Origin of the sequence: Chitinophaga oryziterrae (genome assembly GCF_009758125.1) — a bacterium.
GTDB classification, from domain to species: domain Bacteria; phylum Bacteroidota; class Bacteroidia; order Chitinophagales; family Chitinophagaceae; genus Chitinophaga; species Chitinophaga oryziterrae.
The window spans coordinates 1-57671 of sequence record NZ_WRXO01000004.1 but is presented as its reverse complement, the minus strand read 5'-3'; the positions used below and the strand labels follow the sequence as shown (position 1 = coordinate 57671).

Genomic DNA, 57671 nt, shown 5'->3' with positions numbered 1-57671 from the left:
AAGTAACCGTCCAGGAAGTGGCATTGGTAGCTGCATTGGGAACGATCCTGTAAGTACCTTTATCCTGATTGTTCAGCATGGTAAGGGCCTTGGCCGGATCAAAATAATGGAGACGTACGATGTCATACCATTGCTGTCCTTCCATAGCCAGTTCCAGTCGCCTTTCATTAAAAATATCATCCCAGGTGATCACTGTTTTAGCCGCTAATCCTGCCCTGGTGCGTACCGCATTGTAATACTTCAGCGCCTGTCCGTCCCCGGTAGAAGGATTGTTACCCAGCACCGCTTCCGCATATATCAGGTATACTTCTGCCAGACGCAGCATGTAAGTGTTTATTTCTGTATGCTGCTGTGTTACTTTGCCATCATTATCTTCCGGACGGCCTACCACATATTTTTTCACCCAGGCGCGTACGTTATACCTTTCTGTGCCTACAAAATTCCAGGGTACCTGTAATTCCTGTATGATTTTTTTACCGGGATTATTCGGGTCATCTACCGACTGATGTATATAGGAATAATGATCTCCCGGGAACATGAACGTTGCCTTGCGACGCTTATCAGCGGGATCATACTGTTTCAGCATATCGTAAGAAGCGCCCAGGTCACTACCCCATCCATCACCAAAACCGGTGATTTCAGAACCATAAGCCAGGAATGCCTGCACACTGTTCTGTGTTCCCCAGTCCCCATCATATTTCCATTGTAAAGCGAACAGGCTTTCAGGGTTATTATTATTCTTCATCAGGAACAGGTCTTCATAATTAGTCATCAGTGAAGCGCCACTGTTCTGAATCACATCATTGGCATACCATGCCGCACTGTCCAGGTCCGATTGGTTACGGCTGCCGCTTGCGCCAACACCTGCGCGGGTCAGGAACATCCTTGCCAGCACACCTTCGGCGCCCCATTTTGTTAAACGCCCTTTCTGTAAAGGAGTAGCCGGTAAGTTCTGTGCGGCAAAACGTATTTCGCGGATCACAAACTCCCATACTGATTCTACTGTGTTCCTCGTGATAGAAGTATCGGTGAGCAGTACGTTATTATTGGTAATAACAGGTACAGGGCCCCAGTTCTGCACCAGGTAAGCATATGCCAGTCCTCTCATAAAACGTCCTTCTGCAATACCTGCCTGTTTCACATTTTCCGGTACGGAAGAAGAAGTATATTTTGTAAGGTTGTTGATCACCATATTCGACTGTGCCACTACATTGAAGAAGGAGTTCCAGGAACTGGCTACTTCCGGTGTAACATCAGTTGTCTGCATCCGTATATTATCTATTTCATACGAACCGGACATCAGCAATCCGCCTCTGCCATCTCCAATACCATGAGATGATTTATCATTATAGGCAAACCATACAATATTATATAATGGCGCAGTACCTGCCAGCACCTGGTCGGACGACTGATAAAAGTTAGCGTCTACAATAGCATCCTCCGGCGGCCTGTTAAGAAAGTCTTTGCTGCAACCGGCCAGTATGATTATTATGAATACAAGATATATTCTGTTCATGATTTTAATTTTAATGGGCTTTAGAAATCAACCGCAACACCAGCGGAATAAAGCTTTGTTAACGGATAACGGCCTGCATCCACACCAATCAACTGACTGCTCAACTGTACTTCCTTACCCAGGTAAGCGCCTACTTCCGGATCATATCCTTTATACTTTGTAAAAGTGGCCAGGTTCTGTACACTTGCTGTAATACGCACCGCTTTTACAACATTCTGCATACGCAGTAACGTGCGTGGCAGGTTATAACCCAGTTGTATATTCTTGATCCTGATATAGGAACCATCTTCCACAAAATTGTTAGTGAAACGGTTACCATTGCCATTCACATCATTCCCTGTTATCCTCGGTATTTTAGTGTCAGGATTCGTCAGGTAAGGTTTGGTGTCCTCTCCTGCTATACGCGCATAACCAAATGTTTCTGCAAACAGGTTCCTGCCCAGGTTAATATTGCCGGGATTAGTATTTTCAAAACGGAGATAATTGAAGATATCATTCCCCTGCGCACCGGTTAATAATATACTCAGATCAAAACCTTTATAAGAGAAGGTATTCGTTAAACCGAATGTCAGTTTAGGCCATGGATTCCCGATGAAAGTCTGGTCCCTTGAATCGATCACTTTATCACCGTTCAGGTCTTTATATTTGATATCTCCTACCCAAACTCCCCCTTCTTTTGCTACAGGTAACCTGCTACCATCAGACTGTGTAGGGATAGCGCTGCTGTTGATTTCATCCAGCGATTTAAACACGCCTTCAGCAACGTATCCGTAGAACTGCCATGGCGCCTGTCCTATTACAGACCGGGCAGTAAAGTTATTCATATACCAGGCGCTCCTCGACAGGAAAGCGGCATCAGAATAGAACTTGGTGATCTTTGTTTTGAATGAGGAGATATTGAAATTAGTTCTCCAGGTAAATCCACTTTTGTTGTTAATATTCACGGTATTCAGGGTGATACCGAAACCCTTATTCTGCATAGCGCCAATATTCACGATCGGTGCACTGATAGCGCCTTCTCCCTGTGTACCCATATAGGCCGGCAGTGGATTAGGCATTAACAGGTTATCCGTTTTCTTCATATAGAAATCACCTTCCAGTTGAATTCTGTCTTTCAGCAACGCCAGGTTAAACCCAATGTTCTTTGTTTCTGTTGATTCCCATTTCAGATTAGCATTCCCATACTGACCGGTACGGAAACCAGCGCCCCAGGGGGTAGTCACCGCGGATAAAGCAGAATACTGCGCTCCGCCGCTACCATTATTACCGGTAGTACCATATTCTGCCCGGAGTTTCAGTTCATTGATAAAAGGTATCCCTTTCATGAATGGTTCTTCCGTCAACCGCCATGCAGCAGATACAGAAGGGAAAAATCCCCACCTGTTGGCAGAACCAAAGTTGGAAGACCCATCTGCCCTTCCGGCTAATTGTACGATGTATTTATTATTGTAAGAATAATTCACACGGCCCAGGTAAGATTCCAGCGCACCGGACCCTTTACCACTTCCCACCAGTTGTCCCAATGAATTACCCAGGTTCAGGGATTGAATATCATTGCTGCTGAAGCCGAAACGCTGTATGGAGAAACTCTGGTAATTCCAGGCCTGCGCTTCATGACTGGCCATTACGCCAAAGCTGTGTTTCTTAATATCCTTATTATATTGAAGCAGTTCATTCAGGTTCCAGTAAAAGTTCCTGTTATTACTCACTGCTAAATTGGCTGTTTCGTTTACATTATAACCCAACTGATAAGTAGGGGTAAACTTGCTGCCGTCCGCATATTCAAAGTTGCCATTGAAGCTGGTACGGAAAATCAACCCTTTGATGATGTTCATTTCTGCGGAAGCGCCACCCAAACCACCGGTCCTTTTGTAATTATTATTGATAAGACTTGCGATAGCCACCGGATTTAAAGGTGCATACTTGGCATTACTGCCAAATTCGTTCGAAGTAGCGCCACCCCAGCTACCATCAGGGTTCTTTACAGGAATATTAGGGGCCAGGTTGATCGCATTCCTGATAACGTCTTCACTGGAAGAGGCCAGTTTTTCCTTGGTTTGGTAAAAATTGAGTGATGTACTCAGTTTCAACCATTTGAATGACTGGTTATCCAGGTTCAGGCGGAAGGAATAACGGTTGAAATCAGAGCCTATTGCCACCCCGTCCTGTTTAAAGTATTCACCGGACATATAGAAAGTGGTGGTGTTGGAACCACCGCTTACTGCCAGTTGATGTTTCCGTAAAGGAGCTGTTTGAAACAAGGCATTTTGCCAGTTGGTACCCGGACCTAACACACCCGGATTTTTGAACTCCGCTGTAGGGGTACGGTTTAGCAATACGGCCACCTCATTGTTCATCTCTGCATATTGCGGGAGCGTCATGGTGGATAATGCATCTGGTTTACCCTGTTGCGTGTATAAGAAGTTGTAACTCACCTTTACCTGCCCGGATTTACCCCGTTTGGTGGTCACCAGTACCACACCATTTGTTGCCCTGGACCCATACACCGCTGTAGCGGAAGGCCCCTGCAGGATTTCCATCGACTCAATATCAGAAGGATTGATCCCTGCCAGCGCATTCACAGAGCTGGTATTCCCGTAAGAAACCGTAGCAGGCTGCATCTGTACCCCGTCAATAACATACAACGGTTCATTGGTGCCGCTTAACGTATTGACACCCCGTATGTTCACGGAAATACCACCGCCGGGCTGCCCGGAGTTCTGTGTAACATACACGCCCGCTGCACGGCCCTGGATAGCCTGGTCCAGTGTGGAGTTGATAGTTTTGTTGATGTCTGCTGAAGTAATAGATACCTGGGCGCTGCTCTGGTCTGTTTTCTTCATTTTACCGTACCCTACCACAACTACATCGTTCAGTGTACGGTTATCTCCTTCCAGACTAATACTTACTGTACTGCTGTTACCTACCTTCAGTTCCCGGGACATAAACCCCATTGAAGTAATGACCAGTACCTGGCCAGGTGATGCGGAGATCGTAAAATTGCCCTTGTCATCTGCCGCAGTAGCCGTTTTTGTCCCTTTTACAAAAACTGTTGCCCCGGGAATGATCAGTCCCGTTTCCCGGGCTGTGACTGTACCCTCAATTTTGTGTACTGAATTTTGTCCGCTGGCTGGCATATTGTATGCACAGACAGTAACTATTACCCATAAGATCAGGTAAATTTTTCGTTTCATAGCGTAGTGATTTTGGTATGCTAATTCATAAGTGGAAATACATTCATAACGATGGGATAAATATATCCTCATACGGCAAGAAACAGGGTTGCCCGTTGTGTATTATTTCAGGATAAAATGTTGCGTGAGGGGTATCAAATGTATACTTAAGAGGTAATTTCAGTTACAATGACTATTTACGCATCGCAGCCACGTACGCAGAAGGCAGCATATGATAGGCCATTTTAAAGTATTTGGTAAAGTATTTAGGATTATTAAAACCTACTTCATAGGCTACTTCCGTAACATTCATGCCCGTCTTCGACAACAGTTGTGCCGCCCGCTGTAACCTGATCGTTCTGATGAACTCAATGGGCGTAAGTCCGGTAAGGGAAAATACCCGCCGGTATACAGATACCCGGTTCATACACAACTCCCGGCTCAGCTCTTCTACGGAAAAAGAGGTATTGGAGAGGTTCTTTTCCACTATATCCAGTGCTTTTTGCATAAAGATCTCATCCGGCGTAGGTACATGTGAGCTATCTGCTTCTTCCGGTTTCCCGATAACGTGTTTTACAGGTACCTTCCTGGCAAGGATATTGTTGATCCTGGATAACATGATCTCAAAGTTGAATGGCTTCACCATATAATCGGAAGCCCCCGTTTCCAGTCCCCTTAACTGCTCCTCCTCTCCGGTCATGGCCGTTAATAATATCACCGGTATCTGCCGGGTACGATTATCCTCCATGATCTTCTTACACAATTCTATCCCGTCCATCACCGGCATATTAATATCACTCACTACCAGGTCGGGATGCCCCGATAAGGTCGCCTGCCATCCGGCCCGGCCGTCTACCGCTTCTATAATGTTATAATACGTTTTCAGGTTCTCTTTCAGGTAAAAACGGAAATCATCATTGTCCTCTACCAGCAAAATCGTTTGTTTTCCGGCAGCAGGTGTCAACACAGGTACTTCCCTGCTCCTTTCTTCCAAAGGGATGGTCGTGATCACCGGCGGCAACGGTACGAATGGCAATCTCAGGGTAAAACAACTGCCTTTGTTCACTTCACTTTCCACTACAATGGTCCCCTGGTATAATTTTACGAATTCTTTCGTAATCGCAAGCCCTATCCCGCTTCCCTGGTTCAGGAACCCTCCGGGGGTATCACTCTGGAAAAACTGCTCAAATATCTTATCCTGCCTTTCTTTAGGTATACCGATACCTGTATCTTTTACCCGGATCTCCAGCCATGTTTTCCCGCCCGCTTCGCTTACATCGGCCTGCAGGGTAACCGTTCCCCCTTCCGGTGTAAACTTAAATGCGTTGGATAACAGGTTGAATAAGATACGCTCTACCTTGTCATGGTCGAACATGGTGTATAATGGCTTACTATTCACCGTAAAAGAAAAAGCGACCCGCTTTCTCTCTGCAAGGTCTGTGAAAGAGCCCGCTACCTCTTCCACAAAACGGTTCACATCACCTGGTGCTGCTGCCAGTTTTAATTCATGCATCTCCATTTTCCGGAAGTCCATCAACTGGTTCACCAGGTTCAGTAACCTTTTGGCATTACGACGTATCAGGTGCAGTTTCTCTTTATCCGTACCGTCCTTTGCATGGGTGATGATTTCTTCCAGTGGTGCCAGGATCAGTGATACCGGTGTCCGGAACTCATGACTGAGGTTCGTAAAGAGTTTGATCTTCATGACGTCCAGCTCATGCAGCTGCTGCGATTCCCTCCGCTCCTGTTGTAGTGCAAAACGCCTGTGCGCACGCCTGATCACCCGTCTTCTCATAAAGAATAAGGTCCCTATTGCCAATAGTCCGTAAAGGATGTAGGCAACAGGTGTTTTCCAGAAAGGCGGTAATATTTTGATTTTCAATGTAATCCCCTGTTCTTCTGATACCCCGTCTTCATTGTTTGCTTTCAGGTGTAGTATATAATCACCGGGATTGATATTGGTATAAATGATCCGCCTTGTTTTACCATCTGTGGTTAACCAGTCCTTATTAAAACCTTCCAGCTTATAGGCATATTTATCCTTGTCTGTATTAATGAAATTCAGGGCCGCAAAATCAATGGAAAAATCATTTTCATTATACCGGAGTACGATCTCCTTAGTTTCCGGTAATGCTACCGGCAATATGACACGGTCCTGCAGTTTTTCATTTACATTAATCATCCTGTTAAACAACTGCAATCCGGTAAATACCAGGGAAGGTTCTTTTTTATGTTGTTGTATATCTGCCGGATTAAAAATGTTAAACCCATCTGCCCCTCCAAATACCAGCTCTCCGGATGTTAACTTTAAAGCAGCATTCACATTAAATGCTTTTCCCTGCAAACCATCTTTATCATCGTAATTCCTGCAATGGATCGTGATCCCGTTATTCCCCTGCAGCACCGTTATCTTGCCCAATCCGTTGGATGTACTTACCCACAAATGATGCTCATTATCTTCCAGGATACTGATGATATTATTGTCCGGTAATCCGTCATCTACCCGGAACGATTTGAATTGCTGCGTAGCAGGGTCAAATACATTCAGTCCTTCTCTGGTACCTACCCACATATTCCCTTTGCTGTCAGATAAGACCGCACTCACATTGTCATTACTTAACTGGTGAGTAGCATGCAGATAATGCACAAAAATCCCTTTGGCTTTATCAAGTACATCCACCCCGTAAGCAGTCCCTATCCACAGATCTCCGTTCTTATCTTCTGCAAAAGCAGTGATATAATTGGAATGTACAGAATTAGGAAGATTAACATTATTATGATAGAAAATGCCATTCCCCGGATCAAATCTGTCCAGCCCTGCGCCTAAGGTACCTACCCAGAAATTATTCCGCTGGTCCTTGTACGTTTTCCACACCGTTTTACCGGCAAGGCTGTTCTCATCTTTTTCATCGTGCCTGTAATGCGTGAATTTACCATTGCGGTAAAAATCCATCCCTCCGAAATAGTACCCTATCCACAGGTGGTCATAACTATCTACACGAAGACTGAGAATTACATCAGCACTGAGGCTGTTATCATTCCCGGGCTCGTGTTTAAACCGGGTAAATGTATTGGCTTTACGGTCGAAATACATCAGTCCACCTCCATTGGAACCAATCCATAAGTTCCCTTTCTTATCTTCCGCAAAACAATTCACATCATTATAACTGAGGCTTTGCTTCTCTGCATTTTTATGCCTGTAAAGACTGAATTTTTTCATATCCTCTGCACAATAGCTGATCCCTCTTTTATAGGTACCGCACCAGATAATGCCCAGGTTATCTTTGTACATCGCATAGATCGCATTCTCCGCAACGCTTTTCCCATCCTCTTCACTATTCATCAGGAAACGGGAGGTGAATGTATGCCTGTTTACCACATTAATGCCGCCATGGTCTGTCCCTATCCACATCTCTCCCTGATCATCTTCTATGATACTGTTGACAACATCATTGTTCAGAACCCCACTTTTGCTGGACAATGGTTTCAAAATGCCGGTGGCAGGGTTAAAATAAAGCACCCCGAAATCAGAACCGGGCATATATACCCATATATCATCCTGAGTATCTATAAAAAGCTTTAGTGTAAGAGGGACTTTTGTGATAAAGCCAGTCAATGCCTGGCTGAAAAAGGTAGTTTTACCGGAATGTGTATCCAACATTTCCAGGTCGCCGTTCATGTACAGGATAACCAGCCTGTTTCCCGAAGTCACACTCATATCTGCAATCTTGTTCTTCCGGATAAAGGGGAGCACCTTCCCGCTGCTGTCAACCCGGTAAAGTCCCTCATTAATAAAAGCTATCCAGAAAGTGTTGCCGGTCTGGGTGATACATCTCACCCCATAACCAGGTAATCCTGCTTTCTTCAGCCAGGGAGCCGCATCTGAAAACTGTTCTGTTACGGGATCATATAAATTGTCCCCATTCCTTGTTTTCACATATAATTTATTCCCCGGAGCGGGATAAATATTCTCTACAAAATCGTCGGCCAGGGAAATGGAATCGGCAGGACTGTGATGAAAGATTTTAAAGGTATAGCCGTCATAACGGTTTAACCCGCTCAGCGTACCAAACCACATAAACCCTTTGGTATCTTTATAGACACAGTTTATCTGGTTGTTAGAGAGTCCGTGGTTGACATTCAAAGACGAAAACTCTTGTGCATGGGCATAGTTCACCACAAAAAGCAACAGTGGAATCAGGCATTTCTTTAACATGGAATTACGATCAGCTCTTATACAAGATAAGAATTTAACTTCATTCCGTATCTATAGGATTCATCTTCTTGTAATAATTCTGTACGGCCCTGATCTCCGCCCAGGTAACTGTATCTCCTAATTTAGCTTTTATGGGGGAAGAAGACGCTACGCCCATTTCTTTTACCAGAGGAAGTATCAGAGAGATCTTCTTTTCATCTATGAATTTCCCCAGCTCCAGCTCCCCGAAAGCCACCGCATCTGCCAGATGACTTTCCACCGTACTTACGGCCAGCGAACGCTCTGTAGCGATCTCCTGCAGCGTTTTTCCACCCAGGAAAAGTTCCAGGCTGCCACGGCGGCTGCTACCTGCTTCCGCCTTCTTCTTTTTTTCCTTTATAACAGCTTCTTTTTCTTTTGAAGCAGGGCTGCGTAATGCACTGTAATCCGGTAATCCTTCATTGAATGTCAGTTCTCCGAAACGGGCATTTAAAAACAGCTCCAGCCGGTTCCACAGGAATGTTTCCAGGCTGCCCAGCTGTACAACGTACTTTTTGATCTTAGGAATATCCTTTACGATATCGATCTCACGCTTTAATGGCTTGATCAGGTTTTCGTAGATATCCTGTGTGAAATATGCGATCGCTTTCGTCACCCGTTCCTGTAGTAATGCCGTATCTTTGTTGACCAACACATCGTCTACCAATGGCTGCAGCTGCTGGCGGAATTTCAGTCCCACCTGATGCAGTTGCGCCGCCCGCTGTTGCAGGTTACGACTGAGCGTCACCGCACTCTCCATCCCGTTCATCTTCTTATCTCTTAACCAGGAAGCATGCAATTGAAGTTCTGTAAGGATCTTTTCTGCACCGAATAATTTCACGAGTTGTCCTGCCCAGAAAATCTGCTTCTGATTATCCAGTTCATCTTCCAGTCTGTCTGTGTTTTCAGACTTTGAAGAATACTCCTGCACCTGCAGATCCGTTCTGATAGCCCCCGGATGAATACGGGAATGCAGTACCAGTCCTTCAAGGGAAGTACAGCGGCTCAAAGCCACATACACCTGCCCTGGCGCAAATGCGTTCCCTGCATCGATAATAGCCTTTTCGAAAGTAAGCCCCTGGCTTTTGTGAATGGTAATAGCCCATGCCAGCCGTATCGGGTATTGTGTAAAGCTGCCCAGTTCTTCTTCATCCACACTGTTCTCTGCTTTGTTCCAGGAGTAACGGATATTGCGCCAGGTCTCTTTTTCCAGGATCAGTGTTTCCTCACTACCTGCCAGCGTTACTACTATTTTATCCTCGTTGATCACAGATTTCACCGTGGCCAGTTTACCGTTGAAATAACGGCGGGGTTCGGCCAGGTCATTTTTGATAAACATTACCTGTGCACCGGGTTTGATCTGCAACACCATATCCGTAGGCAGTGCCTTCTCACTGAAATCCCCTTTTATCTCTCCTTCAAAACGGTGCAGGTTGCCCTGCATCGCAGCCAGTCTGGCCGCATTGATCTCATCTGCACGCCTGTTATGTGTGGTTAATACGATATACTGATCACCTTCTCCGTTAAACCCTGGGTTGTAGCGCTGGTTTAGCTCTTCTAACTGGTCCCAGTCAAGTGTGCTGTTACGCACGCCATTCAGCAGGTCTATGAACGTAGCTTCATTCTGACGGTAAATCTTTTTCAGTTCTATGTACAGTGGAGGAGATTGCCTGATCACTCTGGCATCAAAAAAGAACACACTTTCATAATGTTCTTTCAGCATACGCCACTGATCATCCGGCATCACTGGTGGTAACTGATAAAGGTCACCGATATACAGCACCTGTACCCCGCCAAAAGGCAGCAGGGGCTGACTTCTGAAATGACGCAGAATAGCATCTATCGCATCCAGTGTATCCGCACGCACCATACTCACCTCATCGATGATCAGCAGTTCCATTTCACGCAGCAGTTCTTTCTTCTCGTAGTTGAAACGGATATTCCGGAACAGTGCATGTGCATCCGTTACCCCGTTATCTACACCAAAAAGGTGCGCACCGGATGGTACATAAGGCCCGAAAGGCAACTGGAAGAATGAGTGCATGGTAACCCCTCCTGCATTGATTGCAGCAACACCTGTAGGTGCGACTACTACCGTATTTTTGGTAGTATGCTCCTTGATATATTTCAGGAAAGTAGTCTTCCCTGTACCGGCTTTACCGGTTAAGAAAAGATGGCAGTTGGTGTGATTGATATAGTCTGCCGCCAGATGGAACATAGTATTTGAGGTATCCGGTTGTGGCATATAAATAATAAAAATTAAAGACGCCGAAATTAAGGAAAATTTGATCAATGGGTGGGATCACTTTTTTGCCAGGAACAGATAATCAAAATATTATTCGATATGAGATTAACATTAGAGTCTGCTTATCTATTGATTATCAACAAAGTATTTTTTTATATTGGAAAATATTTGTAATATGCATCGTCTGGTTAAGCAATAAGTGATGTTTCCACGAATGCATTCTTTTACCTGCATGAGAATGTTTAATTAAGCTTATATCCAAGAATAATCCATAATACATAATAATAAATCTTTATACTGAACACTTCTCCCGCAACCAGGTGATGAATGATCATGTCTATCCTCGTGAGTAATTATTTCTTACATCTGAAAACGTAGCGATCATGAAACCGAAAAACAAATTTCTCCTAACAATTTTCACACTGGCGGGTATAAGCACAGGCGTACATGCGCAGGAAACAGCCTCTGCTACAGCTACCGCCACCATTGTAACACCTATCAGCATAACGAAAAATGTTGATATGAACTTTGGCAATGTTGCCGTTCAATCCACCTCAGGTGGTACGGTGGTATTAACACCGGCAGGCGTACGTTCCAAGACAGGTGGCGTTACATTGCCTACTACTATGGGAAGCGTCTCCGCGGCCTCCTTTACGATATCTGGTACCGGCGCTTACACTTATACGGTTACACTGCCATCTACAGCTCATACTATCAGCAGCGGCACTAATACTATGACTGTAACTGTGTTTACCAGTACTCCATCAGGAGCAAATGGCGCGCTGACTGCAGGAGAACAAACACTGAATGTTGGCGCCACGCTGAATGTTGGCCCTGCACAGCCTTCCGGTGTGTATCTTTCAGATACTCCTTTTGATGTAACTGTAAATTATAATTAATCCATATCCTAAACTGAGTACGGTACAGATACCGTACTCAGTACTTTCAATTAACTCTACCTGATCAAATTATAGTTCTTTACATATTATAGTCAAAACTTTACAGGGAAGCAGGATTTCCTATGATGGAGTATCCACCATCAAACTGTGACATTAAAAATGTCCAGGTCATCATCAGTCGGAAACTCAGTTACAAAAGTAGCCGCAAAGAATTTATCCTTTTGCGGATTAAATATGAAATAAGGTATTCAGCTTATAAGTACCAGTTAATGTATCTACATAAGATAAGTAGAGCTTCAATGACCATAATTCACTTTCAAAAGAGCTAAGGTTACAATTAGCAACCCTTGACTATTTTTTATACGAATTCTCCCAATATGAACGCATAAATTTTGAACCACATCGTACCAGGGCTTACGCCATATGCCTTTTAAACAAGAGTGAATTGAAAGTCGAGAGGAATTAAAGTTTAACAATTTAACTGCTGCTTAAATTTTATTTGGCAGACTGAGGAAAAGATGTAAATTGCGATCTCAAAATTCACTTTTCCCCAAAATTTGTTTCTATCCTTCCCGGAATTCCTCTGAAGTTTCAATATTATTATTCATTTTAAACTAACCTCAATGAAATGATTGTCACTATTTTCAGCTGACCTTATTGTCATGTACTTATAACATGTACTCAGCATTCAGATTTTACCTTAATCTATTATTTGTTCTCTATCCCTTTTCGAAATCCCCCCAGACACAATTAATTTTAAACCAACCTCAATGAAGAAATTGTCCACACTCGCTGCTGGCCTGATTGCCATGCTATGTAGTACCACCAACACATTTGCACAGGTAACAGTTACTGCCAATGCAACAGCTACCATCGTTACTCCCATCAGTATTACTAAAACCGCTGACATGAATTTCGGGAACGTAGCTGTACAATCCTCTACAGCCGGAACGGTAGTACTGGCAACAGATAACTCACGTACACAAACAGGGGGCGTAACACTACCCGCTACCACAGGGACCGTTTCAGCCGCCATCTTTACCGTTAACGGAGAAAGCGCTTATACCTACACTGTTACACTTCCTTCTTCTCTAACAATTTCCAACTCCTCCATCAATATGACAATAAACGCATTCTCCAGCACACCCTCCGGAACGGGAACGCTAAGCAGTGGCTCTCAAACACTCAAAGTGGGCGCCACCCTGAATGTAGCTGCAGCTCAGGCGGCAGGAACATATACAAGTACTACTCCTTTTAATGTTACAGTAAACTATAATTAATAAAAGATCGTCATCAGGGACATTGTTTCCGGATGACGATCAATAACCTCCACTATGAAATTGGCATTATTGCAGAAAATACCTGCAGGGTTATTTCTGTGCATGTTTTTTTATTCCGTAACCACGGTAGCACAAGGTAATCTCCTGGTTACTCCTAAAAGAATTGTATTTGATGGGCCCAAAAAAACGCAGGAACTAAACCTGGCCAATATCGGCAGGGATACCGCAAAATATGTTGTTTCCATCATAGAGATCAGGATGAATGAGAACGGTACATTTGAAAGGATCACGGAACCTGATCCGGGACAAGTCTTTGCCAGTAAGTATTTACGCTTTTTTCCACGTAGCGTGGTACTTGCACCTAATGAAGCGCAACTGGTCAGAATTCAGCTTATTAATTACAACCAGCTGGAACCAGGTGAATATCGTTCACATGTATATTTCAGGGCAGAACCAGACGAGAAACCATTAGGAAAGGAAGATCCTCTTAAAGATTCCGGAACAATATCTGTAAAGCTGGTACCTGTTTTTGGCCTTACCGTACCGGTAATTATCCGCGTAGGTGAAAGCACGGCCAAAGTAAGTATTTCCGGTCTATCCTTTTCAATAGCCAGCGATACTACACCAGGGATCAATGTAGTTTTTAATCGTGAAGGAAACATGTCTGTATACGGTGATATTACAGCACAATATATTTCACCGCAGGGGAAGATCACTTCAGTGGGATTTGTAAGAGGTGTAGCTGTTTACACCCCTACACGTAAGCGTCAGTTCCGCATAGATCTGAATACGGCGCCAGGCATTAATTATCATACCGGCAAAGTACGGGTATTATATTCAGCACAGGCAAATGCGAAGACCAAAACGGATACACTGGCCGAAGCTGAGATTGCATTACATTAACATGCAACCATAATGAACATTCAGAAAAACAGATTGCTGCTTCTCATGGTCCTGTTATCTCCGGTAACTTCCATGGGACAAACAAGCTGGAAAGGCATTATCAGCACAGCATGGAATAATACGCTTAACTGGACCGCAGGAGTACCCACTGCTACCTCTGACGTTATTATCGGTGACGCAAATTTCACCGGGCTCTTCCAGCCTACCGTTAATGCTGTCGCTACCTGTAAATCGCTTACTATCGGCGCCGGTACAAGATCGCCGGTACTTACGCAAAGCAGCGCTCTTACAGTTGCAAATAATCTGACCATCAACAGTGACGGTAGCCTTTCCCAGGGCAACACGACCCTCACTTTAAACGGCAACTGGAACAATGCAGGCTCCTTCACTACCACCAATAATGGCGCTACTGTAATATTTGCGGGTACTACCAGTGAAACCATTGACGGAACTGCTACCACTCCTTTCAGAAGACTGACCGTCAATGCAGGAAGCACCGTAACCCTGAATACAAATATATCAGTAACCACCGCATTTGTTATGAACGGCACATTCATTCCTGCCGAAAATGCAACGCCATACCTGGTATCCGGTGCTGCTACCCTCACTCTCGGTGCAAGCAGTATACTAAATGTAAATGCCGCGACCTTTGCAGCTAATTACGGGTTAACCGGAACGATTACACTCCAGGCGGGATGTACCGTGGATTATAGCGCTACCCTGGTAAATCAGACCATTAAACAAAATCTTACTTATTCAACACTTAAAATAAGCGGCACAGGGATAAAAATACCGGCAGGAAATCTGAATGCGTTAAATGCTACCAGTGCTGCTACAGGAAATATTAACGTGAGTGCTGCTACGCTGGACCTGTCCTCATTTACGGCCAACAGAGGCACTACCGTTACAGGAGGTACGCTGACTGTTGCGAACGGAGCTGTGTTAAAAATTGGCGGGACTAATACCCTTCCGTCAAACTATAATACACGAACGCTTGGATCAACCAGTACCGTTGAATACAATGGCACTACACAGGCTATATCTGCTGCTACCTCTTATGGTAACCTGACCATTTCAACAGCAGGTACAAAAACTGCTTCTGCAGTATTGCACATATTGGGTAATTTTTCCCTGACCAACGGCACATTTGTACCCGGCAGTTTTTCGGATACACTGGAAGGCAACTGGAATATGACAAGTGGTACATTTACCAACACTGGCAGTACGATCGTCTTCAATGGCTCCTCCACACAGGATATTTTTTCAACCGGCGCATTTAATAATCTTACTGTTAAAAAAACAACTTACCCGGTCACACTATCCTCCAATATTACTGTAAATGGTATATTGAATTTTATCATTGGGAAAATACAAACAGGCGGCAGCAACAGCGTAATTCTTCCGGCTACCGGCAGCGTATCCGGCGCTCTGCAATCTACCGGATGGGTATACGGGAAATTACAAAAGGACATCGCCACCGGATCAAATGTGAGCAGGGTATTTGAAATAGGTGATAATGCCAGTTATACTCCGGCTACCCTGCTTTTTGCAAGTGTTACTACAGCTGGCAATATTAATGCCGTAGTGGGAACACCTGATCATCCCGGCCTGGGTACATCCGGCATCGATCCAACCAGAAGTGTGAACCGTTACTGGTCCTTTACCAATAGTGCCACTGTTTTTACTACAGCTTCAGCTACCGTTAACTGGGTAGCCGCGGATGTGGATGCAGAGGCAGTTACTGCAAATTTCAAAGCGGGTAATTACAACGGTGCTACCTGGTCACTACCTACTGTTGCATCACCTTTATCTACATCCATACACGCAACAGGATTAAGTGCCCTCGGAGATCTTGCGATAGGCTATCCTACCGGTGTTACATGGACAGGGGCTGTAAGCACCGACTGGTACCTTACCGGTAACTGGTCATCCAATTTTGTTCCGCTGAATACGTCCAACGTTACCATCCCCTCCGGCCTCATTCGCTATCCGCTTATCAGTACAGGTACCGCCACCACAAAGAATATCACTATACAGTCAGGTGCATCGCTGACTGTCTCCGGCAGCACATTACAAATAGCAGGCAGTATCAGCAACAGTGGCACTTTTACAACAAGCAACGGCACTGTTGAATTAAACGGCAGCACGGCCCAGGTTATACCTGCCGGTGCATTTACAGGAAACACGATTAAAAACCTTACCATCAACAATACAGCTAACGTCACATTAAACGGTACACTGCAACTTTCCGGAATATTAAAGGCTACAACCGGGCAATTAACTACCGGCGGTTATCTTACCCTGCTTTCTACAGCGGCACAAACAGCGCTGATTGATGGCAGCGGAGCTGGTGAAGTGATAGGGAACGTGACCATGCAACGTTATCTCGCTTCCGGCTTTGGCTATAAATATTTCAGTTCTCCTTTCCAGGCTGCTACCGTCAACGAATTCTCCAATGAGCTGGATCTCGCGGCGGCCTTTCCTACTTTCTATACTTATACGGAAGATCGTAACTATTCGGGGTGGACAACTTACACCTCCACTACAGGATCACTTACTCCCATGCTGGGATATGCTGCAAATTTTGGCACTGCTACCGCTCCTGTAACTGTGGATATGACCGGTGTGGTTAATAATCATACGGTGACATCCCCTGCCTTATATAATCATAATCAACCCTATACACTGGGTTTTAATCTTGCAGGAAATCCATATCCTTCTCCTGTTGACTGGGACGCTGCCGGTGGTTGGACGCGTACAAACATTGACAATGCTGTGTATTACTTCAACGCCGGCACTACCAGTCAGTTTACAGGCAGCTACAGCTCTTATATCAATGGCATTTCCAGCGATGGTATCGCTAATAACATTATACCTGCCATGCAGGGATTTTTTATACATGTATCCGATGGCACATACCCCGTAGCTGCTACTCTTTCAATCAATAACAATGCAAGGACCAACAATTTTACAACCGCTTTTCACAGGAGGGCAATGCCTCCATTGCTTCGGTTAAATACCTCTTTTGCTGATGAAGGTTCACCTGAAGATGCTGTAGTTATTTATTTTGATGATACCGCCACTCCCGCTTTCAACCAGGCCACGGATGCCCTCAAAATGATGAATACAGATCCGCAGATACCCAATCTCTATCTGTTGTCTAAAGATGCGGCAAAGCTTTCTATCAGGTCACTCCCTTATCTGCATGACAGCGCCAGTGTGCAATTAGGACTGGCATCAAAAAAAACGGGGTGCATAACCTTTACTGTACAGGACATGGAGCAAATGCCCTATGGCCTCCACATTTACCTTAGGGATGTTACAACAGGTATTCTCCAGGACCTGCAACGTAATCCGCATTACCGCGTACAACTGGAAGCGGGTAAATATGAGCAGCGCTTTTCGCTGGTATTCAGTGAGAAAGAACTGGTGAATCAGCAGACAAAGAACGAAACGGTCAATATATATAGCGCAGGGGGAAAAGTATCTGTGTACCAGGACCTGGCTCCGGGCGAAAAAGGTTATATCACCATCAGCAATATCTCCGGTCAGGTAATATTACGACAGGAAATAAGTGGCAATGGTTATCATCACCTGCAACCGGTATTCAGCAGTGGCGTCTACATAGTAAGTTGTCATTCGCAGAAGGGCCTCCGTTCAAAAAAAATATTCATAGGATATGAATGATTATTGTTCACATAAACTGATGTATGTAATTATAATATTGCTTTCAACGCAATTACCTGTATGCGCGCAACAGCCTCCCCCTAATACGATTTCCATTTATGTGAACCCATCCCAGGGATTGATGTTCGGTGCATTCTTCCAGGGTATTTCAGGAGGTACCATAACAATTTATCCAAATGGGTCCCGCGTTGCTACCGGAGATGTGATACAGGCCAACCTGGGCTTCGCCTTTTCCCCGGCGATTATTGAAGTAGAAGCGAATCCCGGCACGCTGGTGTCTATATTAAACGGAGCCGACGCACTGCTGGCGGGTAGTAATGGCGGCACTATGACACTACATATCGGCACAGCCAGCACAGGCACTCCTTTTATAACAACAGCAACACCACCTGCACGAACGCAGATCAGAATTGGAGGTATACTGACCATAGGCAGCCCACTGGCCAACCCGGCAGGCGCTTATAATGGAACTTTTTCAATCACTTTTATCCAGGAATAAAATGCCGTCCATCCCCAGGTATCCCGTTCCTCTTCTGCTGTTATTCCTATTTTTCTGCTCCACTCAGGCTTATGCAAGGGAAGAACCGCAATATGACGAAATATTGGTACCCTTAATGGTGCAGAATATCGGAAGTACAGAAATACCTTCGATCATCTGTAAAGATTCCATCTACCTGTCCATTTCAGATCTGTTCAATTTTTTAAAGGTCCGCAATTCCTTTTCACCCCGGCAGGATTCATTAACGGGCTTTTTTATTACTCCGCAGGCTGTTTTTCTTATAGATAAAGTAAACAATAGGATTCAATACCAGGGAAAATCGTTTACACTGCCATCGGGCGGCCTCTTTCATACCCCTACCGGATTATTCCTGCAATCAGATTATTTCGAAAAAATATTCGGATTATTATGCGTATTCAATTTCCGTGATCTTTCGGTAACCCTGAGTACAAATATTGAATTGCCAGCTATACGTGAAATGCGGCAGGAAACAATGCGCCTTAATATCAATTACCTTAAAGGAGAGATAAAAGCCGATACCACCATAGCCCGCAATTATCCTCTCGTTCATATAGGCATGGCCGATTGGTCCGTCATTGCTACTCAAAGACTGCCGGGAACAAGCGACACAAGACTGAACCTTACGCTGGGCGGCATTATTGCCGGTGGAGAAACCAATATATCTCTCAATTACAACAATTTTTCACAGGCACATCAGGAGACATCCCATCATGCTGTTGTCAATAAATCCTTTGATGAAAAACAGCAATATTACCGATGGCGTTATGCCAACAACGATCACCAGGCATTACGGCAGATAATAGCAGGAAAGATCTTTGTACAGTCAACCGCCTCCGTATATGCTCCTGTTGTAGGACTACAGTTCACCAATGCCCCTACCACCAGCCGGCGGTCTTTTGGTACTTACACACTCAGCAATTATACAGAACCGGGCTGGATAGTGGAATTGTATGTAAACAATTCTCTGGTGGATTATACCAAAGCAGATGCGTCCGGCTTTTTTACTTTCCAGGTGCCAATGGTATATGGCAATACACTTGTTAAACTCCGCTTTTATGGCCCATGGGGAGAAGAGCGGTCCCGCGAAGAAAGCATCAACATTCCTTTCAATTTCCTTCCCAGACATGAATTTGAATATACCGCAAGTGCCGGCATAGTGGAAGATGGACACAACAGCGGGTTTTCCCGTATACAGTTAAATTACGGAGCCTCCCCGAAAATAACAGTGGGAGGTGGAATGGAATATCTTTCAACTGTTACCAGCGGCAAAAACATGCCTTTTCTAAATACTTCTGTGAGAATAATGCCCAGCATCCTGCTCTCCGGAGATTATACCTGCAATGTAAAAGCCAGGGGCATTCTCAGTTACCGTGCGCCTTCAAACCTTGAGGTTGAACTGAATTATACCCGGTATAAAAGGGGGCAGACGGCTATCAGTTACAATTATCTTGAAGAACGGAAGCTCTCCATTTCCCGGCCTTTCAACAGCCGGCATTTTTCCGCATTTTCCAGGTTAATGCTGAACCAGGTCCTGCTGCCGGATACCAAATACACTACTGCCGAATGGTTACTCTCAGGCAGCATACTGGGCATTGGTACCGGCCTTACCACTTACGCCATATTCACAGAGCAGGCGCCTCTATACGCATATAGTAACCTTTCACTGTCTTTCAGGCTTCCTGCAAAAATGATGTCCACCTCGCAACTGCAATATGAGTATAATAATCACAAGCCCATCTCAATGAGGTGTGAATTGAGTAAACAGGTGTTCCATCATGGCTATGTGAATATATCTTATGAGCAGAACTTCAAAAGCCGGATCACCAATATAGGGATCGGATTCCGCTATGATCTGCCTTTTACGCAGACAGGGCTCTCCAGCTGGCATAACAACAATATGACAACGCTGGTGGAATCTCTCAGGGGAAGCCTGATATATGACAACAAAACGAAGTTCCTGGATGCAAATAACCGTATCAGTACCGGTACAGGAGGCATTATACTATTACCCTATCTGGACCTTAACTGTAACGGGCAACGGGAAGCCGGTGAACCGAGGGTGGCCGGACTTAAAGCCAATATCAGCAACGGCCGTATTCAATATAGTGATCGTGATACACTGGTACGTATAACAGATATTGAACCTTATACAAATTATCATATTGAGCTGGATCCAAATAGCTTTGACAATATAGCCTGGCAAATAAAAAAGAAGAGCCTCAATGTAGCCATTGACCCCAACCGGTTAAAACTAATAGAGGTCCCTGTTGCTGTATTGGGTGAAGTTTCCGGGAAAGTGTACCTTAACCGGGAAGGACAGGGACGGATAATTGTAGGGATCTATAACAGTGATTCCATTCTTGTTGCGCATATCCTTACCGAACCCGACGGCTATTTCAACTTTATGGGTCTTACGCCTGGCTCCTATACGGTACGCCTTGATAGCAGTCAATTGCTCAGATTACGGCTTTCCGCCTCCACTACCGTTATCCCATTTCATATAATATGCAGCAATGATGGCGACATGGTGGATGGACTTGATTTTCAGTTATTCGTACCGTAAGGCTTCTATAGGATCTAATCTGGATGCTTTTTGTGCAGGATAATACCCAAAGAATACACCTGTAAAAGCACATACTGCAAAGGAAAGAATAATAGAAGATTCTGAAACCAATGTAGGCCAGGATAAAAATATAGTAATGAGTTTAGCAGAGGTAATACCTAATGCTACACCTATCAATCCGCCCGTAATACTGATCATAATAGCCTCGATCAGGAACTGCATCAGGATATCAATACCTCTTGCACCAATAGACATACGCAGCCCTATTTCACGGGTACGTTCCGTTACAGATACATACATGATGTTCATGATACCAATACCGCCAATGACCAGGGAAATCCCTGCAATAGCTGTTAAAAGTATCGTGAGCAGATTACTGGTAGAGCTTAATGCACTAATCAGTTCTGCCATTGTCCTCACCTGGAAATCATTCTCATCACTGTTACGCAGCCGGTGCGTTTTACGCAGTATAGCAGTAATTTCATCTGTAGCTGCATCTGATGCACTTTCATTAATAGCAGACGCATAAATAGTACGGAAATAGATAGTAGCCAGTATTCTTTTTTGCACTGTAGTATAAGGTGCCAGGATCACATCGTCCTGGTCCTGCCCGAAAGAGCTTTGTCCCTTTGCTGCCAGTGTACCTATCACCTGGAAAGGAAGATTATTAAAACGGATGATCTTTCCTATAGGGCTTTCTCCATTCGGGAACAGGTTAGTCACTACCGTCTGCCCGATTAAACACACTTTTGCAGAAGCCCTTACATCTTCTTCAGAAAAAGGGATACCATCTGTTAATTCCCATTGGCGGATATCCAGGTACGAAGGACTCACCCCATATATCGTAGTGGGCCAGTTAAATGCACCAAAGATAGACTGACCACTGGAAATGGCAGCAGGAGATATAAAACTGATATTCGCTGCCTGCTTCTGCAAAGCCTTTACATCATCGATCGTCAATGTCTGCACACTGGATCCGCCTAATCTGGCCCCACCGGCCACATTACTGGAGGGCAGCACAGTGATCATGTTGGACCCCATACTGGACAACTGCGTTTGAATACTCTGCTTGGAACCCTGCCCTATCGCCACCATCGCAATTACCGAAGCAACCCCGATGATCACGCCCAGCATGGTCAGGAAAGCCCTCAACTTATTACGTTGCAGCGCCTTAAAAGCTATTCTTATGAGATTTAAGATATTCATAATCAATAATCATCTGAATGTGGCAATGATGCCAACGCTTCTTTTGCTGAACGTATATTTTCATTTGGAGTATCCCTCACCACCTTCCCATCCCGCAGCATCACAGTACGTGTACTGAAAGCCGCTATATCCGGTTCATGTGTCACAAATACGATCGTCTTCCCCTGCACCTGGTTCAGTTCCTGCATCAATGCCATGATCTCGTAAGAGGTACGTGTATCCAGGTTACCGGTGGCCTCATCCGCCAGTATCATCACCGGCTCATTCACTAAGGCCCGTGCAATCGCCACACGCTGCTGCTGCCCGCCGGAAAGCTGATTAGGCGTATGGTCCAGCCGGTCTGCCAGTTTCACTGCTTCCAGCGCTTTGATCGCTTTCTGCTTACGTTCGTCATAACTGACAGAAGAATTATAAAAGAGCGGTAACTCCACATTCTCCAGCGCTGATGTACGAGGCAGTAAATTATACGACTGAAACACAAATCCGATCTTACGGTTACGCAACCTTGCCAGCTCATCCCGGGATAATCCTCCTACGTTCACACCATCCAGCATATACACCCCTTCAGTGGGCTTGTCCAGGCATCCCAGCGTATTCAGTAAGGTAGTCTTACCGGAACCACTACTCCCCATGATCGTCACAAACTCACCCGCCATCACATCAAAAGACACCCCTCTTAAAGCATGCACCGTCTCCGTTCCCATGATGAACGCGCGCTTGATATTCTGTAATTCCAGGATCTTCTTGCTCATCGTCTTCTACGTTGTGGCATAAACGGACTGGAACCACTACTTGCTGCAGCTGCTGCTGCTTTCGTTAACCGTTGCATACCTGTGATCACTAATTCATCATCCGATAAGCCGGATATAACCTCTGCATGTGTATTATCATTCATCCCTATCTCCACTTTCTTCTGCAATAATGTATCTCCCTGCTGCACCCATACATAATTAGCAGCAGCGACCTTTGCATGATCAGCCGTTTTATTGCGTATCGTATCCCTGCTGCCGCCTGTTACCGGTTTGGAGCTCTTATGTTTCTCCGCTGCTGCCGGTGCAATAGCTATTACCACAAACTTTTTAGACATGGAAGAATCCGGTTTGAACATCAGCGCCTTCGCAGGTATCAGCATCACATTTTCTTTCTCTTTCGTATAAATAGTTACCGTTGCCGTCATACCAGGCTTGAGTTTCATATCATCATTTGGCGCACTGATGATAGTCGTGTACGTTACCACGTTAGAAGATACTGCAGGACGTAATCTTATTTCCTGCACCTTCCCGGCAAATTCATCATCCAGATAGGCATCTACGGTAAAAGATACACGCTGACTATCCGCTACATTACCAATATCCGCTTCATCCACACTTGCCTGTACCTGCATTTTAGTAATATCTTTTGCAATAACGAATAAGGTCGGGGTACTGAAACTCGCCGCTACTGTCTGTCCTACGCTCACACTCCTGCTTAAGACCACGCCATCTATAGGAGAATAAATATCTGCGAACGACAAATTCCTTTGTGCAGATTGTAAGGAAGCCCTTGCACTTTCCACACCGGCTTTAGCCGCGGTATACAGGTAATACTGGTTATCATAATCTGCTTTGCTTACTGCGCCTACTTTATATAACTGATCCTCTCTTTTAAACTGTGCTTCCTGGTAAATCAACTGGCTCTGTGCACTGGCCAGCGATCCTTTATTACGGTCTACTTCCGCCTGTAGCAGGATCTTGTCCAGCTCTCCCAGCAATTCTCCCTTCTTCACTTTGGAGTTAAAATCAGCATAGATATATTTCAATGTCCCGGACACCTGTGTACCCACGGCCACGGTATCTACCGGCTGCACAGCACCTGTTGCCGTTACACTGGTGAATATACGTCCGTAGGTGGGCTTCTGTGTTTCAATCACGACCGGCTGTTCCTGTTTTCTGAAAAAGAAATACCACACGGCAACGCCTGCCAGTAGTATCAATATTGCTATAATTACCTTCTTCTTATTCTTCATCCGTAGATAATTTTATAACTTAACGGGAATACCCCTGTAAAAATCGTAGATCCTGATATAGAGCGCCGAGCTGTATTTAGCCTGGATATAAGATTGTAACGCCTGTACATACAGGTTCTTCTGTTGCAGTACCTCCACTGTATTCGCGGCCCCTATCTTCAACTGTTCATTCGCGATCCGGTAACTTTCCTGCGTATAACGCAGTTGTTCCACCGCTGCATCATACTGCGACTGCGCATTTTCTACATTGATATAAGCCTGTTCAATCTCCTGAGATAAAACAGTGCGTGTATTCTGCAAGGTGAGTTGTGCCTGCCCTACTTCCAGTTTTGATTTCTCTTCATTCACCCTGTTGGCTCTCCTGCTGAAAATAGGAACAGATAACGTAACGCCTATCTGCTGATAGAAGTTATTGTCCAGCTGCTTTACATACGAGTAATAAGTGTTGGCCCCGAAGCTGGTCCCTATACCGGCTCCGGCGGTGAGGGTAGGTAAATACCCCGCCCGGACTTTCTGCAGTTCCAGTTGTGCGGATTGCACGCTCAGTTCACTGCTTTTTACTTCCGGTCTGTTTGCCAGTGCATATTGCTGTACATCCCTTAACGGAGAAAGTAGTGCAGCAGCCATCAGCGTATCCGGCTCTACTACTTCAAAAGCAGTATCCGTAGGCAGTTGCAATAACTGCTTTAATGTAAGGATATTCTGACGGTGGGTGTTTTGTGCAGTCACCAGTGTATACCTGTCATTGGCCAGCTGTGCCTGTATCTGTACCAGGTCTTTCCTGGCCACAGAACCTGCATCAAAGAAATGCTGTTCCTGTTTCAGTTGCGCTTCAGAGGTAGCCACCACATCCCGTACATACACGATATTTTCTTTCGCCAGGAGAATATTGAGATAAGCCTGGGTAATCTGTAAGGTGATATCATTTTCCGACGCCAGCAGGTCCAGTCCTGCTACTTTTGCCAGCAGGTCCTTTTGTTTGATATCATTTTTCAGATATCCCCCATTATACAGGGTAACAGAAGAACTGGCAGACGTATTGAACGAAGGTGTAAAATCTCCGTTACCGGTAGATTTCACATGCGTTAAAGTAGGTGATAATGAAGCGGATAAGTTGGGCAATACAGCTGATCTGGACAATAACTGGTCCTGTTCCGCACTCCTTGCACTTAAACGAAGACTGTTTAATGTAATGTTATTCTGCTTTGCATAATCGAGGCATTGCTGCAGGTCCCATCTTGTTATGGTGGTACTATCCTGTGCGTATAAAGGAAATGCCTTAAAAAGAATAAGATAAAGGATAAGCCTGCGCATGTGTTTATTGACCATATTAATACTTTTCCCAAAACCCTCTGCCATACTCGTCATTCTACACAAATAAAGTCATAAAAAGCGTGCCACAGGAAAGGGCTCTCATTTGAGGGGAATGTCTGATAATTATAACACAGGGATGGCCAGAATGTTTGTGGCAGGGGTTCTTGCAAACATAAAGCCCGCCGGTGGCGGGCTTTATGTTTAACAATAATTAATGTTAGTTAACAGTACTTAACAGTAGGCCGGATACTACTCAGCCTTCCCAATCTCTCAAACCTGCCCGCCTGCCTGTTCATCTATTCAATTTACTCAGTCTAACCCCACCGGCTCAACCTACTCTCCTTCATACCTCCTTCATGTCTCCTTCATGTCTGAAGCATATTAACCGCGCACTTTGTCTACAGGGAATAACTCATTACGAACAAATTCAGGGAATTCGGGGCCAGCACCACCTTACCCTTCTTATCTCCTGCTTTCTTCAGTTCCACAGGTTTTACCACCCCGGGATTGTCCAGTGTATTAAAATCCCCTTTGTCAGTAGCCGTCAATACCTGCTGCGACGCTATTCTATATCCCTTCGGCCCTTCCGGCCTGATAGTATAAGTCAGCGGTTTACCGGATGCATTCACCACCTTCAGAAACACCAGACGTTTGGCAGGATCAATCGTTGCACTGGCATACAGGCTATCTTCCCCGGCCAGCGTATGCCCGTTGCTCAATACGGGAACAGTTTGTACCCCCCTGTTATTCGCGAACAGCTTCTGTACATAGTAATTAGGCGTGCCTACAGACCGCAGGTTATCAAACCAGATCAGGTCCGGACGCCATTGCCAGGCATCCACATGTGCCAGTAAAGGGGCATAAGAGGCCATCTGCACCACATCCGCATTCCTTTCCAGTCCTGTCATAAATGCCGCTTCTGCCAGGGCGCTTCCCCAGGTATTACGCGTTTCAGCCCCGTCCTTCTCCTTATCCTTCACATGTGCGGCATACTCCCCTGCAAAGATCTTAGGCGCATTGCGGTCATAATTATCGTATCTGCGGGCATTTTGCAGGAACCAGTCGGGCGACATATAATAATGCTCATCCACCAGGTCTGCATGTGCCGCTTTCATCTCTGACCATAGGTAATCAAACCGGTCTCCATCAGGAGATGGCCCTACACTGGACACTAACCTGATCTCCGGATGTTTCCCCTTCAACGCCTTTTCAAAGAGTTTATACCGGGAAACATACTGACTATCCCACTGCTCATTCCCCACGCCCATCATCTTAAGGTTAAAAGGCGCAGGATGCCCCATATCTGTCCTTAATTTTCCCCAGCGTGTATCCACAGTACCATTTGCAAATTCTATCAGGTCCAGCGCATCCTGGATATAACTATCCACATCCTCTGCCACTTCTCCCGTATTATACTGACAAGCCATCCCGCAATTCAAAATAGGCAATGGTGAAGCCCCTATATCCTCCGCCAGCTGGAAATACTCAAAGAACCCCAGCCCATAACTCTGGAAGTAATCCCCCGGGGCCCTGTGACTGAACTCCGTATTCCAGCGGTTCACGATCTGCGTACGGTCTTCCACCTTTCCTACTGTATTCTTCCATTGATAACGGTTCGCCAGATCGCGCCCTTCCACGATACATCCCCCGGGAAAACGTACAAACCCCGGATGAAGGTCTGCCAGCAACTGCACCAGATCTGCCCTCAGACCACCGGGACGCTGTTTCCAGGTATTGGCCGGGAACAGGGAGATCATATCCACATCCGCTTCCCCCGAAAATGACACTTTCAAAGCTCCCTTCGCCACTGTCTGCACAGCCGTAAGGGATACCGTATATTTCTTCCATTCATTACCGGCAACAGCGATACTGCCATGCCCGATATCTTCCCCTTTTTCATTCACCAGCGCCACATTTACCCCGGCATTCCCACGCGCCCATATAGAAAAATTATACTGCTCATTCTGCGTAAGTCCCATTCCCCTGAAACCCTCATTCACCAGGCCCACTTCTCCCGTAATATGCGCATAACGGGGATTGGCCTTATTATCCGCACGGTTCACGATCAGTATTTTCCCTTTTTTGTCCGCCTGCTTCCACCCCATCAGTGGCTGCGTAAACTCAAAAGACCGGTTCTTAACCAGCTCCGCATATAATCCTCCATCTGCAGAGAAATTGATATCCTCAAAAAAGATCCCCCACATCGTTGGTTGAACAACCGCCTGTGGCTTGGAAACCTGCACAGTAATCGTCTGTGCAAAGGACATACAGCTAAAAAATAACAGATAAACGAAAGATGTGATTTTTGTCATAACAGCGGAATTAACCAGCAACAAGGTAATGACAGAATTTAACATACACAATACTTACAGCTATTTTTAATGTATATCTGACACATATACTGAAAGGTGAGCCAAAATTCAATGTCGTTTTAGCTAAGCGCTGTATATGCGACAAAACATAATAGGCTCCGTTAGGAGCTAACTAAACGGCATTGAACGAAAAATTACAAAAAAATAAGTCCTGCCAGTAACACCGGCAGGACTCAAATACGATAAAACGGTTTAGATGATCTCTAGCAAATCGTAAACCTGGACGTCCACACTGTTGTTGTTGGAGCTGCCAGTTTCTTTGATGCGGTAGTCTGGCTCAGATCTGCAATCTTGATTTTACCAAGGCTCAGTTTCTTTGAACTTTCCTTTTTCATAATTATGAGGGTTTATGGTTATAAAAAAAATCAGCCTTTTCTGCAATCAAAAGTGTGTTGAACCGTTGTGGTCGGCTGGATAGGGCTCTTCACAGCAGCAGTTTCAGTTAACGTAGCGATCTTAATCTTTACAAGTTGCAGTTTCTTTGAACTTTCCTTTTTCATGATGATATGATTTTATGGTTATATCAGGTAAATTACCGGATATCACTGCAATAAAACCTCAGTGAAACTCACCCTTTCAGGGCATAAAAAAGTCCCGCTGGTAATGCACAGCGGGACCATCAATAACTAAACGGAATTACAGTGTATCAACACCGGCACAAATGATGGTGATTGAGCAAATCCATGATCCGGTAACGGCCTGCTGCTTAACAGTACTGGCCGTACTCAGATTAGCAATTTTAATCTTCCCCAGGTTTAATTTTTTTGAATTGTCCTTTTTCATGTGTGAGAGGTTTTAATGACCTTAATTTAATCCATCCCACTGCAACGGACAATCAGCCGGTTAAGCAAAACATAACAGGCTCCGTCAGGAGCTCTGAGTTCCTAGCAACAGTCTTCTCTGAAATAGCATAAACTCTCCTGCAAATTCTTTATAACTCCCCTATAAGCCCTCTCTAAATAAGGTGGGCTTATAGGGGGCTATGAGGGGACTATGAGGGAGCTTATATGGGGCTTATACTAGCTTATAGGTAGCTTAAACTGGCAATAAGCATCAACTAAGGTCTCAACACCTTTATTTCTGACTATCAATAGATTAAGATGTGAGAAGAATTACTATAGCAGGAAATAGTAAAATTTGTCAATGTCTTTTAGTTTGACATCGGGAGGCATCTGACATGGCTAATATTAATAGGGGGTGACCTGTTTAGTCACCCCCTATTAAAGAGAATATGAATATTTTCTACAAACGTCGCTCCCCGGAGCTTAACTAAACGACAATGATTTTTAATTAGTATAGTTCGAATTCTGTATCAGCACACCCTTACTCCTGTCTATTTCCGACTGAGGCAGTGGGAAATAATAGTTTCTGGGCTTGGTGAATGTACGAGCAGCCTCTATTACCTGCCCGTCAGAACCCAGCTTGGGTTGACCATAAATACTAACGATATTAACAAGCCCTGCTCTATCCCAACGCATCAGGTCCTGGTGACGTTCATTTTCACCACACAGTTCCACCCTTCTTTCGTGCATTAATGCAGTCATCCCTGCACCACTTACCGGAGTAAGACTCGCAGAAGCACGTTTACGGATCGCGTTGATCTCAGCATCACCGGCACCGGCGCCTGATTTACGGATTTTAGCTTCTGCTACCACCAGGTAGATATCGGCACTGCGTAATAAAGGGTATTTCAGTGAATAGTTCAATCCACCGGAGCTTTTCCAGTTGGTGAACTTACCGTAATGATAACCGGTTGTTGACAGGCTCGCTGTATAGGTCGCAATTCCGGTTCCTATGTCGATCTGATCTCCTGGTTTCATGATACATACATCTTTACGGGGATCCCCTGCTTCAAATTCGTCTACCAGTCCTTTTACAGGTTGGAAGAAGTTCCAGCCACCCCACTCACGCGGACCATGATAGGTAGTGAAGTCGGAATACCCCCAGCCATCAGTAGTCTGTACGTTCAGCAGCATTTCGCTGTTATTGCTGGTAGCTGCTACGAAGTTGGCAGCGTAAGTAGGCGCCAGCGCATAATTGGTGTTGGTCGTTACCTTCGTACCGAACTCAATTGCCTTATCCAGATTATCCTCATAGAGGTATAATTTGGCCAGCAATCCCCAGGCTGAACCTTTATTTACACGGCCTGCGCTGTATGCTTCAGGAAGCAGGTCTGCTGCCTTTAACAGGTCTGACTCTATCTGTGCATGCACAGAGTCAACAGAAGATTTTGGATTATTGTAATTCCCTGCCAGTACATCTGCTTCAGAAACTAATGGTACTTCACCATACACCAATGCCAGTCGCCAGTAAGCGAATGCACGGAGGAAATATGCTTCACCAAGGCAACGGTTCTTCACATCAGGATCAATATTCGTGATTTTAGGAATATAGATTAACGCATTGTCCGCCCGGTTAATCGTTTCATACTTCCATTTCCATGGCAATTTCAAAGAAGGATTGGAAGCATCGAAGGTGAATTTCTCTATCAGGTCATCCTCGGGATGATCTCCTGCATGGTACTGGTCGTCTGAACAGTTATCATAAGTATATTCAACGAAGCCGAGATAATCTTCTTTCAGAAAAAGAGTATAGATGCCGGAGATGCCATCCACCGCATCACTTTCGTTACGCCAATAGTTGCCACTTGTATAACTTCCTTTTGCTTCTACATCCAGCACTTTGTTACACGCGTTCGTAAAGAGACCAACCGCACCTATCAGCAATATATATTTCATACGTTTCATAATCATCATCATTAAGCAGGTTAAAAATTAAGTGTTGCACCGAAAACAAAACTCCTTGCCTGTGGATAGGTAGCCACGTCTACACCACGCTGCCTGTTACCATCACCAGAAACAGGATAACCCAGTTCCGGGTTCAGACCCTTGTATTTTGTAATAACAAATACATTCTGACCAGTTGCATATATCCGCACATCAGACACGCCGGAACGGCCCCATACTTTGGAAGGAATGGTGTATCCCAGTGTAGCGTTACGGAGCGACAGGTAATTACCACTTTCTACAAAACGATCGGAAGTACGGTAATTCTGATTGTCACTTGTCAGGGTCATACGCGGTATACTGTTGCTGGTACCTTCGCCATGCCAGCGCTGCATCGCTTCTGCATACATATTATATGGATAGGTAGGATCAAGACCCTGCATCCTGTCGGCATTATACAGTTTTACGCCCAATACACCTGCAAAAGAAAGGTTCAGATCAAATCCTTTATAAGAAGCGCCTGCCTGTACACCAAATGTCACTTTAGGATTAGGATTACCCAGGTAGGTACGGTCCTGATCATTTACAATGCCATCGCCATTAACGTCTAAGAAACGTACATCTCCTGGCTTGATATTCGCCTTGTTAGGATCATTCTTGATATTGGCATCATTATCAATAGCTGTCTGGTTCTGGTAAATACCATCCGTTTTCCAGCCATAGAAAGAAGCAATAGACTGACCTACATAAGTGCGGGAGATCTCCTGATTCTGCCGGCCGTATGTAGTAGAGCCGATAAAAGTACCTGGTTCATAGAGCTTTGTGATCTTATTCTTTATAAAGGAAGCATTCGCTGCTACATTGTAACGGAATTCACCTTTACCACCCAGATAATTTACTTCTATTTCCCATCCCTTATTATTCAGTGCACCAATATTACGGTCTGGAACTGTAGCGGCACCATGCTCGTCCATTAAAGGTGCAGGCACCAGCATATCCTTGGTGTTCTTATTGAAGTATGTGATAGTAGTATTCAGTTTGTTCTGGAAGAAACCTGCTTCCAGACTTATATTGGTCATTTCTGCTTTCTCCCAGGTAATATCAGGATTAGCCAGTGTTGAGTTCCAGATACCGGTAACTGTATTATCGCCAAAAGCATATCTCTGATCCTGGTCCTTTTTGATCAGTGCCAGGTATTGGAAATCCGCTACACGCTGATTACCCAATGCTCCCCAGCCACCGGTCAGTTTCAGATTGCTCACGAAAGAAACATTGTCTTTAAAGAAGGTTTCGTCAGAGATCCTCCACCCTGCAGAAAACGCAGGGAAATAACCCCAGCGGTTGTCTTTAGGGAATTTGGAAGATCCATCAGCCCTGAAAGTGGCTGTGAAGAGATATTTGCCTTTATAACCATAAAAACCACGCATGAAACCAGAAGCAATACCAGTTGCAGCATTATAGTTACCGGAAGCATCATGAATATCCGTACCGTTATCCAACACACGTTGAGGAGTAGTTTCATCATTATAGCCCCAGCGCTCTGCACGGTAATAGCTACCGTTGGTAGTTTGCTGTGAATAACCACCGGTAAGGGTTACCTGGTGATTTTTGGCAAATGTTTTATTCCAGGTCAGGAATACTTCGGCCAGTTCAGAACCATCTGTTTCATTACGCTGATAAAGTGCAGCGTGATCAGTGGTACGGGTCTGGTCCAGTACTTTAGGAGTAAACCCATATTGATTGTTAATCGTACCGTCATATGCATAATTAGCACGTAAAACAAGACCGTCCAGGATCTGCACTTCTCCATACACACTGGCCAGCATTCTGTAATTCTTATTATAGCCGTCTGAGGTCTGTGCAGTAAAAACAGGGTTATTAATATCTCCCAGCTCACTGTTAGCCTTACCACTGCCATAAGTACCATCTGCATTCATCACAGGAATAGCCGGGTTGAAACGCAGGGCACTGAAAATCAGACCTGTCTGTGAAGAATAGGTATCAAAGCCTTCCTGCTGCCTGTAGGTCAGCTGTAAGTTCTCTCCTACTTTCACACGTTTACCGATCCTGTGTTCAGAGTTGATACGTACACTGTAACGTTTGAAATAAGTATTCTGGATCAGACCTTTTTCATCATAATAACCACCGCTGAACAGGTAATTGGAAGTAGCATTACCACCACGCAGGCTCACGTCAGCGTTGGTAGTCTGGCCGGAACGCAGCAGCGCCCTTTGCCAGTCCGTACGCTGTACCGCGTAATAAGGGTCCTGCCAGAATGTATTGATGGCCACCCCGTCATTGGTATAACGTTCCTGCTTCAGTTGCACCAGTTCAGGAGCAGTCAGTAAAGGAATATAGCGGCGTACATTGGACACCCCTTTATATATATTAAAAGAAGTTTTTAGTTTTTCGCCATAGCCACCTTTTTTAGTGGTAATGATGATCACCCCATTCGCTGCACGGGTACCATAGATCGCAGAAGAAGAGGCATCTTTCAGAATTTCCATGGAAGCAATGTCATTAGGGCTCACATCACTTAATCCTGTTGCAGGCACCCCATCGATGATAACCAGCGGGTCTGCATTGTTAATAGTACCTGTACCACGGATACGGATAGCAGGTTCTGTTCCGGGAGATCCGTCTGAACGAACGATATCCACACCACTTACTTTACCCTGTATCGCCTGAGCAGCATCACTCACGGGCAGGTTTTTTATATCCGCTCCTTTAATAGTGGAGATAGTACCGGTAACGTCCCGGCGGTTCTGTACACCATAACCTACTACCACTACTTCTCCCAGTCCTTTGGTAGTGGATTGCAGGGATACGTTGATCACGGCCTGTTCACCAATAGTGACTGTCTGTGCCTGGTAACCAATGAAAGAGAAGGAAAGCGTTTTACCGGCATCAGGGACTGTGAGCTTAAAATGCCCGCTGGCATCTGTAGTTGCCCCTGTGGTGGTCCCTGGCACAGTAACATTCACGCCCGGCAGACCACTGCCATCTCCGGCATCTGTTACCTTACCGGTAACAGTTCGCTGTGCAAGCGCTACCCCTGCGAACAGGCATAAAAGGATAACCAGAAAGCTTTGCTTTCTAAAAAATGATGTGTGGCTCATAAAGGAAAAAATAAATGATCAAACGTGTTAGGAATACGACTCTAATATATGGTGCCCAAGCTATCAGCTATTCTACAATACATTCACTGTTCTGTTTTTTATATAAATGACAACGAGCTAAAAATAAGCGAACAATTAAAGATAAGTTGATACTATTTTACCAATGCTACATAATGCATTAACATTTCATTAAGAGTTTTTTGGCTGATCCGGGTATCACATACCCGGTTATGTGCCCCCTGTTCTACATACTGTTTGACTTTCTTACCTACTCCTTCAAGTAAAAGTGCAGGTTATGTTCAAAATTACTCAAAAAAGATAATTTTCCAATTATCTTAAAATCAATGATTTAATAATTAAGATATGCCTTTTAACATTTCTTTAGAGTATTTAAGCAAGGTTTTAGTAAGATAGTCTGTACCATAATTTATTGATTTTTTATTTAACCAGTTAAAATTGAAAAACCATGAAGAAGCAATTATTAAAGTTTGGCCTGATGGCCGGCATGGGCGCATTCGTACTGTCAACGAGTTTTGCAAAAGATGTTAAGGCTACAGACACACTCACAGCGATGAGAGACACAGCCACCATGACCGACACCGCCAGCTTTTACAGAGACACTGTAAGCATGAAAAATGACACTGCCAGCTTTGTACGTGACACAGCAAGTTTCGTTCGTGATACAGCATTACTGAAAGACACTGCTAACTTCGCCTTTAATTTTAAGGCGGATACAGCTACTTTCAAAGTTGCCGACACTGCTACAGCGTTTAAATCAGACACTGCTGCTTTCAAGGCAGATACTGCTATGGTAAATGATACTGCCAGTTTTGCTGCTCATATGAATGCAGCTACGGGAGATACTGCTGCCATGAAAGCTATCAGAGACACTGCTGCCTTCAAAAAGGATACAGCAAACGTTTTAGGAAAAAATATCGTTTCGTTCAGTAAGGATACTACAACTCCGCAGCCTACTGATACGTCCAAGACCCCTAAATCCCATGCGATGAGGGCGAAGGACTAAGAAACAAAAATCATGAACGGAAATCATGTGAACAGTAAAAAGTCCCGGACAATTGTCCGGGACTTTTTATTTGTATAAACAATGTGACAAGATGTAGTTTAGAAATTGTAACCGGCTTTCAGCCCAAAGAATCCGGCAGTACCGTCTTTGTACCAACCTTCATACTTGGCCTCAACATCCAGTCCCAGGAAACGGATACCGATACCAGGAGCAAAAATAACCGGCGCACCATTGTTATCCTTACCTACCCTGTTGGCAACTCCACCTTCTACCTTCACATACAGCAAAGGGAAAGGGAATTTGTACTTCACCCCTACTCTTACAGGGATAGCCTGCAGGGCAGAGTAATCGGTACTGATCGTATTACCCTGGCCATCGCTGATGGAAACACCCTTTTTACCAGGGAAACGCATATAACCAACGGAACCGGTAACGCCGAAGCCAGCGATCAGTTTAATATCTGCATTTAAGCCTGCACCGATACCGGTATTATGTGTGTCGCTCAGATCGCCAACTGGGAATCCGGCTTCTACATAAGGGCCAATGCTGAACCTTTTCAATTGTGCCTGTGAATTACTGCTGGCTCCTAAGAGTACTGCAAGCAGCAGACAGGTGATGTAAATGGTCTTGATCATACAGGATATTTTAAAATTCTTACAAATGTAAGTAATTCATACCTAAATGAACAAATGAGAATTACTGGGGTAATACCTTAAAAGTAGTGTCTCTGTGGATACTGTCCGTAACAGGGGGAGTTTTGGAAAAAGAAGAAGATGGTACGGCTGCAGAAGTGGCCACATTGGAATGGCCGGCAGGTAATCCCATCCTTGCCAGGTCTTTTCTTGTCTTCTTATCAAAAAGATACTGAGGATGTTTTTCTTTGCGTAATCCATCTTCAAAACGGTATTCCGCCCCCATACGCGGAGGTGGACTCTGATATCCACGGTTATTTAATGCGCAACTACTGTATAATACAACAACGCCTGCCATCATACATGTATGTAGCAGCATGAAGGCAGGTTGTCGTAATTTGAAAATTTTCCAGGTTATTGGATTAAACATGTTTCCTGGGTTTACTGTCTGTGATTCTTCCAGATAATGTACTGGGTGGTTTACTGTCCACCATCATTAACGTAACCTGATCTTTATTTATTATAAATACTTACAATTTTGTTGCGACAAAACCAGCCTCTGCTACAGCTTTGATCACATCCTCTGCAACAAGTCCTTTATCGGAAGAAACTGTTAATATCTTCTCCGGATTATCTGTATCTACCTTCCATGCATCTGTACCTGCTGTTGTATTCAGTGAAGGTGTAACTTTGGCTACACAGCCACCACATTTAATATTTGTTTTGAATTGTAATGTTTCCATTGTTTTGCTATTTTTTATAATGAGGAAAATTTTAATCTTAAACTATTACTGACCACAGAGACTGAACTAAGCGCCATGGCTGCACCGGCAATCATGGGGTCCAACAGGAAACCATTTACCGGGTACAGCACACCTGCTGCCAGAGGGATGCCTATCAGGTTGTAGATAAATGCCCAGAAGAGATTTTGCCGGATAGTCCTCACCGTTTTACGGGATAAGTGCAATGCTTTGGGAATACTGTTCAGGTCTGACGTGATCAGTGTCATCTTTGCCACGTCCATCGCTATGTCCGAACCCTTGCCCATGGCAATACTTACATCCGCCTGGGCCAGCGCCTGGCTGTCATTGATCCCGTCTCCGACCATACCTACTATCCTGCCCTGCTGTTGCAACTCTTTCACAAATGCGGCCTTATCCCCCGGTAACACACCTGCTTTATAATCTCTGATACCTACAGCAGATGCCACTGCTGCGGCCGTTTGTGCATTATCCCCCGTAAGCATATACACGGTGATCCCTTGCTCCTGCAAAGCATTTATCGCCTTTGCAGACGTCTCTTTGATCTTATCTGCAATGGCAATAATACCCGCAACCTTTTTACCTGCTGCAAACAGGATCACTGTTTTAGCCTGCGCCTGCCATTCCGTGATCTTTGCCTGCATTGCGTCTTCAGGATAAATCCGGTAGTCCTCCAGCAGACTGGCATTACCTGCCAGGTATTCTTTGCCCTGGTATGTTGCACGGATACCCTTCCCGGTAACACTCTCTATTTTATCCAATGAAACGGTTGCCGGAATATCCTTACCTGAAGCCAGATACTTTACTACCGCTCCTGCCAGCGGATGCTCCGACTGCTCCTCCATTGCCATTAACACTCGCATATCTGCTTCGTCCAGGAAGTATACATCTGTCACAGCAGGTTTTCCTTCTGTGATCGTACCCGTTTTATCCAATACCAGCGCATTCACTTTATGCGCCAGCTCCAGGCTCTCCGCATCCCTTATCAGGATATTGTTATCCGCTCCTTTCCCAACGCCCACCATTATAGCAGTAGGCGTAGCCAAACCCAGTGCACAGGGACAGGCAATCACCAATACGGTCACAGCGGCCAGCAACCCATGCGTAAACGAATTATCAGCTATCATCCACACGGCAAAAGTCAATATCGCTATACCTATTACCACCGGCACAAAGATGCCTGCAATCTTATCTACCAGTTGCTGCACGGGCGCCTTACTGCCCTGTGCTTCCTGCACCATTTTAATTATCTGCGCCAGCACTGTATCTCCACCTACCTTCTCTGCCTTAAACCGGAAACTCCCCTTCTGATTGATCGTTCCGGCAAATACCGCGGCTCCTGTTTCTTTCAGTACCGGTACAGGCTCTCCGCTGATCATACTTTCATCTACATAAGAAGATCCACCTGTTAACTGTCCATCAACAGGTATACGCTCTCCCGGCTTCACCAGGATAATATCTCCCACCATCACCTGACTAAGCGGGACTTCTCCTTTGGATGCTACCGTTACTATCTTAGGTTGCAGCCCTATCAGTTTTTTCAATGCGGAAGAAGTGTTCGACTTCGCCTTTTCTTCCAGCATCTTACCCAGAGAAATAAACGCGATCACCACCGCTGCTGCCTCATAATACACATGTGCATGTAACCCGCGCTGATGCCAGTATTCCGGGTACAACGTATTGAACACACTGAACAACCAGGCCACACCGGTGCTCAACGCTACCAGCGTATCCATATTCGCTTTACCATGACGGGCCTGCTTAAAAGCATTGATAAAAAAGTTGCGGCCTATATAAAATACCACCGGTGTAGATAACAAAAACATGATCTGGTTAGCATAAGGAATATCCATAAAAAACATTCCTATCACTACCACAGGCACAGACAATATCAAAGACGCCACCGTTCTTTTTTTCAGCGCATTATATTGATTCCGCTGTGCAGCTTCCTGTACTTCTTCCCTGTTCTCCGTATCAATTACGAGGTCGTATCCCACACTTCGTACACTGGTCCTCAGCACTTCCCTTGTCACCGCATGATCATCATAAGTTACCAGCGCAGACTGGTTCGCAAAATTAACAGCAGCACCTTCTACTCCCGGCACAGAAGCAAGCATAGACTCTACACTCACCGCGCAGGCAGCACAGCTCATTTCCAGTACAGGAAATGTTTCCTTTATAATATGTTTTGTATTTGCAGCCATACCGCAAAGTTAGGATGGCCGCGGAAAAGGGTTGTTATACGATGAGGAATAATATGTATATAATTATGACTATACCATGTCCAGGGGCCTACGGTCATTCCCCTTTAGCTGACGGTAACCACTGGGTGTTAACCCCGTAATTTTCTTAAACTGTTGCGACAGATGCTGTACACTGCTATAGCCCAGGCTATCAGCTATTTCACTAAGGTTCATTTCATCATATTGCAGCAATTCCTTCACTCTTTCAATACGTTGCATGATCACGTATTTTTCGATTGTCAATCCTTCCATACCGGAAAAAACAGTAGACAGGTAATGATAATCTGTATCGAGTGCCTCCTGTAATACTACAGACAGTTTCGTATTGAGCGTGGCATTATCTTTATCGTGTATCAGACGTATAATAGTGGTTTTCAGCTTCTCTACCAACGCCGCTTTTTTATCGTCCAGCAACTCAAATCCAAGTCCATGCAGGCGTTCTCCCAGTACTTTCAGCTTCTCGGGGGAAGGTATTGAAGAAAGACTCACTTCTCCCAGGTCCATATGCGTAAAACCTATATCCAGCTTCTCTAATTCCTGCTGTACCACCAGGATACAACGGTTGCAAACCATATTTTTTATGAATAACTCCATTGCTATCGATTGAAAGTACAAAGTTAGCGGATAATACAGATATATTAACAGTATCACTATTGTTGGTAGTGCCTGAGCTTGATTGCATAATCTTCGCGCCAGATGTTGTTGATCGATAAAGACACCTTATCTGACGTGAATATTAGGTAAAGTTAAATTGAAAATCAAATCCTGAACCCATATTCCAGAGCTAGATCAGAGAACTAAACAGTCAGATGCAGTGTCTTTATCGATCAACAACATCTGCCATAATATTCAAACCGAGGCATTACCCTATTGTTCTTAACATCTGTATACTTCTAAAAAAATCGCTGTTGCTGATCACATTCTTTAACTGTATGGTTATTTATGCACAACAATGTTTATCCCGGAGCTGTTATACTTACGTGTATGCGCTGAGTGATAAAGAAACAACAGGAATATCAGTCACTATTATGCATTCATGGGAAGAGAAGGTCTAAAAAAAGTGAATATCCGTTAAGGCTATCCACTTTTTCCTCTTACATTTACAACCATACTTTATCAGTCATGCCCAAACTATTCTATTTTTCAATGGCACTTCTTCTCCTGGCAGGATGCGTTGAAAATACCAAAGCGCCTATACATAGTGATACTGACACGGTTACTACCGCAAAGAACGTTGTAACATCTAAACAAGCGGAAAAAGCCTTACCCGAGAAAGTGATCGCAGAAAGGCTCAGCGGTACTGTCACCTTACGGGATACCATCAATGGCCGGCGGATAGCTACCATGTACGATAACGTATTACTGAATGCCGGTACGCCTAAAGGCGGCTGGGTAATGGTAGGCATTGAAACTGAGATCACCCCCCTGCAGGATAAAAGCCTGATGCTGAAAAAAGGACAAAAACTACTGATAAAAGGGAAACCCGTAGGTGAAACGCTGGAAGACATTCAATTAGAATTAACCGGGCAGAATAAGGAAGGCGTCAGAACAGGTCTCTTTTACGGATACATACCCGCCGGTAAGATCAAAGCCGGCTCTATCATAGAAACAGCCCTCAGTGAATATCTGCAGCAGCATTCCGGCAGAACGCTGCCTGATATGCAGCCATTTATTAAACAGTTCCAGCTACAGGCCACCGGTTTCAACGAGCCTTTCCTGGAATATGCCAACTACGAAAGTACCGTAGATGATCCCTCCCCTGCTTACCGCACCGTACTGGTATTCTACAAGAATAAACTGATAGGGGTTGTAGACTCCCGGCATACAAAACTACAGGGAACAACCGAACTTAAGCTGGACAGAGGCTTTCATGGCTATTTCTTTACAGATGCTGATAGTAAATTGCAGCAGGAATACATCAGAATGTTCAATAACTTCATCAATTCTGTAGATTAAATCTCAACTTGATAAAAATAATTTTACCCCGACCAGTACTTCTGATTATTTTCTGCGTCTATATATATGTACCATTAAACATTATACTCTTTGCACTGATTCTGTGCGATTTGATACTAATAAGTTACGATTTAGATTTTATCGTAAACGAAGCGGGTTTCTTTTAAGTTACCCGCATTCTATATTATGCCTTGTTTAGATGATATATCTCAGGTTGATGGTTTGATGATTTTAGTTAAATTTATACAAATAACGAACTGACTGGTATCTGTGAACAATCCTCCTGTATATAATATTGAAAATGAGCATAAACTTCTACTCCGGATCGCGCAAAATGATGGAGTGGCCTTTAAGTTAGTTTTTGACCATTACTGGGACAGGATATACTCTATGGCCCTGACTTACCTGAAGTCTCCCTTATACGCAGAAGATGCTGTACAGGAGGTTTTTGTGAAGTTGTGGAATAGCCGTCAGCAGCTCACAGCGGTACGCAAATTCGACTCCTACCTCTTTATTATAGCCAGAAATGAGATCATCAGTACCCTCAGGAAAAAGATCGTACATGCGCCTTTTTATGAATATCTGAGCGATGAACTGACAGAAGAAGTACTGGCACCCGACCAGCAACTCAACATTAAAGAGTTCCAGACATTAATAGATGAAGCAATTGAGAAATTACCGGTGCAGCAGCAGCGTGTTTATAAGATGAGCAGGCTGGAAGGATTATCCCAGGAACAAATATCCCGGGAACTGGATATCTCGATATCAACTATAAAAGGTCATATGACCAAAGCCCTTCAATCCATCAGGAATCAGTTATCCATCAATTCCAATAAACCAACCCTGCTCTGGTGGCTTATTCTGATCGCTATAAAAAAATAATCACTTTTTTTTTCACCCCGACCAATACCTGAGGCAATTTTTTGCGTCTTTAGTTATATGCAGGTAGCAAAATAGTCCGGGAATTGGTTATCAGCCAGATCACTGCTCAATTTATCCGATAATATGGAATTTACGTTTAGAAGGTTACTCGAAAAATATCTGACAGATTCAATCAGCGAGTCTGAAAAAGCTACGCTTTTTGAGATGCTTCAATCTTCTGATTACGAATCTGAGCTGGAACAAATAATCGATAACGGATTCCTGGAAGGGAAAATAAGCGGTCTGGCAGATCCCGGCAGGGCGAAGGCATTGTTTGATAAAATTACCGTGGCCGGGCAGATGTATCATAAACCATCCATCAGCCGGAGACTACGTTACACAACCGCTGCTGCTGCTGCCATCCTCCTTCTTATATCTGTAACTATCTATACAGTCAGAAAAACTAACAATACCTCCATATCGGGGAAAGGAAAAACAGACGGAGAGATCGTTCCCGGGAGTGATAAGGCGATGCTGACCCTCACAGACGGATCTGTCATTATACTGGACAGTACCGGCTCCAGGGCCATAAAACAGGGTAATACCGCTATAAGCCAGCATAGCGGACAACTGCAATACCTGCAGCAGGACCAGGAAACGGTTTCCGGCCTGAACACATTAACGACCCCCCGGGGCGGACAATACAGACTCCGCCTGCCGGACGGGAGCGATATATGGCTGAACGCAGCTTCTTCTATCACCTATCCTACGGCCTTCACCGGCAGCAGGCGCAAGGTGGCTATTACAGGAGAAGTGTATATGGAAATAGCAAGAAATGAGAATATGCCCTTTGAAGTATCCGTCAATGGCATAGAGATAACAGTGTTAGGTACACGCTTTAACGTAAATGCCTATAAGGACGAACCTTCCATCACCACAACCCTGCTGGAAGGAGCCGTAAAGGTAAGTCGCGGTAATAATGACCAGCTCCTGATGCCCGGACAACAGGAACAGTTATTACCCAATGGAAAAATTGAAATCGTAAATGATATAGATACAGCATCAGTAGTTGCCTGGAAAAATGGCATGTTCTCTTTTAATGATGCTGATATACCTGCCGTGATGAGGCAGGTAAACAGATGGTATGATGCGGAAATAGTATATCAGAGTGAAGTTTCTCAACATTTTATGGGTAGTATACCCAGGACAGTGCCAATTTCGAAGTTATTAACCATGCTCGAACTAACTGGACGCCTGCATTTTAGAATTGATGGAAGAAAAATTATTGTAACCCGGTAATGATAAGCTATGCACAACTGATAAATATATTATTATTCACCTAAATCGATATCGTTAATGTAACAACAACTAAACTTAATCCTGTATGGGGGACATGGGGGTGTTGGTCGCACCCCGGGTTCAACAGGTAATCTAAATCGTCGTGTTCTGAAAATTCCTTAATCAACCAAATCCAAAATCTATGTCTTTCACTGTCTGGTGCCAACACAGGCTTGGTACCGTATGCTCTTTAATGATCCTATCGCTTGCATTCAGCCTGTCTGCAAGTGCCGGTAAACTTCAAACTGTAACGCTCTCTTTAAAAAATGCTTCGCTACAAAAAACATTTAAAGAAATAGAGAAGCAAACAGGTTATTCCTTCCTGTACTCCAGGGAGGATATCGAAAAAACCAGGAACGTAAACCTTGAAGTCAGGAATGCCAACGTAGAAGCTGTATTGAACATTTGTTTTGAAGAACAGCCCTTCACCTATACCATCGTTGATAACGTGGTAATTATCAAAAGAAAGTTTCCGGACCCGCACATTTCAGGTACAGTGGTGGGGCCTGATGGCGCACCCATTCCCGGCGCTAACATTCAGATTAAAGGTACTAACACAGGTACTGTTACTGATGCTAACGGCCATTTTGAGCTGAATACCTCCGTTGGGAAAACGCTCGTGATCAGGATAGTGGGTTATGAAACACAGGATATAAAGATTGAATCCGCCGAAACACCCATCAAAGTGACATTGAAAATAGGTACTTCCCAACTGGAAGAAATCATCGTTACAGCAGGTGGTATCAGATCTAAACGCAGGGAGTTAGGTACTGCCAACACCGTGATTAAAACAGAAAGCCTTGTAGCCGGTAAAGCCGTGAACGTCGCGGGTGGATTACAGGGTAAAGTGGCCGGTTTACAGATCAATGCTACCAGCAGCGGTGTAAATCCAAACTACAGATTAATATTAAGAGGACAACGCTCCTTAACAGGTAATAACCAGGCATTGATCGTTCTCGATAACGTGATAGTACCTAATTCCGTTTTAGGTAACCTGAACCCCGAAGACGTGGATGAACTGGTAGTACTGAATGGCGCCGGTGCTGCTGCGCTGTATGGCTCCCAGGCATCCAACGGTGCGATCGTTGTTACTACCAAAAAAGGTAAAAGAGGTCTTACACAGGTAAAAGTATCTCACACTACTACTGTTGAAGCAGTAGCATTCTTCCCTAAACTTCAGTATAACTACGGCGCAGGTGGTAGTGCCTATGGTTTTGATGTAAATGGTCAGCCATTATTCTCTAACCTGGAGAACCAGTCATATGGTCCTGTCTTTAACGGTACTAAAGTACCTGTGGGTGTTCCACTGGAAGATGGTAGCCAGGACTCTGCTTATTATATCGGTAACAATACACATAATAATTTCTGGGAAAAAGGGGTGACTAACCAGACTGATTTTTCCGTGTCTACAGGAGACGATAAATCAACTTTTTATCTTTCCGGTCAATATGCCGGTGTAACAGGAACAACACCTAAGGATAAATACAACCGTACCGTTCTCAGGGCCAACGGAACACATAAAACAGGCCAGTACATCAATACGACTTACAGCATATCCTATACGCAAAACAGGTACGATATCACTCCGGCTACGGCAAGTATCTATACCAACCTGCTGAACATGCCGCAGAACGTGGATATCACAAAATATAAGAACTGGCGTACAGATAAATTCGCTAACCCGAATGGCTTCTATAATCCCTGGTACCAGAACCCTTATTTCACACTGGATAACAACCGCTCTAAACAGAGAAACGATTATCTGGTGGGTAACCTGGAAGTAAAATTCTCTCCGCTGGAATGGCTGGATTTCACCGCCCGTCAGGGTATCTCTACCAGGAATTTATCTTCCAAAACTACTGTAGGTGCATTTAACTATACCACTTATGCAGAAGTAACAAGTGCATCCAAAACAGATATCTCTGCTACCGTTGCTGACCAGAGCGGATTCACCACAGAGTTACTGAGCGATGTGTTTACCCAGGTACATAAATCATTCGGCGACTTTAACTTTAACCTGATAGCCGGCGGACAATGGCGCCAGGACCAGTCTAAATTCATAGACATCGGCGCCAGCGGTTTAACGATACCAAACCTCTATAATGTTGGTAACAGTACTTCTAACCCATCCGCTGCCGAAGCGAACTATATGACCCGCCAGATGGGTATATACGGCGATTTACGTATCGGTTACAAGAACGTATTGTTCCTGCATGGTACCGGCCGTAAAGACTGGGTATCTATCCTTGCTGCCAACAACCGGTCTTTCTTCTATCCGTCCGTTGACCTCTCCTTTGTGGCCAGCGATGCTTTTGAAGCATTAAAAGACAGTCGCACCATCACCTATCTGAAACTCAGAGGCGGATGGTCTAAAGTGGGCCAGGTGAACCTGGGTACAACTTCAGACTTTGGCGCTTATTATCTGCAACAGACCTTCAGCCAGGCAAATGGTTATCCATTCAATGGTGTAGCAGGTTATACCGTAAACAATACACTGGTAGCAAACGACCTGAAACCGGAAATTACCAAAGGATATGAAGTAGGTTTTGATCTGAATATGTTCAATGACCGTATCGTATCAACAGTAACCTGGTACAGTACCAAAACCAGCAACCAGACCGTAAACACCAGCGTTTCAAATGCTACCGGCTTTTCATCCTATAGGGTAAACACCGGACAAACAAGCAGCAGTGGCCTTGAAGTAGCCCTGCATGTTACACCTGTTAAAACCAGTGACCTGGACATTACAGTAGGTGGTAACTATACTCATCTCAACAACAAAGTAAATAATATCAGCGCGGACCTGCCACGCCTGTCGCTGGCTTCCTATACTTCAGGAACGGGTTCTTATGCCGTAGCAGGGCAACCTTTCCCCGTGATCATGGGTAAAGACTATTCCCGTGATAAGGACGGACACGTGATCGTAGACCGTACCACAGGTACGCCGCTCGTAGACGACACTATCAAAATACTGGGTAATGCTGTGGCTACAGACCGTCTCAGCCTGGACCTTGGCGCACGCTACAAACGTTTCCGCCTGGCCGTATTATTCGAATACCGTGGTGGTTACAAAATATACAACGGCATGGGACCTGAACTGGACTGGTCAGGTACAGGATACAGAACTGCTGCCTTCAACCGCACCCGCTTTGTATTCCCGAACTCTGTATACGAAGACCCTACGAAGCCTGGTACTTATATCAAAAACACGACCATAACAGTGCCTGATGGTAATGGTAACTCAGGCTTCTGGACGAACGACGAGAACAGGACAGTAGCATCTAACTATGTTACTTCGGGCGATTTCTGGAAATTAAGAGAGATCTCTATTTCCTACGATATCCCATCCTCCGTGTTAAGCAAAACAAGGGTGATCAAAAACGCGACTATCAGTGTACAGGGACGTAACCTGTTTGTATGGCTTGCCAAATCAAACTATTATACGGATCCTGAGTATAGCGATGCAGGTAACGATAATAATGGTATCGGTCTTACCGGCCTGGGACAAACACCTCCTTCCCGCTTTTATGGTGCTACGCTGTCACTGACATTTTAAAAACTCGACAAATGAAAAAATCAATACTTATTATAGCTACAGGACTGATTGTGTTGGGCAGCTCCTGTAAGAAATATCTCGACATCAACCAAAATCCTAACACCGCTACTTCTGGTACACCGGAAACAGTATTGCCGCAGGCATTGGTGTCTACTGCCGCAACCATGAACAGCTATAATATCTATGGTTCCCAACTGGTAGGATATATGGCCAATGCCGGTGGTTATGGTGGATTTGGTTCCTCTGTTACCTATGATTACAGTAACTCCACATTCTCTAATTTATGGACCAATTCATACGATGTGCTGAACGACTTTCAATATGTAATCGCACAAACAGATACCTTACCCGACTACGGGTACTTTAATGGTAGTGCCAGGATCATGAAAGTTTTTAATTTCCAGATGCTCGTAGATACCTATAACGATGTTCCTTACACAGAAGCATTAAAAGGGATCAACAACCTGACACCTTCCTATGATAAGGCAGAAGATATCTACAAAGACCTGGCAGTTCAGCTGGATTCTGCGATCGCTAAAATCAAAAGGACGATGAATGACGAAGAAACTAACAGCACCAGTAATGTGAAAGTGCTGAGTACTTCCGATCCTATGTTCAGTGGTGATATGACCAAATGGATACAGTTTGCCAATACGATCAAACTACGCCTGATCATCCGTGGAGGGAACAAGGTGGCATTTACCAACACTACTTTTGATCCGGCAGGTTTCCTTACTACGGACGCTATTGTAAATCCGGGTTATACCAGAGATAACGGAAAACAAAACCCTGTGTGGAACACCTGGGTATTCACCTATACAGGCGCTGCCGGTAATAAAGCATGGATACCTTCTAAATTCATCCTGGATTTCTATAACGGATACAAACTGACCGATTACCGTGGAGATGCCAGCTATTACAGCTTTCCAGCTACCGCTTCAAACCAGCTTGGTTTTGAAAGCAGCAGTGTACCCAGCTCCCCTGCCGGTAGCGCATGGCTGTCTGGTGCCAATACAGGTGAAGCCGACAGAGGCAGCACTTCTGCCGGTAAAAGCATAGGTATCATGAAAGGCCCAAATGCAGGAGAACCTATCATGCTGGCAGCTGAAAGTTATTTACTGCAGGCAGAAGGTGTTGTGAAAGGAACCATTACAGGCGATGCAAAAGCACTGTTTGACAATGGTGTACTGGCTTCCTACCAATACATCTATAAGAAACCAGATGGCACTTATAACAGTAACTGGGACCCTCAGACAGATTATGACAGCTACCTGGAAAATAATCCTGCCAGTTACCTCGTGCATTTTGAGCTGGCTACTTCTCTGGAAGAGCAGATAGAAGCTATCATCACCCAGAAATATCTCGCACTGAATTTCATCAATGGCGCTGAAGCATGGAATGAATACCGCAGAACACACTACCCTGCTATCGTAAATGGTTCCAGCGACGCTAATCTGACCTTTGCATCTACACAATCTATCAGTACACGTCCGGACAGGCTCCCTACCAGGGTACTGTATCCATTGACGGAATCGTCCAACAACAGCAGCAACATGCCTAAAGGTATCAGTCCATTCGCATCCTTTATCTTCTGGGCTTTACAATAAATAATAAATGGGGAAAATCATGAAACATATAATAAAGAACGCATTGCCCTTGCTGGCTGTAATGGTAGTGTTTACTTCCTGTTTAAAGGACCATCTTGCGATGGACCCTGCACAGTCTAACAATGTGGTAGAATTTGCCAACACAGGTAACAACGTATCTCCTGCGGGTGCTGTGTACCCAAGATTTTCAAGTGACCTGGGTAGTCTTGTAAGCGGCGATTCAGCCACCTTCAATATCAACTTAAGTTATTCAGGCGCGAACATGGCTCCATCTGATATTACCGTAACACTACAGATAGATACTGCGGCACTGGATGCCTATAATGAAGACCAGGGAACAGATTATGTGCTGCCTCCGGCCAGTGTGTATCGCTTCACTTCTACTGCTGTCATTAAAAAGGGAACGCAGGCATTTCAGTTGAAGATACCGATCATTAATAACAGCGTCTTTGACTTCAATGTCAATTATGCATTACCCATAAAAATAGCATCTGTTTCTACCGGTGAGATCAGTGGGAATTACGGTACTGCTATTTACTCCTTTGCAGTGCGTAATGTATATGATGGTGTTTATACAATGAGCGGCACAATGACAGATCAGGCTAATGCAACTATTACAGGATATTATCCGCTTGATATGAATCTGATCACCTACACCGGTAATTCCGTCGCATTATGGGACCCGATTGTTTCCAGCAACTACGGACATCCTATCCACAGCGGTACCGGCAGTTCTTATTATGGGTCCTTCAGTCCTGTTTTTGCATTTGATGCTGGTGGAAATGTAACCGTTTCCAACTACTACGGAGATCTTGCCGGTTCGAATAAACGAAATGCAGTACTGGACCCTACCGGCATCAATAAGGCCACTTTTGATACTGACGGGCACATACTCTATTTCGAAGTAAGCTATATCATGACACAGAATGGTTCTCCAAGGACCTACTTCAATGAGAAGTTTACTTACAAAAATGCCAGGTAAATAAATACTTCTTCCCCCTCTGAATAATAAGTATGGCCTGCGTAATGCGGGCTGTACTTATTTTTTTATACTCACAAAAAAATTCCCATCCACCAACAGGTGAATGGGAAAATGACCGCCGATGTTGGTCGCATCTCCGGCCGTTTGGGTAATACTAAATCATCGTGTTCTGATATTCATTAATCACCCGAACCAAAAGTATGAATTTCAAGAAGATGAAAAAACTGTTGCTGCAGCTAGATAAAATCCGTCCATAACTACATTTATTATCAATACATTATCATTGTACCTGCAACAGCATCTCATCCAGCATCTGATCCGTAAATTTCCCTCCTCCCATTGATACCAGTTTACTTACCGGCATCTCATTCAATATGGCCATCATCATTGCCTGCATTTTCTTCCTGGCATCTTCCTGTGCAGGTGTCAGTTTCTCCGTACTATTGCCGGCACCAAACATGCTGCCCATGCTTTCCATCAGTTTAGCATATACTGCTTTCCCTTTAGGATGTTGTGCAAATTCTTTCAGCAGGGAATTGCGCGTTAAAGGAGCATACAGCACATTGGTAGCTGTGATATCGAGCGACCGATGTAACGGCAGATCGGCAGAAGAGCCACCTGCAAGAATATTGTATTTCCCGTTGCTGGTTTGCCAGCTGTGTACCTTTTCACTGTAATACGCAAAATCACGGTAGCTTAATTCAAAGGAGACAGTCGTTTCTTCTCCGGGTTGCAATGACACTTTAGCAAAATGTTTCAGCTCTTTTTCCGGCCGTATGATCGTTTTATTCTCATCCTGTACATACAGTTGCACTACTTCTTTTCCCGCTGCCTTACCTGTGTTTTTTACCTTCACGCTTACTTTTACATGATCTGTATCACTGGCTGCTCCTTTACTGATATCCATGCCGGTATAGGCGAATGTGGTATAGCTCAGTCCAAAGCCAAAAGGGAACAGTGGTGCTACTTTCTTTTTATCATAATAACGATAACCGATGAAGATGCCTTCTCCATAGATAGTCGTTCCGTCCCTGCCGGGGAAATTCAGATAGGAAGGCGTGTCTTCCAGTTTCACGGCAAAGGACTCTGATAATTTTCCCGAAGGGTTTACTTTTCCTGTTAAAATATCTGCCAGTGCCTCTCCCCCGGCCTGCCCGCCCAGCCAGCATTCGATAATGCCCTTTACTTTACCGGCCCATGGCATAGCCACTGCGGACCCATTCATGAGCACGACCACTACATTCGGCTGTACCTTGGCAACGGCCTCAATGAGTGTGTTAAAGGCTTCCGGCATATCCATATTACTGCGATCGAAGCCTTCGCTTTCGTAGGTATCAGGCAAGCCTGCCACAACTACCGCTATTTGGCTGTTTTTAGCCTGTTCCTGCGCCTCTGCGATCAGTTTGGCATCCGTAGTAGCATCAGCGGTATACCCCGTCGCAAAACTGACCGTAGCCGTTTTACTCAATGCATCATAAACATTCGCAATCCGTGTAGGGTTTACCTGCGAGCTGCCCGCTCCCTGATAACGGGGTGCTTTAGCAAAGTTGCCTATCAGGGCGATCTTTTTTGATTTATCCAGTGGCAGGATATTATTACTGTTTTTGAGTAGTACCGCACATTCGCTGCTTACTTTCCTGGCCAGTTCATGGTGTTTGTCTTTATCATAAGTAGCGCCTTCTTTATGCAGTTCATGTGTTTTCAATAACTGCGCTACGATTTGTGTCACTACTTCATCCAGTCTCTCTTTGCTTATCTGTCCACTGTTCACTGCCGCTACGATCTTTTTATCATTCAGTCCGCCGTTGCCAGGCATTTCCAGGTCCAGTCCTGCATTAATACCCGCTACGCGGTTGCTTACGGCTCCCCAGTCGCTCACTACGAATCCCTTAAAGCCCCATTGTTTCCTCAGTATACTATCCAGCAACAGGTTGTTCTCAGAAGCATAGGTCCCGTTTAACTTATTGTAGGAGCACATGACCGTCCAGGGTTGTGCTTCTTTTACAGCTATTTCAAACGCCGGCAGATAGATCTCGTGTAAAGTTCTTTCGTCTATAACTGAGTTGTTGCTCAGGCGTTCAAATTCCTGATTGTTGGCGGCGAAATGTTTCAGTGAAGCGCCCACGCCCTGGCTTTGCAGGCCATTGATCAGCGCTGCCGCCATCTTACCTGCCAGTATAGGGTCTTCTGAGAAATATTCAAAGTTCCTGCCTCCCAGCGGAGACCGTTTCATATTGACGCCTGGTCCTAACAGGAACTGTACATTATTCGCCTGGCATTCTTCTCCCAGGGCGATACCCATTTCATGCAGCAGCTCCGGGTTCCAGGAAGAGGCGAGTCCGGCCGCTGTAGGAAAACAGGTAGCGGGAACGCTGTTCGTAAAATCCGTACCTGTTGCTTTACGCAGGCCATGTGGTCCGTCTGTCATAAAAACGGAAGGGATCTCCAGCCGTTCTATTGGCCTGGTGCTCCAGAAATCCCTGCCGGAGCATAGGGACGCTTTTTCTTCCAGCGTCATTTTCGCTACCAGTTCTTTTGCTTTCGTCTCATAACCGGTTTGACTGAAAGCTGTTTGAGTTAACGTGATCATGAAAATTATCAGACCTTGTGTTTTCATCTTTAATGGATTTTAGAATTCATAAGAAACCGAAGCCCAGAAGCTGCGTGGCAGGATTGTTCTGCCAGCCATCACAGCACCTTTTGTTACGGTAGAGAAATTACGGAACTGGTCGCCTCTTACATCACCTTCTGTCAGTACTTTTGTGTTTAACAGGTTATCTACCCAGCCTTTTAACACGATCTTCCTGGTGATATCATATCCTATTCCACCACGCATAACTACGTAGGCAGGAAGTTTATAACTATCAGAAGGAGAAGTGAACCTGCTGCCGATATAATTAGCAGAGAGGTTGATGTTAAAACGTTTCAGGTCGTAGGTAGCAGAAAGTTCCGTGTTCAGCACGGGTACTCTTTCTGTTCTCTTACCGGTGAAACTGTAGGTAGTGTCACCCATCTCTGCCAGTACGGAAGGATTGGTGTTGGTAGACGCGTTATAGTCAGTGTATTTTGAGTCTTGTAAAGTACCTGTCAGTCTGAGTCCCAGTTGTTTAACCGGGCGGTAGGACAATTCAAATTCGGCACTGTACGTACGGGTAGAACCGAATGCAAGAATGTTCTGCAGGCCAGCGGTGGTGGTAGGCACTGCGATGGTGAGGGATACATTTTTGATAGCAGAGTAACTGGCAGATGCAAAGAGGGATACATTACCCTGTGCATACTTCACGCCCAGTTCTCCCAGGTAAACAGGTCTTTTCTTGATAGATGCGGGATTGAAGGTCGTCGCGTTATAATCACTGATGTTAGGGCTGTTGTATGCTTTTGTAGCACGGCCAAACATCGCTGTTGCCTCATTGATTTTATAGTTCAGTCCTACTGAAGCAGCCCAGTTGGTATTGCTCTCTGTATAAGCAGTATATCCCGCAATAGTGGTAGTAGCCGCTACGGAAGGATCTCCGCTGCCATCTGCCTTCACACCGTAATAAGGTCTTTTACCGGTAAGATGATCATTATCTGCCCTGAAGCCTATATCTAAACGCCACTTTTCATTTAATGTAATTTCATCGCTCACATAAGCAGATAGTGTACGGGTATTTCCTATCAGTGTAGTGGTAGACAAAGGTATCATCCCATTTCCGGTAGCGCTGCCTGCCAGTAAGCGGCGGGGATGTTCCTTTAATTCCTGGAAGAACAGGAATGTGTTATCCGGACCATTATTCACATTATACTGATAGATACCTGCGCCCAGTGTAAGCTGGTGCCTGTTTATCTTTTTCCTGAAATCAAGATAATCTATGATTTGTTTATCCTGGTTTTCCTGCGCCAATGCTACTGCGGTAACAATATTCTCTCCTGTTTTAAATGCAGCAGCAGTGCCATCGGTATAGTAATAGTTGCCGGAAGAATAGGCGCTGGCACCGATAGGGATACCTACAGTGTAATTGGTTTTGGCGGTCTGGTAGCGGAAGTTGTTATTGATCTGCCAGCCGTTGTCTGTCATGTAATTAAACTGGAAACCACCGTATCCCAGTTTGGTATGGATACCATCTGAGAGGTCGTAGTTATGGGTTTTACCCGAAGGATCGGTGTAACTCCATTTGGTATCTATGGTAGCGAGCGACTGGCTAAAAAGATCGAAACCATCTACTGCACGGGGTTTACCGGAACCGTCATAGGAGTAATAACCGGGCAGCATCCACTGTACTTTATCGTTCAGGTATTTGCCATATAATCTGATGAAGCCTTTCTTGTTCTTAAAACCGAAGGTCATATTACCTTTGATTTGTCCGCCCTGGTTGGCAGTGTATCCCGGAGACACGATACCTCTGTCCGTTCTGTAAAATCCGCCTATATTATACTTCACATTTTCGCTGATCCTACCGCCTATATTAGCATCTGCTCTGTATAAATCCTGTGATAAGCCACTGGTGAGCTTCACTTTCCCATAAGCATGATCTGCACCGGTATAGCTCAGGTTATTCACGACAGCGCCGGGCGTGTTCGCCATCAGGATAGCCGCATTACCGCCCCTGATTGCCTCTACGTTCTTCACGGTGAGGTCTGTTTTGTAGTACTGATCAGCCGAAGGGATGGAGTTGTAACCGGTAGGTATCACCGGCAGTCCGTCTTCCATGATACCCAGGAAGATGTATCCTCCTTGTTGGGGGAAGCCTCTCACCCATACGTTACCGGGGCCATCGCCGCCGGTGCTTTCTACTGTAAGTCCGGGTATAGCCTTCAGCAGGTCTGTACTGTTGAGTGGCGCCCGGGCTTCAATATCTTTATTGCTCACTGTTGTAATGGCTACGCTGGACTCTATCTTCTTTTTAGGGTTACCACCGGTTACCACTACGCCCTGCAATTGCAGGACGTCTTCAGTTAGTTCCACGTTGATGTTTAAAGGAGCATCTCCCACTACTACCGGCAGTTCTTTCGAAATATAGCCTATATAAGAAGCCGCCAGCGTATAGCTGCCTGCCGCTACTCTTTTTAGCTCGAACCGGCCTTCTGCATCAGTTAATGCAGAAGAACCGGTATTTCTGAGCTGGATAGTAACACCCGGCAGCAACTCCCCCTTATTGCTTTTTACAGTACCGGATATACTTACCTCTCTGTCCAATTGCACATTATCTGTGTTATACAGCAACAGCTGGTCATTCACTACTTTATAACCTATATGCAGTGGAACGAAGATCTGTTGAAGGAAAGTACCCAGTTTCTGGTCTTTAACGCACAGGCTGACGGTACGTTCTGATTGAATAGCTGTAGCGCTGAAGATAAAACGGATGCCCGTCTGACCCTGAATATCAGCAATGATCTTCTTCAGCTCTTTCTTATCAGCGTTGATAGAAACAGTTTTGTCCAGCATCCCCTGTGCGGTAGCATGTACGGTAGAGATAAAGAGAATGGCAAACGCGAGTTGCACGGCAGTTACTTTCATTGCAATCAGCATTAAAGCAACAAGTTGCTTTTTTTTCATATTTTTACGTGGATTTAATCGTTAATAATGCGTTGGCGGTGAAATCTTTCCTGTATGGGAATAAAGACCGGTAATGTTGCAACCATTGCCGGTTTTTTTATACAGCAGGTAACGGGGGGTTACCCCGACAGCAGTGTGGTATTCATAACGTGTTATTTGGATCAGTGAAATTTATATAATATCTATCTCTTATCTCTTTAGAAACATCCTTTACCTCTCAATAATATTTTAGTCCCTTTTATCTCATATTTTGCCCCCACGGCCTGGCAAATCACGTCTAGTTTGGCATATAAATCCTCCTGTGTAAGACCGCCTGTAAAAGGGCAGTTATATAAATGTTCGTTCTCTACCACGATCTCCACCCCATAATAGTTCTCCAGCGACTCCATTACCACACGTAATGATTCATCATTGAATATCATAGACGTGCTGTCATTCTTTTGTATCACAGGCTGAGGGGATTCTACCAGTGTAGTCTCAAAACTGCTCTCCGACTGCCGGTATATCACTTTCTGATTAGGCGTAAGGATGACGCCGGTGCTGGCATCAGGTTTTATAATTTTATCTTCATATACTTCCACACGGCCGCTTCTCACGGATACTTCCACTTCATCATTCAGCGAGGGTGAGATCATAAAACTGGTACCCAATACATGTGTCACCAGTTTTTTACTATATACAAAAAACGGCCGGTTTGCATCTTTCCCTACATCAAAAAATGCTTTCCCTTTAAGGTATACTTCTCTTTTAGTACCGGTAAAATGTAAAGGATATTTCACAGATGCCCCGGGGAATAGTGTAATCGCTGTACCATCTTCCATCTTTAAGGTACAACTGGCAGCCGTTTTATTGATAGCTTCTTTGTAGTTACCGTTGCCGGCATTCACATAACGCTGATCGGCGTCCCTGCTGGTAAAGAAAAAGGCCACGCCTATCAATACGGCCGCAACAGCAGCTGCCCAGCGGTAAACAGGGCGCATTTTACGGACCGGCTTACGTGTATCTTCCCGGATCTTCTCCCATAGCCTTTCCTCAGTTTCCTGCCATTCTTCTTCCTGCATGGAAGACAGCTCTGTATCATCTCCAATCAGTTCATACCAGTGGTCTACCAATTCCATTTCTTCCGGAGTACATTTGTTCTCCGCATACTTTTTCAGGAAAAGGTGAAATTCATTACGGTCCATGGAAGAAAGCTTATATAGAGGTAGTCAGTTCAGGGAAGAAAACCCCTAAAAAGAAAGTAAAGTTTTTTTGGGGGGAGTTGTTTAAGGGGAGATAACCCCTATTTCAGAAGGGTAATAATAGCCGGAACGCTTATTATCATAAAGTCTTTCAGACTTATACGCATTAATTTCAGGGATTGGGTAATATGATATTCTACTGCTTTTTCAGTAAGATTCATATGATGGGCTATTTCCTTTACGGAATATTTCTCAAACCGGCTCAGGGTGAAGACTTCTCTTGTTTTCGGGGGTAATTGGGCCAGCGCCTGCTGAATAGCATGGTGCAGGTCATTAATCAGGATAGTGGCTTCTGTAGATTCATCTGAAGTAATACCTGGTAAGTTCTTCTGACTGGCCTGTCTTACCAGCATCGCATCCACATAATTTATCACTTTATATTTCACCGCAGTAAAAAGGTACTGTTCCAGCTTTTCTATCTGCAGGGAGGTTCTTTTCTCCCACAGGCTGACAAATATATTCTGTACGATCTCTTCTGCGGCTTCTTTGTTCTTTAACTTGTAACAAGCCATGGTGAACAGTCTTTTCCAGTACCGTTCATATAATGTGCGGAATGCATTTTCGTCATCAGCCTTTAGGAGCCGTAACAGGAGATCGTCAGTCAGCAGATCCAAACTCATACGTGGGAATATATACCTAAGATAGTGTTTTTCAGGAAAAATAATAGAATGATAATAAGTGTATCTGGTACGTCTTATCTTTGAATAGCTTCTGGACAGCTTCTGATAAGCTTCCGATAAGCTTCCGATAAGCTTCTGAACAGGATCATCCTCCGTTTATCCTACGTCTTTTAACGTAGGATAAACGGAGGATGATCCTGTTCAGAAGCCGATCAAAGCCTCTCTTCAAGTGCTTATAACAATAACCTGAAAGGCTTCAGATGCCTGATCGCCCCTATCTCCTTTTCCAGTTGTTCCTGGTTGCTACCTTTAGCATTCCCGCTAAAGGTAGCTGTCACCGGCAAAGCATTTAATCCCGGTATACAACCGACAGAAGACCGGTGGATATAATTGTTTAACCTTACTATAAAAGCCAGAGCATAAATACCAACTATCAGTCATATACCTATTAATCGTACAGGTATTTTTATTATATTTGATACACGTTGTTTTGTTAGTCTTTTCATTTTTCCCCTTTTCTATCATTTTATAATTGTTAATTTCCAGATATGGCAATAGAGAGTCATGCGAATCAGTATGATAAGATTTTTAAGGAGAATATGGAATATGCATTACCGGGTATCATTAAGAATATCCTGGGGCTTACAATTATGCATACCGAAGAGATTTCTCATGATCTGCAGCATACAAAAGAAAGAAAACCGGATGTGCTTAGAAAGGTAACGGATCAGAATAATCGTACTTACATCTTACATGTGGAGTTGCAATCTCAGAATGAAAAAGACATGGTGTACCGCATGGTGGAATACCGTGTGATGCTTCAGCGTAAACACCGGCTGCCGGTAAAACAATATGTGTTGTTTGTAGGTAAGGGTAGGCTTACAATGCTTTCCAGCATTGATGAAGAGGATTTTAAGTTCAGGTATAACATCGTCTCTCCGCAACAGATAGATTATAAAATATTCTTAAAATCGAAGTGGCCGGAAGAAAAAATCATGGCTATTCTTGCTGATTTCGGAGATGATGAACCTAAAAAAGTAATAGAAGCTATCATGGATGGTGTAAAGGTTACAGCGGAAGGAGAAGAGACAGAAAATAAATACTTAACTCAGTTGCGCATTTTATTACAATTACGTAATTTAGACAAAAAATATACAGAGATGATATCAGTAGCAAGTTTTTTCAAAGAAGAAAAAGATTTCCTTTATATCAGAGGAAAGGAGATAGGTGAAGCCGAAGGAGAAAAGAAAGGAGAAAAGAAGGGAGAAAAGAAAAATAAAAAGAAAACTGCGTTAAAAATGAAGGAAAGAGGACTTGAGTTAAGTCTGATTTCAGATATTACGGAACTACCTATTAAAGCAATAGAAAAGCTTTAGATCACTATATCAATTGCTTTCTCCTAAAGCATTTGATAATTACAGCCTGTACAGCTGGTGTTTGTTACCTTCATTCGTCTCCCCTCTTCTATCATTCTATAATTGTTAATTTCCAGATATGGCAATAGAGAGTCATGCGAATCAGTATGATAAGATTTTTAAGGAGAATATGGAAT

The 57671-nt window shown here is 44.5% G+C and carries 37 protein-coding genes (1 of these 37 running past the window's edge); 14 read left to right on the top strand and 23 right to left on the bottom strand.

What is annotated here, in order from left to right; translation table 11 throughout:
• The 4 genes from GO495_RS15260 to GO495_RS15245 all read right to left on the bottom strand — a co-directional run.
• Positions 1–1516 carry the 5' portion of a RagB/SusD family nutrient uptake outer membrane protein gene (locus GO495_RS15260; protein ID WP_157300584.1) on the bottom strand. The gene continues 116 nt to the left of window position 1, outside the view, so only the first 1516 of its 1632 coding nucleotides appear in the window; it begins with the start codon at positions 1514–1516; the stop codon falls past the left edge of the window.
• Between the two features lie 20 nt (positions 1517–1536).
• Positions 1537–4710: a SusC/RagA family TonB-linked outer membrane protein gene (locus tag GO495_RS15255; protein ID WP_157300583.1), complete on the bottom strand. Its 3174-nt coding sequence runs from the start codon at positions 4708–4710 to the stop codon at positions 1537–1539.
• Positions 4711–4882: 172 nt separating this feature from the next.
• Positions 4883–8905 (bottom strand): hybrid sensor histidine kinase/response regulator transcription factor, encoded by a 4023-nt coding sequence (locus GO495_RS15250; RefSeq protein ID WP_157300582.1) that lies wholly within the window; start codon positions 8903–8905, stop codon positions 4883–4885.
• Between the two features lie 40 nt (positions 8906–8945).
• A complete protein-coding gene (locus tag GO495_RS15245) occupies positions 8946–11168 on the bottom strand; it encodes a helix-turn-helix domain-containing protein (RefSeq protein ID WP_157300581.1) in 2223 nt (740 codons plus the stop codon).
• A gap of 383 nt (positions 11169–11551) precedes the next feature.
• Here GO495_RS15245 and GO495_RS15240 point away from each other — a divergent pair, with 383 nt between their 5' ends.
• From GO495_RS15240 to GO495_RS15215, 6 genes are all read left to right on the top strand, one after another.
• Positions 11552–12067, top strand: a complete 516-nt coding sequence (locus tag GO495_RS15240; protein WP_157300580.1) for a DUF4402 domain-containing protein — start codon at positions 11552–11554, stop codon at positions 12065–12067.
• A gap of 770 nt (positions 12068–12837) precedes the next feature.
• Positions 12838–13347 carry a DUF4402 domain-containing protein gene (locus GO495_RS15235; RefSeq protein WP_157300579.1) on the top strand — a complete coding sequence of 170 codons (510 nt, stop codon included), beginning with the start codon at positions 12838–12840 and terminating at the stop codon, positions 13345–13347.
• Between the two features lie 54 nt (positions 13348–13401).
• Positions 13402–14250 (top strand): fimbrial biogenesis chaperone, encoded by an 849-nt coding sequence (locus GO495_RS15230; protein WP_157300578.1) that lies wholly within the window; start codon positions 13402–13404, stop codon positions 14248–14250.
• A gap of 12 nt (positions 14251–14262) precedes the next feature.
• Positions 14263–17937, top strand: a complete 3675-nt coding sequence (locus GO495_RS15225; RefSeq protein ID WP_157300577.1) for a beta strand repeat-containing protein — start codon at positions 14263–14265, stop codon at positions 17935–17937.
• A complete protein-coding gene (locus tag GO495_RS15220) occupies positions 17930–18436 on the top strand; it encodes a DUF4402 domain-containing protein (protein WP_157300576.1) in 507 nt (168 codons plus the stop codon). Before GO495_RS15225 ends, GO495_RS15220 begins: the two co-directional genes overlap by 8 nt.
• Positions 18402–21020 (top strand): carboxypeptidase-like regulatory domain-containing protein, encoded by a 2619-nt coding sequence (locus GO495_RS15215; RefSeq protein ID WP_157300575.1) that lies wholly within the window; start codon positions 18402–18404, stop codon positions 21018–21020. Before GO495_RS15220 ends, GO495_RS15215 begins: the two co-directional genes overlap by 35 nt.
• Here the strand turns inward: GO495_RS15215 and GO495_RS15210 are convergent.
• The 10 genes from GO495_RS15210 to GO495_RS15175 all read right to left on the bottom strand — a co-directional run bounded on the left by GO495_RS15210 (position 21006) and on the right by GO495_RS15175 (position 33762).
• On the bottom strand, positions 21006–22226 hold the full coding sequence (locus GO495_RS15210; protein ID WP_157300574.1) for an ABC transporter permease: 1221 nt from the start codon (positions 22224–22226) through the stop codon (positions 21006–21008). The two genes, GO495_RS15215 and GO495_RS15210, sit on opposite strands and share 15 nt — an antisense overlap.
• A gap of 2 nt (positions 22227–22228) precedes the next feature.
• Entirely contained in the window at positions 22229–22978 is a 750-nt protein-coding gene (locus tag GO495_RS15205; protein ID WP_157300573.1) for an ABC transporter ATP-binding protein, read from the bottom strand.
• Positions 22975–24231 carry an efflux RND transporter periplasmic adaptor subunit gene (locus GO495_RS15200; protein WP_157300572.1) on the bottom strand — a complete coding sequence of 419 codons (1257 nt, stop codon included), beginning with the start codon at positions 24229–24231 and terminating at the stop codon, positions 22975–22977. The genes GO495_RS15205 and GO495_RS15200 overlap by 4 nt, the downstream gene beginning before the upstream one ends.
• Positions 24232–24243: 12 nt before the next feature.
• Positions 24244–25590, bottom strand: coding sequence for a TolC family protein (locus GO495_RS15195; RefSeq protein ID WP_240915240.1), 1347 nt, complete (start codon positions 25588–25590; stop codon positions 24244–24246).
• Between the two features lie 353 nt (positions 25591–25943).
• Complete coding sequence (locus GO495_RS15190; RefSeq protein ID WP_157300570.1) at positions 25944–27857, bottom strand: alpha-L-arabinofuranosidase C-terminal domain-containing protein; 1914 nt, start codon at positions 27855–27857, stop codon at positions 25944–25946.
• Between the two features lie 263 nt (positions 27858–28120).
• A complete protein-coding gene (locus GO495_RS32395; RefSeq protein ID WP_276611821.1) occupies positions 28121–28252 on the bottom strand; it encodes a hypothetical protein in 132 nt (43 codons plus the stop codon).
• Between the two features lie 30 nt (positions 28253–28282).
• Entirely contained in the window at positions 28283–28417 is a 135-nt protein-coding gene (locus GO495_RS32390; protein ID WP_276611820.1) for a hypothetical protein, read from the bottom strand.
• A gap of 136 nt (positions 28418–28553) precedes the next feature.
• The gene (locus tag GO495_RS15185) at positions 28554–28700 is read right to left on the bottom strand and encodes a hypothetical protein (protein WP_157300569.1); all 147 of its coding nucleotides are present in this window, start codon (positions 28698–28700) and stop codon (positions 28554–28556) included.
• 503 nt (positions 28701–29203) lie between these two features.
• The gene (locus GO495_RS15180) at positions 29204–30664 is read right to left on the bottom strand and encodes a RagB/SusD family nutrient uptake outer membrane protein (RefSeq protein WP_157300568.1); all 1461 of its coding nucleotides are present in this window, start codon (positions 30662–30664) and stop codon (positions 29204–29206) included.
• A 20-nt stretch (positions 30665–30684) separates the two neighbouring features.
• Positions 30685–33762: a SusC/RagA family TonB-linked outer membrane protein gene (locus GO495_RS15175; RefSeq protein WP_157300567.1), complete on the bottom strand. Its 3078-nt coding sequence runs from the start codon at positions 33760–33762 to the stop codon at positions 30685–30687.
• Between the two features lie 466 nt (positions 33763–34228).
• Between GO495_RS15175 and GO495_RS15170 the strand changes: the two genes are divergently transcribed.
• Positions 34229–34786, top strand: coding sequence for a hypothetical protein (locus tag GO495_RS15170; protein WP_157300566.1), 558 nt, complete (start codon positions 34229–34231; stop codon positions 34784–34786).
• A gap of 98 nt (positions 34787–34884) precedes the next feature.
• On the opposite strand, the gene GO495_RS15165 is transcribed toward GO495_RS15170, so the two are convergent.
• The 5 genes from GO495_RS15165 to GO495_RS15145 form a co-directional block, all read right to left on the bottom strand.
• Positions 34885–35421, bottom strand: a complete 537-nt coding sequence (locus tag GO495_RS15165; protein ID WP_240915239.1) for a hypothetical protein — start codon at positions 35419–35421, stop codon at positions 34885–34887.
• A gap of 61 nt (positions 35422–35482) precedes the next feature.
• Positions 35483–35848, bottom strand: coding sequence for a hypothetical protein (locus GO495_RS15160; protein ID WP_157300565.1), 366 nt, complete (start codon positions 35846–35848; stop codon positions 35483–35485).
• Positions 35849–35948: 100 nt separating this feature from the next.
• Complete coding sequence (locus GO495_RS15155) at positions 35949–36161, bottom strand: heavy-metal-associated domain-containing protein (RefSeq protein ID WP_157300564.1); 213 nt, start codon at positions 36159–36161, stop codon at positions 35949–35951.
• A 14-nt stretch (positions 36162–36175) separates the two neighbouring features.
• On the bottom strand, positions 36176–38383 hold the full coding sequence (locus GO495_RS15150) for a heavy metal translocating P-type ATPase (protein ID WP_157300563.1): 2208 nt from the start codon (positions 38381–38383) through the stop codon (positions 36176–36178).
• A gap of 69 nt (positions 38384–38452) precedes the next feature.
• Positions 38453–39016: a helix-turn-helix domain-containing protein gene (locus GO495_RS15145; protein WP_157300562.1), complete on the bottom strand. Its 564-nt coding sequence runs from the start codon at positions 39014–39016 to the stop codon at positions 38453–38455.
• Between the two features lie 552 nt (positions 39017–39568).
• Here GO495_RS15145 and GO495_RS15140 point away from each other — a divergent pair.
• The 6 genes from GO495_RS15140 (at position 39569) to GO495_RS15115 (ending at position 48722) form a co-directional block, all read left to right on the top strand.
• Entirely contained in the window at positions 39569–40378 is an 810-nt protein-coding gene (locus tag GO495_RS15140; protein ID WP_157300561.1) for a hypothetical protein, read from the top strand.
• A 342-nt stretch (positions 40379–40720) separates the two neighbouring features.
• Entirely contained in the window at positions 40721–41260 is a 540-nt protein-coding gene (locus GO495_RS15135) for an RNA polymerase sigma-70 factor (protein WP_157300560.1), read from the top strand.
• A gap of 123 nt (positions 41261–41383) precedes the next feature.
• A complete protein-coding gene (locus tag GO495_RS15130) occupies positions 41384–42538 on the top strand; it encodes a FecR family protein (protein WP_157300559.1) in 1155 nt (384 codons plus the stop codon).
• Positions 42539–42719: 181 nt separating this feature from the next.
• Positions 42720–46133: a SusC/RagA family TonB-linked outer membrane protein gene (locus tag GO495_RS15125; protein WP_240915238.1), complete on the top strand. Its 3414-nt coding sequence runs from the start codon at positions 42720–42722 to the stop codon at positions 46131–46133.
• Between the two features lie 11 nt (positions 46134–46144).
• Positions 46145–47740 (top strand): SusD/RagB family nutrient-binding outer membrane lipoprotein, encoded by a 1596-nt coding sequence (locus GO495_RS15120; RefSeq protein ID WP_157300558.1) that lies wholly within the window; start codon positions 46145–46147, stop codon positions 47738–47740.
• A 19-nt stretch (positions 47741–47759) separates the two neighbouring features.
• Positions 47760–48722: a DUF1735 domain-containing protein gene (locus GO495_RS15115; protein ID WP_157300557.1), complete on the top strand. Its 963-nt coding sequence runs from the start codon at positions 47760–47762 to the stop codon at positions 48720–48722.
• Positions 48723–49002: 280 nt separating this feature from the next.
• On the opposite strand, the gene GO495_RS15110 is transcribed toward GO495_RS15115, so the two are convergent.
• The 4 genes from GO495_RS15110 to GO495_RS15095 all read right to left on the bottom strand — a co-directional run bounded on the left by GO495_RS15110 (position 49003) and on the right by GO495_RS15095 (position 56119).
• Complete coding sequence (locus tag GO495_RS15110) at positions 49003–51339, bottom strand: glycoside hydrolase family 3 C-terminal domain-containing protein (protein ID WP_205691274.1); 2337 nt, start codon at positions 51337–51339, stop codon at positions 49003–49005.
• 12 nt (positions 51340–51351) lie between these two features.
• Entirely contained in the window at positions 51352–54258 is a 2907-nt protein-coding gene (locus GO495_RS15105; RefSeq protein WP_157300556.1) for a TonB-dependent receptor, read from the bottom strand.
• Positions 54259–54455: 197 nt separating this feature from the next.
• On the bottom strand, positions 54456–55442 hold the full coding sequence (locus tag GO495_RS15100; RefSeq protein WP_157300555.1) for a FecR family protein: 987 nt from the start codon (positions 55440–55442) through the stop codon (positions 54456–54458).
• Between the two features lie 98 nt (positions 55443–55540).
• The gene (locus GO495_RS15095) at positions 55541–56119 is read right to left on the bottom strand and encodes an RNA polymerase sigma-70 factor (RefSeq protein ID WP_157300554.1); all 579 of its coding nucleotides are present in this window, start codon (positions 56117–56119) and stop codon (positions 55541–55543) included.
• A gap of 548 nt (positions 56120–56667) precedes the next feature.
• Between GO495_RS15095 and GO495_RS15090 the strand changes: the two genes are divergently transcribed.
• The gene (locus tag GO495_RS15090; protein WP_157300553.1) at positions 56668–57495 is read left to right on the top strand and encodes an Rpn family recombination-promoting nuclease/putative transposase; all 828 of its coding nucleotides are present in this window, start codon (positions 56668–56670) and stop codon (positions 57493–57495) included.
• Positions 57496–57671 lie beyond the last annotated feature (176 nt).

Coding starts and splice junctions, on each gene's coding strand:
- GO495_RS15235 (WP_157300579.1), top strand. CDS start 12,838: ATGAAGAAATTGTCCACACTCGCTGCTGGCCTGATTGCCATGCTATGT.
- GO495_RS15220 (WP_157300576.1), top strand. CDS start 17,930: ATGAATGATTATTGTTCACATAAACTGATGTATGTAATTATAATATTG.
- GO495_RS15160 (WP_157300565.1), bottom strand. CDS start 35,848: ATGTTTAATCCAATAACCTGGAAAATTTTCAAATTACGACAACCTGCC.
- GO495_RS15140 (WP_157300561.1), top strand. CDS start 39,569: ATGGCACTTCTTCTCCTGGCAGGATGCGTTGAAAATACCAAAGCGCCT.
- GO495_RS15090 (WP_157300553.1), top strand. CDS start 56,668: ATGGCAATAGAGAGTCATGCGAATCAGTATGATAAGATTTTTAAGGAG.
- GO495_RS15245 (WP_157300581.1), bottom strand. CDS start 11,168: ATGCCACAACCGGATACCTCAAATACTATGTTCCATCTGGCGGCAGAC.
- GO495_RS15225 (WP_157300577.1), top strand. CDS start 14,263: ATGAACATTCAGAAAAACAGATTGCTGCTTCTCATGGTCCTGTTATCT.
- GO495_RS15100 (WP_157300555.1), bottom strand. CDS start 55,442: ATGGACCGTAATGAATTTCACCTTTTCCTGAAAAAGTATGCGGAGAAC.
- GO495_RS32395 (WP_276611821.1), bottom strand. CDS start 28,252: ATGAAAAAGGAAAGTTCAAAGAAACTGAGCCTTGGTAAAATCAAGATT.
- GO495_RS15215 (WP_157300575.1), top strand. CDS start 18,402: ATGGAACTTTTTCAATCACTTTTATCCAGGAATAAAATGCCGTCCATC.
- GO495_RS15150 (WP_157300563.1), bottom strand. CDS start 38,383: ATGGCTGCAAATACAAAACATATTATAAAGGAAACATTTCCTGTACTG.
- GO495_RS15105 (WP_157300556.1), bottom strand. CDS start 54,258: ATGAAAAAAAAGCAACTTGTTGCTTTAATGCTGATTGCAATGAAAGTA.
- GO495_RS15250 (WP_157300582.1), bottom strand. CDS start 8,905: ATGTTAAAGAAATGCCTGATTCCACTGTTGCTTTTTGTGGTGAACTAT.
- GO495_RS15240 (WP_157300580.1), top strand. CDS start 11,552: ATGAAACCGAAAAACAAATTTCTCCTAACAATTTTCACACTGGCGGGT.
- GO495_RS15210 (WP_157300574.1), bottom strand. CDS start 22,226: ATGAATATCTTAAATCTCATAAGAATAGCTTTTAAGGCGCTGCAACGT.
- GO495_RS15195 (WP_240915240.1), bottom strand. CDS start 25,590: ATGGCAGAGGGTTTTGGGAAAAGTATTAATATGGTCAATAAACACATG.
- GO495_RS15180 (WP_157300568.1), bottom strand. CDS start 30,664: ATGAAACGTATGAAATATATATTGCTGATAGGTGCGGTTGGTCTCTTT.
- GO495_RS15190 (WP_157300570.1), bottom strand. CDS start 27,857: ATGACAAAAATCACATCTTTCGTTTATCTGTTATTTTTTAGCTGTATG.
- GO495_RS15120 (WP_157300558.1), top strand. CDS start 46,145: ATGAAAAAATCAATACTTATTATAGCTACAGGACTGATTGTGTTGGGC.
- GO495_RS15145 (WP_157300562.1), bottom strand. CDS start 39,016: ATGGAGTTATTCATAAAAAATATGGTTTGCAACCGTTGTATCCTGGTG.
- GO495_RS15175 (WP_157300567.1), bottom strand. CDS start 33,762: ATGAGCCACACATCATTTTTTAGAAAGCAAAGCTTTCTGGTTATCCTT.
- GO495_RS15205 (WP_157300573.1), bottom strand. CDS start 22,978: ATGAGCAAGAAGATCCTGGAATTACAGAATATCAAGCGCGCGTTCATC.
- GO495_RS15110 (WP_205691274.1), bottom strand. CDS start 51,339: ATGAAAACACAAGGTCTGATAATTTTCATGATCACGTTAACTCAAACA.
- GO495_RS15230 (WP_157300578.1), top strand. CDS start 13,402: ATGAAATTGGCATTATTGCAGAAAATACCTGCAGGGTTATTTCTGTGC.
- GO495_RS15155 (WP_157300564.1), bottom strand. CDS start 36,161: ATGGAAACATTACAATTCAAAACAAATATTAAATGTGGTGGCTGTGTA.
- GO495_RS32390 (WP_276611820.1), bottom strand. CDS start 28,417: ATGAAAAAGGAAAGTTCAAAGAAACTGCAACTTGTAAAGATTAAGATC.
- GO495_RS15130 (WP_157300559.1), top strand. CDS start 41,384: ATGGAATTTACGTTTAGAAGGTTACTCGAAAAATATCTGACAGATTCA.
- GO495_RS15185 (WP_157300569.1), bottom strand. CDS start 28,700: ATGAAAAAGGACAATTCAAAAAAATTAAACCTGGGGAAGATTAAAATT.
- GO495_RS15255 (WP_157300583.1), bottom strand. CDS start 4,710: ATGAAACGAAAAATTTACCTGATCTTATGGGTAATAGTTACTGTCTGT.
- GO495_RS15115 (WP_157300557.1), top strand. CDS start 47,760: ATGAAACATATAATAAAGAACGCATTGCCCTTGCTGGCTGTAATGGTA.
- GO495_RS15095 (WP_157300554.1), bottom strand. CDS start 56,119: ATGAGTTTGGATCTGCTGACTGACGATCTCCTGTTACGGCTCCTAAAG.
- GO495_RS15165 (WP_240915239.1), bottom strand. CDS start 35,421: ATGATCAAGACCATTTACATCACCTGTCTGCTGCTTGCAGTACTCTTA.
- GO495_RS15200 (WP_157300572.1), bottom strand. CDS start 24,231: ATGAAGAATAAGAAGAAGGTAATTATAGCAATATTGATACTACTGGCA.
- GO495_RS15170 (WP_157300566.1), top strand. CDS start 34,229: ATGAAGAAGCAATTATTAAAGTTTGGCCTGATGGCCGGCATGGGCGCA.
- GO495_RS15125 (WP_240915238.1), top strand. CDS start 42,720: ATGTCTTTCACTGTCTGGTGCCAACACAGGCTTGGTACCGTATGCTCT.